Source organism: Vibrio jasicida CAIM 1864 = LMG 25398 (assembly GCF_000400365.1).
Taxonomy (GTDB): domain Bacteria; phylum Pseudomonadota; class Gammaproteobacteria; order Enterobacterales; family Vibrionaceae; genus Vibrio; species Vibrio jasicida.
This window is the reverse complement of record NZ_BAOG01000024.1, coordinates 1-44119: the sequence shown is the minus strand read 5'-3', so window position 1 is coordinate 44119 and position 44119 is coordinate 1. Positions and strand designations below refer to the sequence as shown.

Sequence of the window (44119 nt, the reverse complement as noted above, 5' to 3'; positions counted from 1 at the left end):
TCCCAACGTGGACTCCGAATACATTAGCGCAAACCAACTCCGTTATTACTAAATTGTAGTTGCAATAACGGGGCGGACCATACATTTTATGTGTAAGAACGGAACTTATTGATTCGCAATACAATACGGTGACGAGCATAAAAAACGAGCGCCAAATGGACGCTCGTTTCTCATATTGATGATATAAAGCTTTTGCTAAGCAACAGAAGGTTTCTGCACTGCGTTTTGATACGCCGGTAATTCTGATCTTAAGCCTTTAATCAAGCTCACACACATGACCAATAAGACTAAGGTGAATGGTAAACCCGTTGCGACAACGCCAGATTGCAGTGCTTGCAGTGCCTCTTTACCACCAATCCAAAGCATGACGGCAGCGATAGAGCCTTCAATACATGCCCAGAAAATACGCTGTGGTACTGGTGCATCAATTTTGCCGCCAGCGGTGATGCTATCGATAACCAGCGAGCCAGAGTCTGATGACGTAATAAAGAACACCAAAATCAGAACGATAGACAGGATTGAAATGACTGAACTAAATGGCATGGCGTCGTACACATGGAACAACGTCAGTGAGATATCGGTTAAGCCATTTGCGCCTAATTCACCGACTTTATTGACTACTTGGTCGAGTGCGATACCACCGAATACGGCCATCCAAACTAAGGTTACTGTGGTTGGAATCACGATAACCGCGAAGATAAACTCTCGAACGGTACGTCCTTTCGATACACGTGCGATAAACATGCCCACGAATGGTGACCAAGATACCCACCACGCCCAATAGAAAACAGTCCAACCGTGCATCCATTCAGTGTCTTCACGACCTACAGGGTTGCTGAGTGCAAAGATATTCTGTGCGTAAGCGACAGTGGTATCCCAAATGGATGTTGTCGCGATATCGAAGCTAATGAACATCACGAACGCCAGCAGTGCAAAAGCCACCGCCATGTTGATGTTACTCAGTAGTTTGACACCTCCATCGATACCTCGGATCACAGAAAGTACTGCGATAAAAGTAACGAATGCGATAACAATCATTTGCGTACCAATGCCACCTTCTAAACCAAATACATGGTTAATGCCACTGGTTGCTTGTTGTGCACCTAAACCGAGAGACGTCGCTAGACCAAATAGAGTGGAGAGTACCGCTAGAATATCGATAACGTGACCTAACCAACCCCAAGCGCGGTCCCCAAAGATTGGATAAAACGCTGAGCGCAAAGAAAGTGGTAAACCTTTATTAAAAGCGAAGAAGGCCAGTGAGAGTGCAACAATGGCGTAGATCGCCCAACCGTGGATGCCCCAGTGGAACATGGTTGCGGCCATCGCAAGTGATTTTGCTTCTTCGGTATAAGGCTCTACGTTGAGAGGAGTACCGAACCAATTGGTAAAGTAAGCGGTTGGTTCTGAAACACTCCAGAACAACAGCCCAATACCCATACCGGCAGCAAAAAGCATAGATAACCAAGAAATGGTTGAGTGTTCTGCAATGGCGTCTTTACCGCCGATTCTAATTTTTCCGAGGGGAGAAAAAAGAATCGCGATAGCGAATAAGATGAAGAAGTTTGCTGACCACATAAAGAACGAGTCGAAATCTGAAATGATGCCGTTCTTTAGGCCGTTTAGGGCATCACGAGCAGTCGCAGGGTCAACAATGAGAAGAGAAGCAAGACAAAGAAGAACAAGACCAGCACTAATTCCGAATACTGGGTTGTGGATATCGAATCCCCACTTTTGAACGTTGTCTTGGCCAACCTGATAGTCGGTGGTGTCGATACTATATTTTTTTAGTGCATTATCCATAAATACAACATGTACGCTTTTTAAAAGTGCTGTCCTTTTTCAAGAAAAACACCAAAACCGCCCTCCATTTATTTTGAGTTCAAATTAAAAAATGCGACGAGATAATAATGTTTTATGTAAAAATATGCAAATCTACGCTTTTTTTGTCCTTTTATGCGAGTTTTGACCGTGCATTTAGGGTTGAAAAGTTATGAGGTGTAATGTTTTGATGTGTAATCTTTTTGGGTCTTGAGCACAGAGAGTAAGGGCTAAAAGGACGGGGCTAAGATGGAAAGTTCAGCTCTTTGCTATTAGCGCTTTGGTATTTTGAATGGTGATAAATGTTAGTTGTCTCATATGCTTGACTAGCGTATTCATATGCCGGTTTTGTGTGCAATATTCTACGGACATCGCATTCTTTTCGACAAACATCGAGTAAACGTAACGAATCGTAACAGAGCTGCTGTAACTGAACAGCGTTTCAATATACTCCACTTAGTTTGTAAGCCACAGAAAGCTGCTATGAGAAAAAACACTTTAATCAATGCTACGTTAGCGACTGCTCTGACTGCAGTATCTACTTTTAGTTTTGCTGCACCTACCGTTGTTCCTAATGCTCCGGAGCTTAGCTCACGCGGTTACGTTTTAATGGATTACCACACCGGAACTGTATTGGTAGAAAGAGACGCAGATAAGCGTCTTAACCCCGCAAGTTTGACCAAACTGATGACCGCCTATGTTGCTGGTCAGGAGGTTAAATCAGGCAACATTAGTCTGGATGACGACGTGGTGATCAGCCGAAATGCATGGGCAAAAAACTTCCCAGACTCTTCAAAAATGTTCATTGAAGTGGGTACCTCTGTTTCTTTGTCTGATCTATATCGTGGTTTGATTGTTCAATCGGGTAACGATGCCAGTGTGGCTATCGCAGAACACGTTGCAGGCAGTGAAGCTGGGTTTGTTGGATTGATGAACAGTTGGGCGAATCAGCTTGGTTTATCAAACTCTGCATTTACCAACCCACACGGATTGGACAGTGATGGTTTGTATTCGACACCTCGTGATATTGCGACTCTCGGCCGTGCCATCATTCGTGATTTACCAGATATCTACCCGTTGTACAGCGAGACTTCGTTTACTTACAACGGCATTACCCAATACAACCGGAATGGCTTGCTACGCGATCGCAGCATGAGTGTGGATGGCATGAAAACCGGTTACACCAGTGGCGCAGGTTACAGCCTTGCGACGTCGGCAACTAATGGTGACATGCGTTTGGTCGCGGTTGTAATGGGCGCAAAAAGCCCAAGTGTACGTGAGTCAGAAAGCAAACAACTACTGAGTTATGGCTTCCGTTTCTTTGATACGGTTGTACCAACTGAAGCTGGTAAAGAAGTATCAACAGCGCGCGTTTGGATGGGCAATCAAGATGAATTGAAAGTCGGCGTCGATCGCGATATCTATCTAACGCTACCAAAAGGCGATGTAAATAAGCTGCAAGCGGAAGTTGAATACAACGGCGATTTAATTGCCCCGATTCAAAAAGACCAAGTGGTTGGCAAGGTTTTGTATAAGGTCGACGGTGACGTCGTGAAAGAAGCTGAGCTAGTGGCGTTAGAGCCCGTTGATGAAGGCAGTATCTTCAAACGTCTAATGGATTGGTTTAAGCGCTTGGTCGCGAGCTGGTTCTAAATCTCGATTACACGCAAATTGATTTACTAAGGCGGCCGAAATGGTCGCCTTTTTTGTTTTGAGCACTCATTAAGAGAAACATTCAGAACAAAAAAACGGAGTTACGTGTGCGCAAGATTTTATCTTTGGCCTTGGCTTTTTCCCTTACTGGCTGTGTGCTGCCGCAGCATCAACCAGTCGATTCTGGGCAATGTGTTGGTGTTATGTCATCGCAAGATGCTTATGGATACCTCAACCCAAATCACTACACGATGCAGGTACTGGCACTCAAAAAAGAAAAGGATGTCAAAGAGTACATTCGCTATATTGATCCGAAACATCCGGTTTGGGTGAACTGGAAAAACAGCCGTGGTACACGATGGTATACCGTGACGGTTGGGGATTTCAAAACCAAGCAAGACGCTTATAACGCACTGTCTTCGTTGCCAAGCCGCGTTAAGCAATCTTCCCCGTTTGTGCTGACGTTTGGTGAAATGCAGCGCAAGCAAGAGACCAGTGTGGTGCGAATGCGTTAATACCTAGGCTTTGATTCGATTAGGGGGTTGCACACAATTCAGAGTCTTTCGATACATCGGTAAGGCTCTTTCTATTTTTCAGAACGCCACTTCTTCAATGTACGCGCAAGATCACTGATCTGACGTGCTTTTCACTTTACTTCATATCGAGTATTTTCTAGTCTTCGCATCCCACTTTTTCGTTGGAGTCACCATGAAGCAAGAAATGTACACCACCTACGCAAAGCAATACGATTTAGCCGCGCAAGATAATCTGTACAACGCGCATTTTGAGCGTCCAAACTCCCTTGAACTAGTCGGTGATGTGGCAGGCAAAAAGGTGCTGGATTTAGGTTGTGGTTCTGGTATTTACGCGCAGCTTCTTCTTGAGCTGGGCGCAAGCTCAGTAACCTGCATCGACGCTGCGCAAGAGATGATAGATATCGTAAAAGAAAAGCTAGGTAGCTCGGTCACCGCTTACGCGCAAAACTTGGCGCTCGGTTTACCTGAAGAGGCGGACGGGCAGTACGATTTAGTCATTTGCCCGCTGATGGTTCATTACATTGAAGATCTTCGTCCCTTGTTTAACGATATTCAACGAGTATTAAAAGCCGGTGGTCAGTTTGTCTTCTCAACCCATCATCCATTTGCGGATTTCGAATGTTCGGCTTCTGGTAATTACTACGATAAAGAGCTGGTTGAAGATATGTGGAATACGGTAGGAGAACCGGTTCCTGTGGCATTCTACCGCCGTTCATTACAAGACATTACCGATGCGATTACGGGCAGTAACATGGCGATGCTGGCGATTTCAGAAGGTAAGGTGAATGAAAAGATTCGTGAAATCTCTCAGGAGCATTACCAACGTTTGGCGACGTTCCCGAACTTCATCTTCATTAAATGTGTGGCGCTGAGCTAGTAAAATCAGTGAGTTCAGATAGAAAAAACGGAAGCGCAGAGGCTTCCGTTTTGTGATCTTAGCGTTGAGCTTAAAGTGCAGCTAGAATGGTTTCTGCTTTGCTCGCTTCGAATGTTTTTGGCTCTTCAACATTCAGCGTGGTTACTACGCCATTTTCAATGATCATTGCGTAACGCTGTGAACGAACACCGCCAAAGCCGTCCGTGTCCATTTCTAGACCAATTGCTTTAGTGAAGCTTGCATCACCGTCACCCAACATGAGTAACTCAGAAGCATTTTGCGCTTCGCCCCAAGCTTGCATGACAAAGGCATCGTTGACCGATACACAAGCAATAAGATCAACACCTTTCGCTTTCAGTTGGTCTGCTAATACAACGTAGCCAGGTAAGTGAGCTTCAGAGCATGTTGGCGTAAATGCACCTGGTACCGCAAACAACACGACTTTCTTGTTGGCAAACAGTTCGGTTACTTCGTGATTTACCATGCCATCCGCAGTCAGTTCGCTAAGCGTTGCGGCAGGTAGTACTTGGCCTTGTTGAATCATCATTTTCTTCCTTATTTGGGTAGCTTTATATAGCTCACTCAGTCTAGCGCCAAAAGTGTTTGCTAACCACAGACGAATTGTAGGGGCATCATTGACTTCATAAAAACAAACCGCCTCTGTGGGCGGTTTGTTTATTCTCTACATCGCGTTCAAGTAAGACTTATAAGAGTGAAGGCGAACCGTTGCTGCGCCAATTACATCAATGAAGCCAAACAGGCTGTGTGGTTTATTTGCGGCAATCCACGCTGAGCCAGTTGCACCGATTGGGATGGATTTGCCTTCGGGTTCGAAGATTTCCAAAATCACAGTTCGACCATGGCTACTGGTGTTTGCTCCCACGTGCTGACGAACGCTTTGCGGCCCTTGCAGAGGAGAGACAGAAGATTCTCCGGTACCCGCCGTGATACTGTGCACGCGCGCACGGAACACTTCACCAGGGTATGCGTCGACGTAAAACTCAGCAAACTGCCCCGCTTCAACGTAACGATAAGTTTGGTCAGGGATGCGCATTTCTAAAAACTTACGTGAGGTGTCGTATATGTGCATGTTACCCACACGGCTGCCGTCAGCGACGTTAACGACGGCTACTTGGCCATCATAAGGCGCTCGTACCGTTTTACGCTCTTGCTCAAAGACAGTCTTCTCAAGGTCAGCATGGAGTGATTTTAATGACGCTTTGGCGACGCGTAATTGTGATTCGTAGTATTCCAGATCGCGGCCTTTGAAGATTTCTGGTGAAGTTTCACCACGCACGATGTCACGCTTCAACTGAGCGATGGTCTCTTCTTGCTGCACAATCCCAGCCTTAATCTTCTCGACGTCGGCTTGCGAAGTGGTATCCACTAAGGTGTAAATCACATCGCCTTTCTTGACTCGTTGGTTGTGCTGCACATTGATGTGGTCGATTTGCTCACGAAATAGGGGAGACAACACGGAGTGTGGTGCTTTGACTGTGGATGAGTAAGTGAGATCAACCGGAGCCCACAAACGGGATAGAATCCCCAGCACTACAAGAATGAACGTGCCGCCAGAAATAATCCAAAACGCGCTTTTAAGTGTCCATTTGATCGCGCCAGTAGAGACCAAAATCCACATGATCAAAATGTACGGAATCATTACCTCTTTCATCGGTTATTCCTCCGTTGCTTTTGCTGGCGTTTGGGGTTGTGTTGACAGGCGGCTATTGCGAATAATGTTGCTAAGTGATTGACCAATGTGTTCCCAGTTAGCGAACGCAATGATAAGTGCCAATACCCACCATGCTTTATGGATGAATAAACCACATAAAGACAAAGCAAAAACCAATTGAATGTGAGAACTTTTCTTTTCTTCCGCTCGGTGCACTGCAACTTCATGGATCTGCCATAGCAAATAGATAACAAAAAGGACAAGGGCTATGGTGACAGAGAACAGGTACCCGCTGAAGTATTCAGAGTTAAAGATCACCATCATGGTGTCGTTGGGCGTGTTGGTAAATAAACTCATATCAATGTCTTTTGAATTGATCGTACCTATAGGTGCAAGCAAATAAGCACCGCAAAGCATCAGAGCCATGAAGATCGAGAACTTTAATAGCACCATAAAAATCGCAAATATCACGCGACCTATGGCTTTTATGACGTTCATAGTTATACCTTTTGTCGATGTTTGGAGGGTAGAACGTTGAGCGAGTGATGGTTGTTTTGTTTGTTTCATCACGTGCGCGCAATTGTATGAAAAAACGCCATAAGTTGAGTTATATGTGATATAAGTTATGGCTATATCACTAGGTAAATTGGCAAGAATACATAAATTATGAAGCACTCAGATTACAGCCTTATGCCGACCTTCGTGGCGATTGTCGAAGAGAAAAGTTACACCAAGGCGGCGCAACGATTGGGCATTAGCCAATCAGCGGTCAGCCAAGCGGTAGTCAGGCTTCGTGAGATGTTTAACGACGCACTCTTTATACGTGAAAGCCACGGTGTGTCACCGACGGCGTATGCTCTGGATATTTACCCAACGCTTGCCAGTGCAGTTGAAAGTATTGCGTATATGTTGCCTGAACATTCTCGATTTGACCCTGCCCAATGTGATAAGCGTTTTGTGATCTCGTCTTTGAGTGTGTTCGGTTTTACCTTGTTACCAGAGTTGTCTGCAATGATTAGTCATACTGCGCCAAAAGCGATGACACGGATTGAGCCACTCTATAGCATGGACTTAACCAACCTTTTGCGAACTCAGCAATGTGATCTTGTGATTGAGGCACACACTAACTTGCATCCTCATTTACGTTCTCAAGTGTTGATGTCTGATAAGTTGACGGTAACGTGCCGGGCTGACCATCCACGCTTACTAGGCAATACCATTAGCGTGGATGAATATTTAGCAGAAAAGCACGTCACTTTATCTCAACTTGATCAACAAGGAGGGTATTTGACTGGACGTGGGATTAAAGACGAAAAGATATTAGCTCAGCGTGACGTTGCTTGGCAGAGCAGCAGTATTATAGAAATATTGCCGGTGATACAACGTTGCGATTATATCGCCCTTATGCCTCAAATATTGTTAGAACAGTACAAAGAGTTGTATCAATTGAAAGCGTTAGAGATCGACTTTCTAAAAGAGCCTATCGATGTTGCCATGTATTGGCATTCATCTCGTACCAACGATCCAAGTCATAAATGGTTGAGAGAACAATGTGCATTGGCAGCGAAGAAGTTTTCAATAAACTATTAAATTTCGACCGTTTTTCATACTAAACCACATAGCAGACTCTTTACTAACAAACTAGACTATATGCATATCCTCACACTTAATAAGGACATTTGTGTATATCGCAGGGTTTGCTTTCCGAAGTGTAAGAACCAAGTTTGTCGTGACGTATTCCGTAATGACGATTTGTTTCGTCCTGATTCTTTTCGCTGTGTTGTACTTTAAAGAGCGGCAACGGATCTTTAGTGTCGCCTTAGAAAACTCCATTCAACTTTCTAACCTCCATTCGGACGTCATCAGCCAAGAATTGCAACGACATGTGGCGTCATTGCAAACCATTAGTGGTCACCAACGTGTTCAAGAAGGGGATATCGACTTTATTGTCGAAGAGCTCAAGTGGCTCAAAAGTATGTCTAAGAAGTCAGTGATCAATACGCTTTTCGTCGATGAGTATTGGAATCTGATTGATTACAAGGGTAGAGCCATAAAAATCGAGTGGCCGGAATTTGTTGGAGATGCTCGATGGAAGCACGGAGATTATCACATCACAGCGCCGCACGTTGGCTTACTGGTCAAAACGCCCGTTGTTGCCCTTGGTGTACCCGTGTATGACGAAGCGGATAACTGGAAAGGGATTGTTGGTGTGTCTATTTCCGTAAACTACCTTGCGCAGCGTTTGTCGAAAGTGAAGTTAGGCAACAGCAGCTATGCTTGGATCTCTGATAGCACCGGGACAGTGGTTTCTCATCCCGACAGCTCTCTGATTTTGCACGCCAATATTTTTGAAGGTGAACGAGTTGGTTTTGAAGGCTTTGCTGACATTGCGGTGCAAACCAATTGGGAGAATGTTGGACACGGCCACTACTACGACAGAAAGGTCAATGAAGCCAAGATCGTGACTTTCGCTAAAATCGATACTTTGCCCAATTGGACGCTCTTTGTGACCACGGAAGAGTCTGATATTTTCCTCGATATCAATGAGCTACTGGAAGATGTTGCGATTACTTCATCGGTGGTGATTGTTGTTTTCATGCCTATCGTGTTCTATCTCACCAATTCCATCACAAGGCCGATTTTGGATCTGACGTACGATGTCGAAAACGCAGTGAACAATCATTACACCGCGTTTTCTGGCTACGATTCGAAAGATGAAATAGGTCAGCTTTCCAATGCGTTTAAAAACACTTTTGATGAAATCCATCAGCACAATAGAAAGCTAGAGGAAGTGGTCGCACTCAGAACACAAGAGCTCAATACTGCGAACCAAGAGTTGGCGTACTCGGTCAATTTGCTCAATGCAAACAACCACAAGCTCACTTGGTTGGCCATGCATGATCCGCTCACCAACTTATTTAACCGTCGCGCACTGATCACCAAAGTCAACGAGCAGCTTCAAAAGGCACGAGCGCACAGTTGGCCTGTCTCATTGATTTTGCTCGACCTTGACCACTTTAAAGAGGTTAACGACACATTTGGGCATGATGTTGGGGATGACGTACTAAAGCATATTGCTGATTTTCTTGCCCAAACCCCTTTAGAGGAAGGTATGTTGGCACGATGGGGCGGGGAGGAGTTTGTCATCGTCGCTTCCGAGGTATCTTTAGAAAAGGCACTGCAATGGGCACAAAACCGTTTAGAGGCGCTTAAGGATGAAGATTTCAGCCCTGTTTCGAAAGTGACGTTTAGTGCGGGCATTGCCACATTAGGGTTAGAAGACAGTTTTGATGAACTGGTCGCCAGAGCAGACAAGGCGCTCTATGTTGCAAAAAATGCGGGGAGAAACTGTATTCAAACCGAACGAGATACATCGTGAGGTACGTAGTAAAGGTGTATTTCAAACAACAAAATAAGGGCTAGATAGCTAGCCCTGATTGGTTTGTATTTATAATCAGTGATTCGCTAAATAATCAGCGACTTGAGCACGGTATTTGGCTTTCAGCGCTTCGCTGATGAAGCTCGCATTAATCGCATTGATGGTGAACTGAGCTAGCTCTGGCTTTGTCATCGGGTGTGCATTGCTGACTGCCAAAAAGTTATCCGTCATGTAACCGCCAAAGTAAGCCGGATCATCCGAGTTAATGGTTACCGCGACACCTTTACGCAACAAGTCGACAATGTTGTGCTGTTCCATTTCATCAAACACGCAGAGCTTGATGTTCGATAGCGGGCATACCGTCAGGGGCATCTTGGTCTCGATTAACGCCTCGACTAAAGCGGCGTCTTCGACACAACGCACGCCATGGTCTACTCGACTAACACTTAGCATCTCTAGTGCGTCAACAATATTCTGCGCTGGACCTTCTTCGCCAGCATGAGCAACCGTCAGCAAGCCCGCTTCTTTTGCCTGTTGAAATGCACGCTTAAACTTCTCTGGCGGATGACCAAGTTCGGAAGAATCCAAGCCAACACCAATGATTTTATCTTTATGTTCTAAGATCGATTGCAGCGTTTCGATCGCGCTTTCTTCAGATAAGTGACGTAAGAAGCAAGCAATGATTTGTGAGGTGATACCGAGCTTTTCTTGTCCGTCTTGCATGGCGTGAGAAATACCATGAATGACAACATCAAATGCAATACCGCGGTCGGTGTGCGTTTGCGGGTCGAAAAAGATCTCAGTATGGATAACGTTGTCGGCTTTGCAGCGTTCTAGATATGCCCAAGTCAAATCGTAAAAGTCTTGCTCTGTACGCAGCGCATTTGCCCCTTGGTAATAGATATCGAGAAAAGATTGTAAATCTTCGAACTCGTAGGCTTTACGCAGTACTTGAGGTGATTCGAATGGGATGTCGATTTGGTTGCGCTTTGCTAGCTCAAACAACAATTCTGGCTCTAGCGAACCTTCTATATGTAAATGTAACTCTACCTTTGGAAGACCTTGAATAAATGCGTTCATAATAAACTCCCACTTTTTCTTATGGTTGTTGTGGATGCAGTTACTCTAAGAATAGGTATAGATTGGAAAAAATCGAACGCTATTACAAAGAGTAAGATCCACAGTGATCTCAACTCTTCGTAATCAGCACTTTAAGGGAGCTGGTAGAGACCCCCAAACCATATCATTGGGGTTATACGAAGCAAACGGTTGCGATTATACGCAAAAAATCGGGGTTGACTAGCGTTGTTAGAAAGCAGATGGGTGATAGTAAAATGGAGAAGAAGGTTAGTTTTTCGGGTGTTGTAGAGGTTATTTCATCGCGGGGTGTTTCGGTTCCAGCACACACCGAGCTGTGAATCGAGTATTCAGAGGCTAATTCTGAATGACACCTTGCGAGAAATTTGGTGTTTAATATCGGGTTTCTGTGCGTTGCTCATTGTGAACTGAGAAGGGGTGGCGATACCTTGCACATCGATATTTTTAATAGGTAAGAGTAATGAAAAGAGTATGGAGGGATTTCATTTATTCGTTTAAACATTAAAGATCAAACAATTTATCAAATTCTCTTTGCTCCATAATGTCCTCAATACGTCGGCGTGTTTGTTGTTTTACTGCAGCGGCGTTTTGTTCAGACTCTTTCTTTTCTTGTTCTATTTGTTTTTTACTTTTTCTGGCCATTTGAATACCTTCCTAGTTATTCGCATTACTAATTAATGCATCAAAATAGACTTATTTGATACTAAAACTTCCTAACTTTGAACCTGAGTCACACAGTATTTCACCTGAGTAGCTCTTCTCACAGTATTTAAAATCAATGAGATAACAAGTTGATTGAAGCTTTGGCAGTATATGGCGCCTTAAAACGTCACCGTTAAGTTGATGTATTTTGGCGTTCCAAGAAATGTCGGGTTGTTTTAAACGGAATTCAATTTCTAACATCTATTCTCCTGTTTCTTTGTGATTTTTTCTTTATTTGATAATTGATACCAGTGTCGTTGACGACCAGTTCTTCTAGACATAATTTTTCCTAATTTTAAGTAAGTGATATACCAACGATTACAATAGTGTTCTAACGATAGATACAGTGTGCTAGTGATGGATATCATGTCCGCAACCCATTTATTTTAGGCAGCAGAAAACCGAGCAAATTTTATTGAATATTGCTGAGTGTTAAGTGTGAGGAATTTTTGAAGGGGGAGGAGAGTTTGGTGCAGCAAGGAGATGCTGCACCAAGAAAAGCTATCTTATAGAGGAGTAACTTCAGTCGCTTGAGGACCTTTTTTACCATCTTCTACATTGAAGCTTACTTTCTGACCTTCAGTCAAAGTTTTGAAACCGTCAGCAACGATAGCGTTGAAGTGTACGAATACATCTTGGCCGCCGTTGTCTTGAGATAGGAAACCAAAACCTTTAGTTTCGTTAAACCATTTTACTGAACCAGTTACTTTAGACATAAAAACCTCTGAATTTAAACAATAATATACGAGTTTTAGTGGATCTTTTTTAAGCTATTGAATGTGCAATCAAGAGGAAGTTTTACGCAGGTGTCTGAATTGAGGGATTCAAGAATTTACTGAGAGGGAACTTAAACTAAATGTAGCATTAACAGCTCTCTTCTAAGAGCCAGCCGTCACTATACAGCGTGTTTGAAAAATAGCTACCATTATTTTGAATTTATTTTTGTTCGAAAAAATCGATGGAGTAGAACAACTTCATCCACTCATGATTTTCTCCCGCCCTTTCTACAATGGAACCATACCAATAAGGGAGGCAAGATTATGAGTACATTGAGAGAGATTCGTCAGGTTATCCGTTCACACGCAACCGCGGATGGTGATGGTGTAAAGATTCGTCGAGTTGCCGGATTCAACAATGCCAGCTTTTCTCCTTTTTTGATGGTGGATGAACTGAAGTCTGATCAGCAAGCGGATTATGTTGGTGGCTTTCCACCACATCCTCACCGCGGCATAGAAACGCTAACGTACATGATGAAGGGCCATTTCCAGCATCGCGACCATATGAACAATGTTGGTGAACTTCGATCCGGTGGAGCCCAATGGATGGCCGCAGGGCGTGGCGTTATTCATAGTGAAATGCCAATCATGCAAGATGGCGCTTTGCATGGATTTCAGATTTGGATTAACCAGCCAGCGCGCAACAAAATGACGCCAGCGCAATACCATGATTTTCAACCTGAAACGATCACTGAGTATCACCAAGAAACACAAGGTTTGGTGAGAGTGTTGTCCGGCGATCTGAATATAAATGGTGAAGTGATTCGAGGTCCACTGGATAAAACCGGTGTGCCCGTTACGGTTGCTGATTGGCGTTCTGCCGCCGGGGACTGTTTAAATCTTATAACGCCCTCGCATCACAACATGATGGTGTATGCCTACAAAGGCAACGTAAGTCTTAGTGACCGTGTTGTTAAGCAGGGGGAAATGGCCTTGTTGTCTCAAGGTGATACGGCTGAGTTAAACGCGAATGAGGCTAGCGGTGCGCTTATCTTCATCGGTGAGCCGATTGATGAACCAGTTGTACACTATGGTCCTTTTGTAATGAACAGCATCGAAGAAATCGAACAAGCGATTCAAGATTACAACGCAGGTTTATTCGAGACTTATTAAACCGTAAGGAAAACATGCTGTTTGGCCGCTCAGCAAGATGGAAAAAGCGCACAATGATTTGGAACTCCCTTATTGAGTTCAACTGCAAGCAAAGACGATATCCACTGCCATCGAATTTGCAACAGCCACGCCTAGTCGGTGTGGCTTTTTTTATCTGTTTAGTTCTTGATTCGTGCTACCTAGTTCCTAATTTTGTTCCAGCGTTCAATGGCGTGTTGACCAAATTCAATGCCAAGCTCATAAGCTTTACGTAGTGGCTCTGGAGAGCGACTTAAGCGCTTAAGTTTAAAACCTTCCGGAGGGCAAATCTGGATGATCTCAACACCTGCTGGTGGATTCTCTATTAATTCCAAAGACTGGTTATAACGAACGTGGCGAGTGAGCATTGGCTCGACCAACGCAGGGTGATCTTTCAATAGACGCGCGGTGAGTTTTTCAAACTTTGGTTTGGATTTTCGATAACTTACAGGTCTGCTCCGTAAGACCATGATTTTGGTCGCCCCGCGCTTGATGGCTTCTGCGACAGGAATAGCGTCGGCGACCCCACCATCGACATATTTTATCCCTTTCAACGCGACACCGTTGCGATACAAAATAGGTAATGCGCTGCTTGCCTTCATTGTTTCCGCGAGCATATCAATTGTTGGGGTTAAGTACTCTGCTTGTCCGTTGTCTTGGCGAGTGACACCTAAAAAGAAAGGGCGAGCATCAGCAGACAGTACCGCTCTATCTATATCGAGTTCTCTGAGCGTGATGTCCCACATCCAATCTAAATCCATCATGTCTCCGCCACGCACAAGCTGCGTTGGAGAGATAAATTCATTACGTAGGCTGTAATCGAGATAAATTTTAAGGTTTCGCCCCGGCATATTTGCAAGGTAAGCCGCTAGATTGCTTGCTCCCGCAGATACCCCCCAAAAGCTATCAAAGGGTGAGAAGTTATTAGCCATGAAGTGATCGAGTATGCCGCAGGAAAATACGCCGCGCATTGCGCCGCCTTCTACGATGAGAGCGCGAGAGCCAACTTGTTCCATCCTTGCCATCCGTTTTGATTGTTATGATTTGGGATATCAGGCTTCTAGAGTAACGGATCTAATTCATATACCCAAATCGCCCTTAGGCCAAGCGTTGTTGGTTCGTGGACCTCTGCCTTATCTTGGATACTTCTGTGTTAGCTTGATGAACTTTTAATTTATGTTATAACATAACAATTATTATAAAATATATTGGGTGGCATAAATGTTTTGTGAGGTGGGTAATGGGCGATATCGACGCGGTTATTAAGCATGTAGAGAAAATCTGTAAAGCTCGAGGCAAGCAACTGACATCAAAAAGGAAGCTCGTCTTAAAAGCACTGGTTCATTCTAACAAAGCGTTGTCAGCGTATGAGTTGATGGACTATTGCAAAACGCATTTTGATCAAAATATTCAGGCCATGTCGGTTTATCGTATTTTGGATTTCCTTGAAAGTGAACATTTGGCGCACAAGCTAAAGGTCTCTAATAAGTACATTGTCTGTTCTCATATCCTGTGCGACCACGAACATGGTATCCCTCAATTTCTGATTTGCTCTAAATGCGACAAAATCAGCGAGCAAACCATCGATCCTGCCATGATTACTGGCCTTCAATCGAATGCGCGACAAGAAGGTTTTACGGTTATCAGCCCTCAATTGGAAATCAGTTGTGTCTGCGACGATTGTGTCAAATAGAGGTGTGAGCTCACTCTACCTACCATGAGCGCACAAAACTCACTTTGTGCGTCATTCATTTTTTCATCCCTAACAAAAAGGAACCGGCGAAACGTCATGCCTGCAACGCTGATTAAGAATGCCCGTGTGGTAAATGAAGGAACGATTACAGAAACAGATTTGCGGATTGTCGATCAGCAAATTGAAACCATAGGAAAGGATATTATGGTTCGTCCAGGTGATGCAGTTATTGATGCGAGAGGCTGTTATTTGATCCCAGGAATGATTGATGACCAAGTGCATTTTCGTGAGCCAGGCTTAACCCATAAAGGCTCGATAGCGACAGAATCTCGTGCAGCGGTCGCGGGTGGTATTACCAGTTACATGGAAATGCCGAACGTAAACCCAGCGACAACCACAATTGATGCATTAGAGCGGAAGTTTGCAATTGCCGAGAACAACTCACTTGCAAATTACTCGTTTTACCTCGGTGCGACAGAAGACAATCTGGACCAAATTAAGTTGCTCGACCCAAGTAAGCATTGTGGTGTAAAAGTCTTTATGGGTGCTTCAACAGGGGATTTATTAGTTGAAGCGCCGCAAGCTTTGGACGCGATTTTCCGTGATTCGCCTGTGTTAATTGTCACCCATTGTGAAAGCGGCCCTAACATTGCTCAAAACAAGCAAAGGTTGCTGCAAAAAAAGTCGGAACTCACAATAGAAGATCACCCAGTGTTACGTGATGACGAAGCTTGCTATGCCTCCTCTTCTTACGCGGTTGAGTTAGCGAGAAAACACCATAGCCAACTGCATGTTTTACACATTACCACCGCAAAAGAACTTGCCTTGTTTGAGGCTGGCTCCATTCAAAATAAGAACATCACAGCAGAAGCTTGTGTTCACCATCTCTGGTTTAGCAATGAGGATTATGCGGAGCGTGGGAACCAAATTAAATGTAACCCAGCAGTGAAATACCCAAGCGATCGTGAAGCGCTTCTAAAGGCATTAAGCACAGGCCAGATTGATATTATCGCGACGGACCATGCACCACACACTTGGGAAGAAAAGCAAGTCCCTTACGACCAAGCACCTGCTGGCTTACCTTTGGTACAGCACGCACTACTGACGCTGTTTGATCAAGTGAGTCGTGGCCACATGACGATGGAGCAAGTCGTAGAGAAAACCGCTCACAACCCTGCGATTCGTTATGGTGTTCAAGAGCGCGGTTTTATTCGCGAAGGCTACTTTGCTGATTTGGTTCTTGTTGATGCAGCAGTACCAACGCCGGTGACGAACGACAACAGCTTGTACCACTGCGGTTGGTCGCCGTTTGCTGGGCATACGTTCTCATCACAAATCAAAACAACGTGGGTAAACGGCGGTGTGGTTTATGCCAACCAACGAGTGATTGAACCAAAGGAATATGGCATGCGACTGTCATTTGAACGTCGGTGCTAGGTTTATCTCTGGGCTGACTTTTGACCTTCATTTTTGAAAGCTTATTTGTACTCCCTGTTTTTTAAACCTGATTTGTAGAAGCTGTAATGCTTGAAGTTAGACGTTGTAGTTTGAGTGTTTAATAAGACGCCGAATAAAGAGAAATCAATATGTTAAGAAGAAATCCAACAGGTCACATGCCGGAAGTGTCGGAAAATGCATTCATCGATCCGACTGCTATTATCTGTGGCAAAGTGATCATTGAAGATAACGTTTTTATTGGTCCTTATGCGGTGATTCGGGCTGATGAAGTCAATGAACAAGGCGGTATGGAAGCCATCGTGATTAAGCGTGATACCAATATTCAAGACGGTGTGGTTATTCACTCGAAAGCGGGCGCTGCCGTGACCATTGGCGAGCGTTCTTCTATTGCGCACCGTTCCATTATTCATGGGCCTTGTGAAGTGAGTGACGATGTTTTTATCGGCTTCAACTCGGTCGTCTTTAACGCCGTGATTGGCGCAGGTTGCGTGATTCGTCATAACTGTGTGGTGGATGGTCTAGACTTGCCAGAGCATTTCCATGTACCACCGATGACCAATATCGGCGCTGATTTTGACTTGAATAGCATCTCGAAAGTGCCACCAGAATATTCGGCGTTTTCGGAGTCTGTTGTATCTGCCAACCATGAGTTGGTTCAAGGTTATAGGAGAATCGCCAATGAGCTCTGATAATCAACCTATTTTAGGGGTACCAACCAACATTATTACTGGTTTTCTCGGAGTGGGAAAAACTTCGGCGATTCTGAATTTAATGGCGAATAAGCCAGCGAATGAACGCTGGGCGGTATTGGTCAATGAGTTTGGTGAAATTGGTGTGGATGGCAGCTTGGTTCAAGGCCAGCACAGTGGGCAGCAACAAGTTTTCATCCGTGAAGTCCCAGGTGGTTGCATGTGCTGCGCTGCCGGTTTGCCAATGCAAATCGCGCTAAACCAACTGCTTAATGAAGCGAAGCCAGACCGCCTGCTGATTGAGCCAACTGGGCTTGGTCATCCAAAAGAAGTATTGCAAGTACTGTCGACGCAGCATTACCGAACCATATTATCATTGCAAAAGAACATTACGTTGGTGGATGCGCGTAAGCTTTCTGATGCTCGTTACACCGACCATGAGACCTTTAACCAACAAATTGCCATTGCCGATACCGTGGTGGGTAACAAACTCGATCTGTATCAAGAGGGCGATTCGGAAAAACTAAAGGCGTATGTTGAAAATGTTAGTCGTCCGAACACGAAGGTGATTTTTGCGCAGCATGGTGTGATTCCATTTGCCGAGTTCGAAGGGAATACCACTATTCATGAGAATCCTCCTCATCATCACCATCATCATGCGAATGAAAAGCCATTGGTTTCTGAGATGCCCATGCCAGAGAGTGGCTTGCTGAAAGCGATGAATGAAGGTGAAGGCTTTCAAAGCGTTGGTTGGCGATTCTCTCCTGAGAAAGTGTTTGATCGCCAGCAGCTCATCGTATTATTGGTTGATCTACAAGTAGAACGTATGAAAGCGGTCTTCATCACCAATAGCGGCATTTTTGGTTACAACCTTACTCCTGATGGTTTAACGGAAGTGGAACTGGATGACTGTGCAGAAAGCCGAATCGAATTGATTGCCGATAGGATTGATGAGCAATTTGAAGACAAGCTTCTCGCCTGCGAAATGCGATAGAATCACATAACTTGGGCGTTAAACCTGATAAGGTTCAACGCTCTTCTTTGTTTTTCCTCTCTTCTTCCTTTTTCTCTTTTTCTGACGATCTATCCTGACTTTTCAAAAATGCCTTTCTCTGCAATTCATGCGGCTCATCGGGCAATGTGCTTTTAACATCATTTATTTTCCGCATTGACATTGTTTGATTGTCAAACTAAATTAAAGTCAAATAATTTGATAATCAAACTAAAATTGGAAGGTAAGTGTCGCAATGGCTGTATCGCAACATTCACATGATTTCGTTTCTCACAACCAAAAGGGTGAAAAACGCACGCTCTACGTATTGATTCTAACCGTGACCACTATGGTGGTGGAGATTGCTGCCGGAACCATGTTTGATTCAATGGCATTGCTGGCAGATGGTTGGCACATGGGCACACACGCAGCGGCATTTTGTATTACTCTCTTTGCTTACCGCTACGCGAAACAAAATGCGCACAATGACCGCTTCTCATTTGGTACGGGTAAAGTCAGTGTACTTGGCGGTTTTACCAGTGCGATTGCGTTGGGGATTGTGGCACTGATGATGATGGTCGAATCGATTCATCGTCTCTTTAATCCAGAGAGTATCCAATTTAACGAGGCGATCATGGTCGCGGTGATTGGTTTAGTGGTGAACCTTGCAAGCATGCTACTTTTGCAAGATCACCATCATCATGGGCATGACCATCACGATCACGAACATCATCACGACCACAACTTAACCGCTGCGTATTTCCACGTGCTAGCGGATACATTGACGTCTTTGTTGGCGATTGTGGCGCTGATTGTCGGTAAGTTTTACGGCTGGGTGTGGTTAGATGCCATGATGGGCATTGTTGGTGCTGTTGTGATTGGTAAATGGACGTTGGGCTTGATGAAGCAAACCGCGCCAGTACTTTTGGATGAGAGTATCGATAAGAACTATCGTAAAGAGATAAGAAAGTCTTTAGATCCGTATGCGGAGGTTGTCGACTTACATATCTGGAAAGTCAGTGGTCATCATTATTCTGCGGCGATTGCATTGAAGAACAAGAGTGATAAAACACTGGATGAATTTAAGCAAATACTGGCTAAGTTTGATAAGATTCATCATCTTACTTTGGAAGTTCAAACGACTGAGTGATGCGCGAATTAGAAAAGCTGAATCAAACGCTTACCGAGTTTTATGACAAAATGTCTTCTTGGGAGCAATCTGTAGTGAAAGGCACTGGTTATTCACTGGCTCAAATCCACACGATTGAAGTGTTGGGTGGGCATGGTGCACTGCGTATGAAAGAACTGGCGGAGAAGCTGGGGATTACGACCGGTACATTGACGGTTCAAATTGAAAAACTAGTGAAGGCGGGGTTGATTGAACGTTGTCCTCATCCAGAAGACCGCCGTGCTATTGTCGTGAAGTTAACACCGAGTGGCGAAGAAATTCACCACCACCACAATCAGCTGCATCTAGATTTGGTTCAGGACTTAACGCGTAATATCGACCCCGAGCATCAAGCCATTCTGTTTGCGTGCTTGCAGAAAATGAACAGAGAGTTTTGATTAGGCTTTTCGTTTCCTAACACAAACCCTGAACACCAAATTACAAAAAGTAGAGCACCGAAGTGCTCTACTTTTTTATAAGCTCGATAGAATTTGTTCGATTGGCAGTTGTGTAAATGCGTACGTCACGCCAACACAGAATGCAGAACCGGTAATACCGATTCCAACAGTTGTTGCGAGTAAGAGAAGCGTAATTTTAGGCATTAGAGGCTAAACTCCTTTTTGAAGGTAGGGTACATCACCCCATTTGCTTCTTGATAAGTTTTAAAACCATAACCGAATGCTAGTGCTGCCATAACAATGGCAAATGCTGCAATATTTCTTCCTTTCATCCCTAAACTCTCAACTGTTGGAGGCAAAGTGACAACCACTCTGCCCATTGCGTTTCTATCGTTTATTGATCTTGGACGCTCAATTATTGGTTAAAGCACACGAACAGAACCCACGCTGTTGCCAGCACAAGTAGTGGTGTGAATACTTTTTGAATTGATGCACCATCGGTCAAATCGTAAATCACGATCGACTCTTTATAGAATGCGCGTTTGAATGAACTAAAGCTGATTTCATTTTTTACATCAGATTGCTCGTAACGTTGACGCGCAGAGTCTGCCATTTGAGATTCAAGATCTTGCATCTCATATTCTTTGTTAAAAAATGCATCCCACGCCGAAATGCGAGCAATAGCTTTTGGTGAGCGATTGCCCTTTAGTTTTTCTAGACGCTTAGCGTATGCAGCTTGATATTTATCCACGATAAATTCCTACATGAATAGACTGTTATGCAGAACACAGCTTGAGATGTTCTGCTCAGTGGTTGTAAAAGCAAAAAATGGGAAATTAAAGGTGTACTTTCACATATAAAGATTGGGATTAATCGGTATGCAGCATCTGATTGTTAAAGAGCGAAAGGAATGTCATCCCTTGTGTTGCGGATAATATGGGCTGCTCTTGGATGCGACAAACAAAAATAATTAGTGAGAACCACAAGCAATTTTTGTTGCGGACTTTTCCATTCTGAGCATCGCGGAGTATTTAATATGGATAAATGCTAAGTCTACCAAGGGCTTGAGATGCGTTTATTCGTGGGAGTTTTTTAAGCACTTGTGGTGAAGAAAGTTCGTAACTGCTAATTATAAATACATCAAAAAGCGATATTATTTTTCTCGTTGGAGTAGTTATATAAGATTGGGAATTTTGATTTTCTCATGCAATCCGCCGCAGTCTTTACTCCTTCTTTCACTCAATCCGTGGTATTTCCCCCCTCCATGGATGATATCCGGATTGAGTGTCTTTTTTGGAAAACGATAAGAAAAGAGTTATGGAACAACAGCAGTTTAGAACCTTGAAGCGCCACCTAAATAACTTAACGTTATCGCAATTAAATGAAATTGATAGGCTGATTAAAAATGCAAATAGACAGGAAGGAGCGGTAGAACTTAGCGAAGAAGAGCGCCAATTTATCCATGGTTTGTTTACCAAAGAGACATCAACGCCTTCTTATTCATAGTACGACACCACAAGCGGTTTATTCGTTAGTGTTGCTGCCATTTTTTGCTTGTACAATCAGGCTCGCGAGTTGTGCAAAACCAAACCCACCGTATTCAGAAGTAAGATATTTCGGCTGATGCGTTAAGCTATCTAATAACGGGCGAATATTCTTTACGCCGAAAGTCACGGGTAACCATTCAAACATCCCTTCATCATTTAATGAATCTCCTACGTACGTCACTCGATTCAAATTGGGTAACGTCCCCTGATTAAATTGCTTAATGTAGGCTTCGCTGCTGCTTCGTTTGCTGTGGCTTCCTATCCAAGCATTGATATGAATGGAGCTTAGGGTCGCGTTGACTGGGTTAGATTCTACGTTAAGATGCAAAATACGGTTGAGGATCTCCATCGTAATTGAAGCTGCGACAGGGGAACGATCTTGGGCAATGTTGACCGCTACATCGCAGAACCGAAAGCTCTGATCTTGGCTTAACTCAACTTCAGAATACTCCGTCAAAATGCCCTTTATAGTTTCTTGCAATGTGCGTTGTTCTTTTCGCATCACTTCCGCTGGGCGCGCAAAGGTAGTTCTGAATCCTGCGGCGTCTTTTCTCATCCAAAAAGCGCCGTTTTCACCTATGATCCCATGCAGCGGCCACATCTTTGCCATTTGGTCACACCAACCAGCACATGCGCCTGTTACAGCGACCACTTTTACACCCACGCGCTCTAGCTCTGCGAGCGCAATTAAAGTGTCTGGCGGCAGCTTTCCTTGCCAAGTTAATGTGTCGTCTACGTCGGTCAACAACCATTCAATGTTTCTCAGATACTCTGTATTGAGCTCTGATAGTGGACTAGGCATTCACCACTCCTCGTTGTGTCTGTTTGTCATCTATCGTACTTTTAGCTGGCGTTGATAATGCCGCTTTGAGTGAGCAATCAATGCGCTTTTCGGTATTGGCATTAAATAAGTGAAGGTGCTTGGGTTTGATATCTAAACCGAGTTTGTCCCCGATTTGAATCGGCGTATGTCCCTCAACTCGAACAACCAGCTTTTGTGAATCACCGCCTTCTGTGCGGCAGTAAAGCAACAAATCAGCACCGAGCGATTCAATCAATTCCACTTCTACTTGCAACCATGGTTTATCTTGGTTGATTTGTAAATGCTCCGGACGAAGACCTAGTTTTACTACCCCCAAATCCAAGTTTGTTGTGGATGTAGGAAGCAGTGCGTCACCAATAGTAATGCCGTCGACGGTAACATTGGCATCCAAGATGTTCATGGATGGTGAACCAATAAAGGTCGCGACAAACAGAGAAGCAGGGTTGTCGTATATCTCTAGCGGTGTACCCACTTGTTCTACATTGCCTTTGTTGAGCACCACGAGTTTGTCCGCCAGTGTCATGGCTTCTACTTGGTCGTGGGTAACGTAGACCGATGTAGTTCCGAGGCGACGTTGCAGCTTCTTAATTTCCAAACGCATTTGAACACGCAATTTGGCGTCTAAGTTAGACAGAGGCTCATCAAACAAGAACACCTTTGGTTCACGTACAATTGCACGCCCCATCGCGACACGCTGACGTTGCCCGCCAGATAATTGCCCCGGTTTTCGGTCGAGTAGATGATCCAACTCCAGCATCTTTGCTGCTTCGTGAACCAATCGCTCGATTTCCGCTTTTGGTGTTTTGCGGTTGCGCAGACCATAAGCCATGTTGTTGTACACCGTCATGTGTGGGTACAAGGCGTAGTTCTGGAATACCATAGCAATGTCGCGTTCACCCGGTTCGAGATCGTTGACGACTGTGGTGTCGATCTTGAGCTCACCAGAGCTGATTTCTTCTAGACCCGCAATCATGCGAAGTAAGGTGGATTTACCGCAGCCACTTGGGCCAACCAGCACGACCATTTCGCCGTCGCAGATATCAAGATTGAGTTTTTGGATCGCCTGATAGCCGTTCGGATAACATTTAGCGATATTAGAAAGAGTTAACGTGGACATTTATTTCTCCGAATCTACCAGACCTTTAACAAAGGCTTTTTGCATTGCAATTACCACAATCACGGGTGGCAACATGGCGATAATGGTGGTGGCCATAATTTTGTTCCATTCCACAACACCATCAACTACTCCAAGCATCTGTTTAATGCCCATCACGATGGTGTAGTACTGCACGTCAGTGGTGATCAGCAGTGGCCATAGATATTGGTTCCAGCCGTAAATGAAAGTGATGACGAACAGTGCGGCGATGTTGGTACGCGACAGAGGCAACAAGATATCGAAGAAGAACTTGATTGGTCCTGCGCCATCAATGCGTGCTGCTTCCACTAACTCATTCGGTACCGTTAAAAAGAACTGACGGAACAAGAAAGTAGCGGTCGCACTGGCAATCAGCGGAATGGTTAAGCCGTAAAATGAGTTGAGCATGTTGAGGTTCGTAATCACCTCAAACGTCGGCATGATGCGAACTTCAACGGGTAACATCAGCGTGAAGAAAATCATCCAGAACGCCAGCATTCGCCCCGGAAAACGGAAGAACACCACTGCATACGCTGACATGATGGAAATGCTCAACTTACCGATGGTAATGCACATCGCCATAATGAAAGAGTTCAGCAGCATGCTGCCAATCGGCAAAGTATTGTTGTTGTACTGAGTGTCGTTACTCAACAAGTCAGTAAATACACTAAAACCCAAATCTCCAAACCAAAGTGGAGTGCCAGTCGCGAATGCGCTGTTTTCATGGGTAGTGGCTACGATTGCAATCCAAACCGGAAGCGCAATCGAAATGATGCCAAGAATCAAAATGACATGGCAAAACAGATTGAAAAACGGTCTTCTTTCTACCATCAGTACGCCACCTTCTTCTCAACATACTTAAATTGAATCACAGTCAGGGAAGCGACCAAGATCATCAGGATTACGGACTGCGCGGCCGATGAACCTAAATCCAACCCGATAAAGCCATCGTTGTAGACTTTGTAAACCAAGGTCGAGGTGCTGTTACTCGGACCGCCTTGTGTCATCGCGTGGATGATGGCGAACGTATCAAAGAACGCATAAACAAAGTTCACGACCAACAAGAAAAAGCTGGTTGGTGAAATCAGTGGGAAGCTAATGGTGATAAAGCGTTTGATCGGACCGCTACCATCAATGGCTGCGGCTTCGTGCAAAGACTTCGGCACGGATTGCAGCGCTGCTAAGAAGAACAGGAAGTTGTAGCTGATTTGCTTCCACGTCGAGGTGATGATCACCATCCACATCGCATGGGTGCCATTGAGCGTTGGATTCCAGTCTACGCCAAACAGGTTCAACAGTTCGGTCATCACACCGATGGTTGGATCGAATAAAAATAGCCATAACGAACCTGCGACAACCGGAGCGACCGCATAAGGCCAAATCAAGAAGGTGCGATACATGGTCGCGCCACGGATGATTTGTTCGGCGAAAGCGGAAAGAACAAGTGCGCTGACCAACGCGAGCACCGCAACGCTGATGCTAAATTGCAGCGTGGTCATTAAAGAATCTAAGTAAAGGGGATCATGGATGAGCTTTTCAAAGTTCTCCAAACCCACAAACTCACGGCTCATGCCGAAAGCATCTTCAAGTTGAGAAGATTGGAAAATGGCTTGTCCTGCCGGCCAGATGAAGAACACCAAGGTGATCACCAACTGAGGTGCGATCAGCGCAACCGGAAGCCATTTGTGTTTAAAAACAACAGGTGAGGACATACAAATACCAAAGTAAAACAGGCAAGGTGTGTGAACGAATTCCCCACCCAAGATGGGCGGGGAGAGTGCGTATCTGAGCGGTTATTTGAATAAGACTCAGCGCACCATTGTTCGTTATTAATGTTCGTTACTTCTGTGTGCGCTCAAAGCGACGTAGCTGCTCGTCACCGCGACGGACTGCATTGTTTAGCGCAGCTTGTGCCGTTGCTTTGCCTGCCCACACTGCTTCTAGCTCTTCATTGATGATGTCGCGAGTTTGCAGGAAGTTACCGAAGCGAATGCCTTTCGAGTTTTCTGTAGGCTCGGTTGACGTCATTTGTAGAACCGCTGTATCTGTGCCAGGGTTCTTAGCGTAGAAGCCTTGCTCTTTCGTTAGCTCATAAGCCGCTTTTGTGATTGGTAGGTAACCAGTGAACTGGTGCCAATCTGCTTGGACTTCTGCACTAGAAAGGTAAGAGAAGAACTTCGCCACGCCTTTGTATTCCTCGCTTGAATGACCACGAAGTACCCAAAGTGATGCACCACCGATGATGGTGTTTTGTGGCTTAGCGACGATCTCTGAATCGTAAGGCAGTTGCGCTACGCCGATATCAACGTCTTTCATGTTCTCTTTAATGCCAGCCAGACCTGCCGAGGAGCCCATAGTCATTGCACACTCTTGGGTGTAGAACAGTGGCATACCATCAGATTGGCGACCGCCGTACTTAAATATGCCTTCTTTCGACCATTTGCCCATTTGATCAATGTGACGAACAAATGCTGAATCATTGAACTTAAACTCAGTGTCTAAGCCAGCAAAGCCGTTGTTGTTATTGGCAACAGGAACGTTGTTACGCGCACCGAAGTTTTCGATTTGCGTCCATGATTGCCACGTTGTGCTGAAACCACACTTCGCACCAGATGCCAGCAGCTTACGGGAAACTTCTTCCATCTCTTTCCATGTCTTTGGTGGGTTGGCTACGCCAGCTTTTGCGAACATGTTTTTGTTGTAGTAAAGCACAGGCGTTGAGCTGTTAAATGGCAGGGAAAGCATGTTGCCTTCATTGGTGGTGTAGTACCCCGTTACGGCGGCAAGGTAATCATCAGAGTTGAACGACTCTTTGGTGTCTTCCATCAATTGATAAACAGGATAAATCGCTTTGTCTGCGCCCATCATGGTCGCCGTACCCACTTCGAATACTTGTACAATCGCTGGCTGCTCTTTTGCTCGGAACGCCGCGATAGCACTGGTCATGGTTTCTGCATAGCTGCCTTTGTAAACCGGTTTGATCTCGTATTCTGATTGGCTTGCGTTAAAGTCTGCTGCAATTTCATTAACCTTGTTACCTAGCGCGCCGCCCATCGCGTGCCACCACTCAACCTCTGTTTTTGCTTGTGCTTGCGTGCTGATGAATACCGCTGCAACTGCAAGTCCGGCGAGGTGTTTAATAGCCATAATGATTCCTTTTCATTGGATGATTTGAACAGGTGTTTCCTTGCGAATGTTCATTTTGATTATGAATTCGCTCCAAAAAATTCAAATGAACATTAAATGAGCCAAATGACGTTCTAGTTACAAAAAAATGAACTTATTTGAACATTGTTTTCGTCACCATTTTGTAATCAAAGCGTCATTGAGGGTTGAGATAGTTCATTTGAAAACAAATGAAAAAGACGGAATAAAAAATGAAAATAACAGCACACCGCGGCTTATCCAGTTTGGCTCCAGAAAACACGTTATCGGCAATACAACGCGCCATTGAGTTTGGTTGCGAATGGATTGAAATCGACGTACAGCTTAGTGCGGACAACATTCCTGTTGTCATCCATGACAAAACGGTCAACCGCTGCACGAATGGTCGAGGCAAAGTCAAAGATCTGACTTGGCACGAGCTGAGATCGCTCGACGCAGGCTTGTGGTTCGGTGATGACTTCGCAGGCGAACCTATCCCTAGTTTAGAAGAGACGCTTGAGCTGACTTCAAGAGCGGGTGTGAAGCTCAATATTGAATTGAAGGTTTACTCCGGTGACGAAATCGACCTGTTGTGCGAAAAGGTTGCGCAGGTGATTGAGCATTTAGGTGTAGAAGCGGACGCGATTCTGTTTTCTAGCTTTAACACAGAAGCCTTAATGATGATGAAAAACTACCTGCCGGAAGTGAGAAGAGGGCAGCTATGGCAAGAGATTCCAGATGATTCCGCTGTCGTGCTACAACACATCGATGCATACAGTATGCATTGTGATTACCGCTTCCTGACCGAATTGCAAGCTCATAAGATCAAGCAGTATGGTTATCAACTCTTCTGTTATACACCAAACTTTCCTCAATTAGTTGAAGCACATTGGCATTGGGGCGTGGATATGATGATTACAGATACGCCTCAACGTTATAAAGTAAAAGTGCCTTCAGCCATACGAGAACTCGCACTGAATGAATAATTTAAACGTCCGTCAACAAAGCATCATTGAACTGGTTCATCAGCAAGAATATTGCTCGATAGAAGAACTTGCCCAACGTTTCGAAGTCACAACACAAACCATTCGTCGCGACATCAATGAACTTTGTCGACTCGGACTCACCCGACGCCATCATGGTGGTGTCGGATTGCCCGCCACTTTGAGCAATCGCAGTTATGCCTCCCGCCAAGTCACCAATCAACAGGAAAAGCAGATAATCGCCGATGAAGTAGTCAAAGCTATCCCAAACGGAACGACACTGTTTCTAGGTATTGGTACTACGATTACTTTGGTTGCCGAACGTCTAGCTAATCACAGTGAGTTACGTGTGGTGACCAATAACTTCGAAGCGGCGCATATTCTTTCTCACTTTGAGAACATCGAAACTTGGATTCCGGGTGGTCGTATTCGTACTAACGATCGCGACGTGGTGGATGGTTCGGCAGAGCAGTTTTACGGCCAGTTTTCCGCAGACATCGGAATTATTGGCTGTGCAGGTATCACCGAAATCGCGCAGCCTCATTCAGAGATGGTCAATTTTGGTCGCACAGAAGTTGATACTCAGTTGTTTGCGATGGAACATGAATTGAGAGAAGCCAAGGTTAGCCAAGCAATTTTAGCCAACTCCGAACAAAAGTGGCTAGTGGCGAACAAGAGTAAATGGCAGCGAAGAGCCAATACTAAGGTGGCGCCACTCAATTATTTCGACCGCGTTTTCAGTAACTAAGCTTTTACTTACCATCCTTGTCTAACTCGTAGGAAAATCCGTTATTGATTCGACCAGCGTGATGCTTTTTCATCGCGATTCGCTATGCTTAGATGATTGAAAATAAAGAGGTCCTGTCATGTTTGAATCGGATAAAACCAAAGTAAGAAACTTGCTTGTTGCGACACGTTTTGGCGTCTCTGCCTCTGAAATGCCAACCATTATTGGGGTGAAGCAAGAGAAAGCGCTCAAGCTGATTAATGAGCTGAAGCAAGAAGGGGAAGACATTCACTCGTTAGGGGAAGGGAACAACCCAGAAGAGTTGGTGCTGTATTCGATTGGTGAAATAGAGCCTTAATTGAGCTAACAAGAACAACAAAAAAGCCGCCCATCGTTGGCGGCTTTTTCGATCGTTCAGTCAAACTAGTCGTGAATCGGCACAACCAGAATATCTACCGGAGACTTGTTGACCAGATGTCTTGAGTAAGAAATGATCTTACTCCAGAAGTCTTGATGGTGGCCACAAATAAGCAGATCAACTTCTTGCTCTTTGATGGTCACTTCCAGTTTGTCCGCCAAGTCACCCGTGCCAACGAAGAAGTGCTTCAATGGCTGCTCCATGTAATCGCTAAAGGACTTCAAGCACTCCATTGAATGTTCATTCAACGGTCTTTGGTCTGGGTTTGCTTTGATATCGACAAGCTCACGATAAATTTCGCCATGAGTACCATCGATATGAATAAAAGAAATCTCGGCACCGAGATAACTCGCCATAGATACCGCTCGGTCAATCAACACAGTACTCTCATCAGACAGTTCCAGTGCGACTAGGATATGTTTGTATTTCATAACCACGCCCTCTTGTGGAATACACTACCAATAGCATAGTACGCCTTTAACAAAAAATGTGTTGATAAGATCCCGAAATCGCTCAAAGTTTTGGCAAATTATCACCAGCCTAAGAGCGAGAGGATATTGAGGGGAGGGCGAAAAAAGAGCCGATACTAATACCAGCTCAATTCAATCTCTAGTGGCATGTCACAGCGTATTGTTTCTCCACACATTTCATCGGATGCGTTGAGGTGAACCAGTTTTGCAGAGGAGTATCCTTCTCCTCGAAAGTGATCTCTTGCCTCGCAGAGGCTGGCAAATTTGAGCGGGCTTTTGTGCTCGTTCAAGATCAATGATCTTGTTTGGTTTTCTACGTTGTAAGCGAGGTAGATACCACCCTCGACCGATTCAATCAAAAGATTCATAGCCGTTTCCCATTGGTGTTTTCACTCTTTGGCTATTACGGCGAGCGATGGATTTTAGTTCACTTCTGGATCGAACCGATTCATGTGATGACAGAAGTCGCTTGCTTTTTATACAAGAAAACCTTTAGACTTTGCCCATCACTTCTTTAGGAGATTACGCCAACATGAACAACTAAACCTGTCATCCAACTCTCATTTTATTTTTTTGGATTTACAGGGTTAGTAGGCGTAGCTCACTTTCCGATATTTCTTTGCAGTTACCATTTTTCTGTTTGAAGCGCTTCTATGGGCGCGTGTATTTGCATCGATCTCATCTCTAGATTTATCTCAAGCTACGGCTGTTGTCCCTGTTATACAGGAGGCAAATTATGCCAGTCTTACAGGCTTACAATATCAGTCATCAATTTGGTAACGGCGAAGCGCTTTTTCAGCAAATCTCATGTTCAATGACCAAACGCCGTGTTGGGTTAGTCGGACGTAACGGTGTCGGAAAATCGGTGTTTGCATCGATACTCAGCGGTGAGCAAACCTCAACCAGCGGTAAAGTAACCTTACCAAGGTCCTTTGCGGTGTATCGCCAGCAACCATCTCACTTGTTGGGGGGAGAGCTGTCGATTGCCCAGTTTTTAGCAAAGGACAACGTGTTAAGCGCGCTCAAACAGATCGAGATGGGCGATTGCTCGGAGTATCTGTTTGAGGTAGTAGGTGAACAATGGGATTTGCCCATCCAACTTGCTAAGCAGTTAGAAACCATGGGTTTGCCGCCACAGCCAGACTTTCCTTGTTCGCAATTGAGTGGCGGGCAGTTAGCGCGTTTGCAACTGTGGCAATTGTTCGAAAGCGAAGTGGAATTACTGATCCTTGATGAACCGTCGAACCATCTTGATACACATGCCAAGCAGTGGTTGATTCATTCGATGCGCAATTTCTCAGGAGCGATTTTGCTCATCAGTCATGACAGGGAGTTACTGCGCGAAATGGAGGAAATCTGGGAGCTATCCGGTTTAGGCTTACAAGTATTTGGCGGTAATTACGACGTGTATGCCGAGCTAAAGCGCACCGAGCTGCAAGCGGTGGAACGCCAGTTAGCTGCTGTCGATAAACAAAAAAAGCAATTGGAAGAGCAAGCTCAGCGCAATCGGGAGAAAGCAGAACAAAGAGCGGCTCAAGGTAACAAGCTGAGAAAGGATGGCAGTCAGCCGAAAATTTTACTGGATGGTATGAAGGATAAAGCCACAGCCCGAGCAGCTAGTCGTAATAAAAACGAGCAACTTCGCCAAGCGCATCTGCAAGAGAAAGAGCAAAGCTTGCGAGTGCGCAAAGAGCAAATCAAAGGGCAAAAACTGTATTTGGCAGACAGTCAAAGTCGTTCGCGAAAAGTCGTGTCGCTTTTAGAAGGCGTGCTGCCATTTGGTTCGGCTCAACCCATCACTGCGCAAGTTCATGCGGATGATAAATTGCATTTGTTGGGCAAAAACGGGTGCGGTAAATCGACTTTACTGAAAACACTCTTGGGTGAGTTCTCACTGCAAAGTGGTGAGCTGCAAATCAATACGCCGCTTTATTATCTCGACCAGCACTTCGGTGCGATACAGCCTGAACTCTCCATGTTGGAAAACCTAATGCAGCATTGTGAGGGGATGAAAGAAAGCGATGCCAGAACATTATTAGCAGGCATTGGCTTTCGCCGAGACAGTGTCTTTCGTTTGGGCAGCGTATTGAGTGGCGGCGAGAAAATGAAGCTCGCGATGCTGATTGTCAGTCATCAGCCAACGCAGCCTTTGTTGCTTTTGGATGAGCCGGATAATCACCTAGACTTGGATTCGAAAATCATGCTTGCTCAGGCGCTAAGCGCGTATCGAGGCGGCTTTATTCTTATCAGTCACGACCAAGATTTTGCCGTGGAGTCGGGTGTATCTCGGAGCATTGAACTGAGCTAACAAGCTCTTGTCTATAACTCCATATTGAGGGAGATCACCGAAGCTAAGCGGCTAGTTTGGCTTTGGTGACTTTAAAACTTTCACCAAGCAATTTTCTCAAAGCTATTAGAATCCTTACTTCGATATGGGTAAGATGCTTGATGCATTACACAAAACAAAAACAGAAAAGGAAGTCTATGAAAAAGAAAACCTTAGCACTGGTGACCGCGTTTGCGATGACTAGCATATTGCCGAGTGCTTATGCCGAAGACTCAAAAAAGGAGTTGGTTGAACACGTACACAAAATGGCGGTGAAGTACCCAACAACAAAGAAAGTCGATGTGGTGGATGAGTATTTTGGTACCAAAGTTAGTGACCCATACCGTTGGTTAGAAGACGACCGCAGTAAAGAAACGGCTGATTGGGTAAAAGCGCAGAACCAAGTCACGTTCGATTACTTGGCGCAAATTCCTTATCGTCACCAGATTGAAGAACGCTTAACTCAGTTGATGGATTACGAGAAGTTAGGGCGACCATTCAAAGAAGGTAAATACACCTATTTCTACAAGAACGACGGTTTGCAAAATCAAGATGTGCTTTATCGCCAACTTGACGGTGGCAAGCTTGAGGTCTTCCTCGACCCGAATACCTTTAGCGAAGATGGCACGACCTCGCTGGCGAATGTGAGCTTCACCAAAGATGGTTCTTTAGTCGCTTACAGCATTTCAGAAGGCGGTAGCGATTGGCGCAAAGTGATTGTGCTTGATGCTGAAACCAAAAAGCCTGTCGGTGAGACTTTAGTGGATATTAAGTTCAGCGGCGTAAACTGGCTGGGGAACAAAGGTTTCTACTACTCAAGTTACGACAAGCCAGAAGGCAGCGAGCTTTCGGCAAAAACTGACCAACACAAGCTTTACTACCATGAGCTAGGCACTAAGCAGAGTGAAGATAAGCTTATCTTCGGTGGTACGGAGGCTGAGAAGCACCGGTACGTTCGTGGTTACACTTCGGACGACCAACGTTACCTGTTTATCTCAGCAAGCACTTCAACGTCGGGCAACAAACTGTTCTTGAAAGATTTGATCAAGCCAGATAGTCCGCTGCAAACCATTTTGGATGACACCAATTCTGATACTTGGGTGATTGATAGCAAAGGCACCAAGCTGTATTTGGTCACTAACTTAGATGCACCAAACAAACGTGTAGTGACGGTGGATGCGAGCAACCCTGAGCCGAAGAATTGGAAAGATTTAATTCCTGAAACTGACAACGTGCTTAGCCCATCAACTGCAGGCGGTTACCTGTTCGCAAGCTACATTGTTGACGCGCTTTCGATGGTCAAACAATACGATATGGACGGCAAGTTCATTCGTGAAATCAAGCTACCAGACATCGGCAGTGCTTACGGCTTTTGGGGTAAGAAAGAAGACGCTGAAGTCTACTACTCTTTCACCAACTACAAGACGCCAAGCACGACCTATCGCCTAGACATCAAAGACGGTGACAGCGAGGTTTACCACAAATCGAACGCACCATTCGATCCGGCAAAATTTGAATCTCGTCAGGTGTTCTACAAGTCGAAAGATGGCACCAAGATTCCAATGATCATTACCTACAAAAAAGGCACGCCGATGGACGGCAGTGCGCCAACGATCTTGTATGGTTATGGTGGTTTCAATATCAGCCTGACGCCTTACTTCAGCCCAAGCCGAGCGGCATGGTTGGAAATGGGCGGTATCTACGCTGTCGCGAACATTCGTGGTGGTGGCGAGTACGGTAAAGAGTGGCACAATGCCGGCACCAAATTAGAGAAGCAAAACTCGTTTGATGACTTTATTGCCGGAGCGGAGTTCCTTATCGATAAAGACTATACCTCGTCAGACAAGCTCGCGATTAACGGTGGCTCGAACGGCGGCTTGCTTGTTGGTGCAGTGATGACGCAGCGCCCAGAGCTGTTCAAAGTGGCGCTGCCAGCAGTGGGTGTATTGGATATGCTTCGCTACCACACCTTCACGGCAGGGGCGGGCTGGGCTTATGACTACGGTACAGCAGAACAAAGTAAAGAGATGTTCAATTACCTCAAAGGTTACTCGCCAGTGCACAACGTCAAAGCCGGCGTTAAGTACCCAGCAACTATGGTCACAACGGGGGATCATGATGACCGCGTGGTGCCAGCGCACTCTTACAAATTTGCGGCTGAACTACAATCGAAGCAAGCGGGTACAAACCCAACTTTGATTCGAATCGAAACCAACGCAGGTCACGGTGCAGGCACACCGACCAGCAAGGTTATTGAGAAAACTGCTGATGTTTACAGCTTTACTTTGTTCAATATGGGCGTTGAAAAGCTGTAAGCGAGAGGGCGGATTAACCGAAGAGCTTAAGCTCACTCACATTGGAATTAAAACGCAGTCTTCGGGCTGCGTTTTTTTGTTTAAGGTAGAACAGAAAAATATGCGATGCCAACGTAGTTCACATAAATGATATTGAAGAATTACCAAGAAGTGGAAGTATCGAACGCCAAGGTGAAATAACATTTTATTAATGAAAATACTTTACAGTTGTAGAATATATGTTTAATCCAACATGATTTATTTATTGGTGAAATTGCTGTGAAAGTATATAGCTAAACGCCTAGGTTGTTTCATTTCCCAATTGGTCGTTTATTTTCTCTTTGATTTTATTTCACATGTTCAATCTATATTAACTAATTATTCATTGTTTGTTGTGATATCTACTATTTAGATAATTGTTAATCTAAATTTCATTTCAAATCTAAACCAAAATTTAGGTTATAACTCATATAACCATAGGTGATTGAACTTACCGTTATCCTCTATTTAATTTAAATGCAGCGTTAAACAACCTGTTATTTGTAAATTCGCGTTGGAAATCGAACTTTCCGAGGCTCGATTCAGTTCGTCCGCGATTTATGCAGGTTTGTTGACGCGTGCGTTTAATTGAATAAAAGATGGATAAAATCCTATGAATATCGTGAAACCGTCTGTTGTCGTGATGGCAGCAGCAATCCAGTTTGCGTCCCCCGTTTTTGCTGAGACAGATACAGATAAAGAACTACAAGATATGTCCGATCCTCTTGCGGTTTATACCCAAGCTGGCTTTGGCATTACGGACAAAGGGGCAAACATCAAGATAGGCCAAACTTATAAAGCGTCTCAATCGGGCACGATGGCGATGAACGTTATCGAAGTCAAAGGTATTGGTGGCGAACTGTTTGGCATTCGAGATGAAGATGACCCGTTGTACAGCAAATTGGATGACAGTATTGATTCCTTCCGCCTGCGTAATTTCCAAGTTGAAGTTGCGAAAGGATTGGGACGTCAGCTTGATGTGAACTACGACGTGGATGCTGACAAGTTGGATGCGTCGTACAGCTTCATCAAGGCCTTACCGAAGCTTGGTGTTGTCCAGCTATACCCATTAGCTGGTGCAGGTGTGACGATTGCCAATGACTTCAGTGGTGAAGACAACGGCTACGAGATTCCAGGTACATATACTGTGGTTGGTATGTACTCGAAAATCGATATTACCGACAAAATTTGGATCAACTACAACCCGATGTATATGCACACCTTGTCGGGCTCAAGTGATTATAAAGACACGTATTATGCGGGTGAGGATAATATCTTAACGCATGAATTTGCGATTTCTTACCAAATAACACCGCGTTCAAATATTCGTTACTTCGCTAACTGGAATGAACAAGTAGACTTTGGCGATGGTGACCACCGTATCGAATACAACTACCAATTCTAATACGACTCATAAGATAAAAATAATTTACGCATTTTTGCTGTGTGATGTTTGGTCACACATTAAGTGGAAATAACAAGGCGCATCAAATTTTAAGCGCGTTCGTCGTTGGTTTTATTTCAGGCGACAAGATGAAAACAAAAATAGAAGAAAGACTAATCGCTTAGTCGGTTTTATTTCTCATTCAATCCACAAATTGCCTGTGCTGTGTGTGATGGTCAGTCCTTTCACTGATATACAACCAACGCCGCAGTACGGGTTTTCTCCTAACATACTTATAGGTTTTAGTATGAAAAATCTTACCAAAATCGTTGCTGTGGGGTCCCTCATCTCGTGTGCAGCAGCGCAAGCAGGAGGTCTATATTTGTATGAGACTTCCACCACAGACATTGGTTTAGCGTCTGCGGGTATGGCGGCAAGAGCGCAGGATGCCTCGGTCATGGCGGCGAACCCTGCGGGTTTGTCTAATGTGGTGGGTCAGTCATTTTCAGGTCACTTGATCAGCTTGTATGGCGACACAACACTGGACACATTTGGTGGCGGTGACGCAGGTAACATCATTGGTTACGTGCCACTTGGTTCTGCGTTTTATAGCCAACAAGTGAACGATAAGTGGACGCTTGGTATTGGTATGTACGGCAACTACGGCTTGGGTCTGGAATACGACAAGCTGTTCAGCCGTATTGATATTCCTAATGCAATTACTCAGGCCGTGACGGTTCAACCTTCTGCTTCATACCGTATTAATGATCAATGGTCTGTAGGTGCTGCATTGGGCATCCATTACGGCATTTTAGATATGGATGTCAAAGTTGATGGTACGGCAATCGCTGGTGGCATTGAAGATACTGAAACTCAAGTCAATGGCCGCGTTGGTGTGCTGTATGAGTTGAATTCAGGTACTCGCTTAGGTCTGTCTTACTCGAATGAAACTGAGTTCGAATTCGATGATAAAGACTTCTCGACCAGTGCCGTTGCGCCTCAGCAGTTGGTATTCAGTGCTTACCATGAGCTCAATGACAAACTGGCGGTGATGGGTAACTTGAACTGGCAAGATTGGAGTGCTTACCAAACACTGATGGATGTAGAAACACAAGACACCTACCAGATTGCTTTGGGTACACAGTACAAGGTTAATAGCAAAGTGATGTGGAATGCAGGTTTCGCCTTTGACTCAAGCATGTACACAGACCAATCCAACGGTGATCTGACTATCCCAACTGGCAACGCTTACCGTCTGGGTACAGGCATTGATTACAAGATTGATGAAGCAAGCACGGTGTCAGTTGCCTTTGAAGCGACCTTGATTGAATCGTCTGAAGTGAAAGGTCGAGCGGGTAACACGATTGCAAGCTTTGATGATCCAGCGTTGTACTTCCTGAGCATCGGCTACAGCTGGAAAAATCAATAATCCGGCGTTAACGCAATCACTAGATTAGCGATACGACGAAAAGCAGCGGTAAGCACGTCCTAGGCTTACCGCCGTTTTTGTTTGTAACGGGACCGCATCAATTCAACTGAATAAAAAGCACAAAGTAAAAAGACGATAGCGAATTCGTCGAGGAAATTTAAAATGAACAACACGTTTTGGCTGGCATGTGCAGCGTTAGTTTTAAGCTCGTCGGCTCTGGCTAGTGAACGCGTTCCCAAAGAGAACAAAAACAAATTAGCCGATGACCCTACTAAGGTTATCACTAAGTTTGGTGCATCTTATTCCAACAACTATGATTTTGATGACCAGAACATCTCATTTTCTGGCTCGCTGGCATTAGATGAAGCGCGTAAAATTAACGTTCGCATCAATGATGATGCAAGTGAGTGGCGCGTGGGCGGCTCTTGGCTCTTTCCGGTGGGTATCGTGAACTTCAACTTTGGTAAGAATGAATACACCAACGGTGCCGATCAAACCAACTACAGCGTTGGAACCTTTGTACCTTTGAGCTATTTTGGCATCGAGCCAGCAGGCTTTCAGATCTTCCCTATGGCTGGCTACACTTATAACGATGGCGATGTGCCAGTTTGTGATGGCGCAGTGGACAGTGCATGTTCAGCCCCTGGTTTTACTGGCACACCTAGCCCCGAGAATGGGTTCAACATGATGAACTCTTCAGGCAGTAGCGGTTATCTGGGAGCATTCACATTGAAACCCCTAACAGAGCAATTGACCTTGATGGGGTTTGCTGGTGGATCTTACGGTTCGGAAAACAGTGAAGGGGATAATTACCAAGGCGTTTTTGGTGGAGTAGGCATGAGTTATCTGGTGCAGAAACGTCACTCCTTTAATGTGATGACGTTTGCCATGGACAACAACACTTATCTCGATGACCCTGACAAGCGTGTCATCTTCTCATACCAATATCAGTTTGAATAATCGAGCATGTGTCATACCACTCGCTACTTCACGAGTGGTATGTCCAATCTCGTTCACCCAACCGTGTGAAAGGGATTTGCGCTTATTGGTCAATTTCAAATTTTGTACGAAATTGATTTTGCAAAATGTACATACGTTTCACATCTCTATAGCTGCCATTAATGAAGAACTCTTGCACTAAATGACCTTCCTCAATAAAGCCACATTTCTCATAGAGATGAATCGCCTTTTCGTTGTCGAGCGCCACCAACAGATAAATTTTGTGCAAGTTTAAGATTGAAAACGAATAATCAAGTGCACGATTAATGACCTCTTCCGCGTAACCTCTACCTTGATGATCAGGGGCGATAATAATTTGGAACTCGGCGCTACGGTGAATATAGTTAATTTCAATTAGCTCTACTAGGCCAATAAGTACGCCTTGCTCATCCTCTACTACAAAGCGACGTTCTGCATCATCATGAATGTGCTTTCTGTACAATTCTTCTAATTCATCATGCGACTCATACGGTTCCTCAAACCAATACGTCATGATGTTGCGGTTATTGTTGAGATCGTGAATAAAACGCAAATCAGAACGTTCTAAAGCGCGAATTGTGAGTCCATTTTTCATTGTCTTTCTCCCAATAGGATTCGATATCCAAGTTGCCTCAAGAAACTAAGTTTTAGCGAGGATGACTTGGTTTGGTTAACCTCATCATAGCGTAATAGGGGGAAATCTCCCCTTTACTTATGCGAAGCTGAATGCGTAAAAGCGATCTCTATCAAACCTTAACAAAGCCTTGAAAAACAAGGCTTATAACAATAATAAATGTTAATCATAACGACAAAAAACCTGATTAGGCTAAGGGGGCGATTTCAGCTTAAATACCGCCAACGACTTAAGGTCATAATCTACATAAACAGGGTATTAAATATGTTTTCAATCGGTGACGTAGTAGTAGCTACTAAAGGTATCGATCTTGGTGAAATGGTTGTTACAGGTCTAAGCAGCGGCGGTTTTTACGTACGCGTTAAAGCTGGCGAAGCAACGCTAACTTACCCAGCTAAAGACGTTAAGAAAGCATAATTTAATTTGCTGACTTGCAAAAAAGGTAGCTTACGAGCTGCCTTTTTTTGTGCCCATATTATTTTCCTTTACCCCTTCCACCATTCTTACTTTATTTCGTTCTGAATTATTTTTAATCGAATTTAATATGTTTGGTTAATATATTGGAGCTCCCGTCATTTTTGACTCATATCAATAAAAGTTCTAGTTTTAAGTTGTTGTTTTTATGTTGTATTTTTTACGTTCGTCGGCAAGTGTCTGTTTTAAAAACTATTAGATGTTAAATCCGCTTCTCATCTAAATATTCGATTAATATCTATTCCTTTTTCCCATTTTTAAAAATATCGGTATTTCAATAACTTTCGCCGCAACGGATTAGGGGAAAGTTATGAATAAAAAGAAAATTACGCTAGGGATCGTTGGAGCAGGCTTAGTGGCTTACTTAGGTACTGTCTACATGGTGAAGCAAGACGATCAAAAAGTGGCTCAACAACAGTTAGTGCAGTTCAGTTCTCTGGATAAATCGACGCTAGATTATCAAGCAATGAAGGTGCTCTCAGACAAAGGCTGTGGTTATTGTCATACGCCAAACAGCGAAATGCCTTTCTACTCAGAAATGCCAGTAGCAAAACAAATCATGGAAGCGGATGTGAAGGTGGCCATGCGTCACTTTGATATGACCAACCTGTTTGATGATGTCAAACAAGATGATTTGGTCTCTGAAGTCGCATTAGCTCGTTTAGAAAAGGTGTTGTACGACGATTCAATGCCGCCAGCGATTTACCTCACGATGCACTGGTCAGCGAGCATGTCCAAAGACGAAAAGCACACCTTGTTGAAGTGGATTCGTGAGAAGCGTGCAGAGCGTCATGCACAGTCTCCGGTATCGGAAGAACGTAAAACCAAAGTTCTACAACCAATTTACACCACGTTCGAAACCGATGCAGACAAGGCTGAACTGGGTAAGGTGCTTTATCACGACACGCGACTATCAGGAGACAATAGTGTCTCATGTGCGTCATGCCATAGCCTTGATACAGGCGGCGTGGACCGACTCGTAACATCTGTTGGTATTCATGGCCAGGTGGGTGGCATCAACGCGCCAACCGTGTTTAATGCTGTGTACAACAAACTGCAATTCTGGGATGGCCGTGCTGCGGATCTGCAAGACCAAGCGGGTGGTCCTCCGTTTAACCCGATTGAAATGGGTTCTGTGGATTGGGATGAAATCGTCGACAAGTTAAGCCAAGACCCAGAAATGGTTGCGATGTTCAAAAAGGTTTACTCAGGTGAGATTAATGGCAACAACATTACGGATGCGATTGCCGAATTTGAGAAAACCCTAACCACACCAAATAGCCGCTTCGACCAATACATGATGGGTGATACTCAAGCGCTGGACTCGCACGAGAAATACGGTTTAATGTTGTTCAAGAAGTACGATTGTCAAACCTGTCACGCAGGTGAAGCGATGGGTGGTGAAACGTTTGAAACCATGGGCATGAAAGCGGACTACTTTGCTGAGCGTGGTACTGATATGACGGACGCAGACCTTGGTCGTTACAACTTCACTGGTAACAAAGAAGACAAACACAAGTTTAAAGTGCCAACCTTGCGCAACATTGAACTGACACCGCCATACTTCCACGATGGTCATGCTGATACGCTAGAAAAAGCCATCTACGACATGGGTAAATACCAAGTCGGAGTGGAAATGTCGGATGAAGAAGTTGATGCCATCAAAGCGTTCTTAAAAACACTGACGGGCGATTACGAAGGCCGTCCTTTAAGTTAAGCTAGGGCATAACCAACAAGTTTGTTACCGATAAAACGATAGACTTCGCAATCGAGACCACCTTTGATTAAGGTGGTCTTTTTTATGGAACAAATTCAATCAAGTAGGGATAGATATGATTGATCATTTTGAAATTAAAGTTGTGGATTTTGACGCCTGTGTCGCTTTTTACTCCAAGGTGCTTATCACTTTGGGCATCGAACTAAAATGGTCGGACGAAGCAGCGGCAGGCTTTGGATTAGTTGGTGAGTCCAATACGCGTTTCCTGATAGAAAAGAGTGACCAAAGTGCCCCTTGCCACATTGCGTTTAAAGCGAATGACAAGGCTTCCGTCGAGGCTTTTCATAGAACAGGTATCGAAGCTGGGTTTACTTGTCATGGAGAGCCAGGTTTACGTGAACACTATGCGCCAAATTACTACGCAGCGTTCTTTTATGATCCCGATGGTAACAACATCGAAGCGGTGGTTTTTTTATAGGGCGTTAGCTATGGGATGATCCAGAGGGTATTTACTGATCGAACGATCGTTAGGTCATTGGTTTTACGATCAAGATAGAAGATAATCGAGCTCCTATTTCATCCCTATAAAAAGAACGAAAAATACTATGAAAGTTGTCGTCACAAAGGCACAAAAACAGCACGCTCAAGGCATTACCGAAGTTCTCAATCCCATCATAGAAGAGGGCTTATACACAATCCTTGATACCACCTTCACCCCAGAAGAGGAAGAAGGCTTTATTGGAAGCTTTCCTGAAACGGGTGTGTTCAATGTGGCCTTGAATGTAAAAGAAGCGGATGAGGAAGACAGCGCCGTGCTGGGTTTCCAAAACGTAGAGCCTTTCGCCAGTTATACCAAGGCATTCGCTCACGTTGGCATTATTGGTACGTTCGTCGATGCCAAATGTCGTCGACAAGGTGTCGCTTCAGCGCTGTTTACTACTACCTTTGCTGATGCTAAATCCAAAGGTTATGAAAAGTTGTTTGCTTATGTCCGAGAGGACAACCCCAACGCGCTCGCAACGTATCTAAAACATGACTTTGAAGTGGTCGGAACCGCAAAGAAGCATGCCAAGGTTAACGGCCAGTACATCAATGAAGTTATGATCGAGAAGTTTCTCTAGCGCCTAGAAGGAAAGCAAGATGCACAAATCAGCAGGTATCATCATCAAAGACGGCGCGTTGTTAGTGTTGCGCTCAAGAGGCAAAGACACCTCCTATGCGCCGGGCGGAAAACTGGATAGTGGCGAAACACCAGAGCAAGCGTTATGTCGCGAACTTCAAGAAGAAGTGAGCATTGTCGTGGCGGAAGATGCCTTGACGCTGTTTGGTCGCTTTGAGGCGCCTGCACACGATAAAGACGGCATTACTTTGGTCATGGATGTGTTCTTCGTTAATGCTTATTCGGGCGAGGTGGTTGCCAGTAACGAAATCGAAGAGTGCCAATGGGTAGATTCTTCAAACGTGGATGACATCGCGATAAGCACGATTTTCCGCCATGAGGTCTTCCCGAGCTTGGTTGAGCAAGGACTAGTGAAATAGCGCCTAATCACGAACAGAATACAAAAACGCCCACAATGCGAACGTGTTGTGGGCGTTTTACTTCTTGAATCTTTTTCTACAATTCATGTTGACCTGTCTATAACTCTACAGTTTAAGATGCTTTCATCAGCGCTGAGGAAAATTACATGTATCGGATATCGGAACTGGCAGAGATGCTGGGCTTGTCTCGCACCACATTGCTCTATTACGAGAAGATTGAGCTCATCAAAGGACAACGGTTAAGCAACGGCTATCGCGCGTATAGCGATGCGGATCTACAACGCTTGCGTTTGATCCAGCAATTGCAGAGTGGCGGACTGACGCTCAAGGAGTGTAAAGCCTGCTTGGAAGCCAAAGTAGATCGCCAGTTGATGCTCGAAAGGCTCAAACAGCTCGATGAAGAGATTGAGCAAAAGCAGAAATCGCGCCAGCTGTTGGCGGCATTGCTTGGTGAAACACCGTTAACCGATTGGCATGAATCGTTGGATGAAGTCGCGCCGGATGCGCACTTGAAATGGCTGATGACGCAAGGTTTTAGCGAGAAAGAAGCCCTTCACTTACGTTGGTTATCAAAAGATATGAATACTCACGACGACTACATGGCGGACTTCTTCTGCGTATATGAAGCCTTGGAGTTTTGGGGCCCAGGTTCAGGGCAAGATACGTTGAAAGCATTGAGCCTATTACCAACTCAACCTGATGAAATATTGGAAATCGGGTGTGGGCAGGGCATTGCGACTCGTACTTTGGCAAAACATGCACACATCACTGCGGTCGATAACGACGAGCCGTCTTTGCAACGCCTACAAGGTAAAGCTGAGGCTCTTGGCTTAAGTGACAATATCACCACGGTGTGTGCGAGCATGACAGAACTGCCGTTTGCAGAAGGCTCGGCTGATGTCATTTGGGCAGAAGGCAGTGCTTACATCATGGGTGTGGAGAAAGCATTCAAAGCATGGCGCCCATTGCTTAAAGACGGCGGTATCTTAGTGGTGAGCGATTTGGTATGGAACACGGATACACCAAGCGAAGATACGGTGGCGTTCTGGCAAAAAGAATACCCAGATGTGGGCAGTGCTGAGAAGCGCATTGCGCAGGCGAAAGCAGCAGGCTACCGAGTGTTAGAGACATTCCCGATTAGCCAACAGGCATGGGATAACTACTACGTTCCTTTAGATGAGCGTGTGCAACGTTTGAAAGCTGAGATGCCAGCATCACAAGCATTAAAAGACATACAAGTTGAATTAGATATCGTTAAACGCCGTGGTAATGAAGTGGCGTATCAGATGTATATCTTACAAAAAGATTGATAGAAAAATGAACGAAACAACAAACCAAAATACTCAAAAATCTAACTACACTCTTTCTCAATACGAGAGAGGCATGAGCAGCGAGATGATCGCTTTGTTTACTCAAACCTTTTCTGATTCTGAAGGTGAGGCAGAAGGCAAAACCATTGGCTTACTCGTCGGTGATTTGTTAACGACAACGCCAGAGCAAGAATTGAAAGGCTTTGTTGCGAAACAAGGTGAGCGCTTGATTGCAGGCGTGTTGTTTACACCGCTACGTTTTGAGAATGGTGAAGTGGGTTACTTATTGTCGCCAATGGCAACACTGACAGAGTGCCAAGGTAAAGGTGTAGGACAAGCCCTGATCAACTTTGGCCTTGAACACTTGAAACAGCAAGGTATCGAGTTGGTGTTTACCTACGGCGATCCTAACTTCTATTCGCGCGTTGGTTTCCAACAAGTGACGGAAGCGCAATTCAAAGCGCCTCATACTTTGAGCTTCCCACATGGTTGGTTGGCACAATCACTTGTAGGTGAATTGACGCCAATCCAAGGCACATCCTCTTGCGTGCAAGGTTTGGATAGCCCTGCTTACTGGTAACTCATGAAGTTCCGGCAATGGTTGATCTAACCTGAACAAAAAATGTATGGTCCGCCCCGTTATTGCAACTACAATTTAGTAATAACGGAGTTGGTTTGCGCTAATGTATTCGGAGTCCACGTTGGG

General features: G+C 44.7%; 48 protein-coding genes and 1 riboswitch. Of the genes, 28 read left to right on the top strand and 20 right to left on the bottom strand.

The features are described 5' to 3' along the window. Positions 1-195 precede the first annotated feature (195 nt). On the bottom strand, positions 196-1803 hold the full coding sequence (locus VJL_RS07040; protein ID WP_038876790.1) for a BCCT family transporter: 1608 nt from the start codon (positions 1801-1803) through the stop codon (positions 196-198). A 501-nt stretch (positions 1804-2304) separates the two neighbouring features. On the opposite strand from VJL_RS07040, the gene VJL_RS07035 reads away from it, so the two are divergent. The 3 genes from VJL_RS07035 to VJL_RS07025 all read left to right on the top strand — a co-directional run bounded on the left by VJL_RS07035 (position 2305) and on the right by VJL_RS07025 (position 4887). Next, entirely contained in the window at positions 2305-3474 is a 1170-nt protein-coding gene (locus tag VJL_RS07035; RefSeq protein WP_042602584.1) for a D-alanyl-D-alanine carboxypeptidase family protein, read from the top strand. Between the two features lie 107 nt (positions 3475-3581). After that, positions 3582-3989, top strand: a complete 408-nt coding sequence (locus VJL_RS07030; protein WP_038865140.1) for an SPOR domain-containing protein — start codon at positions 3582-3584, stop codon at positions 3987-3989. 193 nt (positions 3990-4182) lie between these two features. Then, positions 4183-4887 carry a class I SAM-dependent methyltransferase gene (locus VJL_RS07025; RefSeq protein WP_038876789.1) on the top strand — a complete coding sequence of 235 codons (705 nt, stop codon included), beginning with the start codon at positions 4183-4185 and terminating at the stop codon, positions 4885-4887. Between the two features lie 70 nt (positions 4888-4957). Here VJL_RS07025 and VJL_RS07020 read toward each other — a convergent pair whose 3' ends face one another. From VJL_RS07020 to VJL_RS07010, 3 genes are all read right to left on the bottom strand, one after another. Beyond that, positions 4958-5431, bottom strand: a complete 474-nt coding sequence (locus tag VJL_RS07020) for a peroxiredoxin (protein WP_038876787.1) — start codon at positions 5429-5431, stop codon at positions 4958-4960. A 138-nt stretch (positions 5432-5569) separates the two neighbouring features. Continuing rightward, positions 5570-6559: an efflux RND transporter periplasmic adaptor subunit gene (locus VJL_RS07015; RefSeq protein ID WP_038876785.1), complete on the bottom strand. Its 990-nt coding sequence runs from the start codon at positions 6557-6559 to the stop codon at positions 5570-5572. Between the two features lie 3 nt (positions 6560-6562). Then, positions 6563-7057, bottom strand: a complete 495-nt coding sequence (locus VJL_RS07010) for a hypothetical protein (protein ID WP_038876783.1) — start codon at positions 7055-7057, stop codon at positions 6563-6565. A gap of 168 nt (positions 7058-7225) precedes the next feature. Between VJL_RS07010 and VJL_RS07005 the strand changes: the two genes are divergently transcribed. After that, entirely contained in the window at positions 7226-8149 is a 924-nt protein-coding gene (locus VJL_RS07005) for a LysR family transcriptional regulator (RefSeq protein ID WP_038876780.1), read from the top strand. A 154-nt stretch (positions 8150-8303) separates the two neighbouring features. Then, the gene (locus VJL_RS07000) at positions 8304-9938 is read left to right on the top strand and encodes a sensor domain-containing diguanylate cyclase (RefSeq protein WP_038876778.1); all 1635 of its coding nucleotides are present in this window, start codon (positions 8304-8306) and stop codon (positions 9936-9938) included. Between the two features lie 75 nt (positions 9939-10013). Here VJL_RS07000 and VJL_RS06995 read toward each other — a convergent pair whose 3' ends face one another. From VJL_RS06995 to cspE, 4 genes are all read right to left on the bottom strand, one after another. Next, positions 10014-11018, bottom strand: coding sequence for an adenosine deaminase (locus VJL_RS06995; RefSeq protein WP_038876775.1), 1005 nt, complete (start codon positions 11016-11018; stop codon positions 10014-10016). Between the two features lie 100 nt (positions 11019-11118). Beyond that, positions 11119-11218, bottom strand: a riboswitch (purine riboswitch). 319 nt (positions 11219-11537) lie between these two features. Then, positions 11538-11678, bottom strand: coding sequence for a PA3496 family putative envelope integrity protein (locus tag VJL_RS06990; RefSeq protein WP_038865151.1), 141 nt, complete (start codon positions 11676-11678; stop codon positions 11538-11540). A gap of 51 nt (positions 11679-11729) precedes the next feature. Next, on the bottom strand, positions 11730-11939 hold the full coding sequence (locus VJL_RS30330) for a hypothetical protein (RefSeq protein WP_038876773.1): 210 nt from the start codon (positions 11937-11939) through the stop codon (positions 11730-11732). 305 nt (positions 11940-12244) lie between these two features. Then, a complete protein-coding gene (gene cspE, locus VJL_RS06980) occupies positions 12245-12454 on the bottom strand; it encodes a transcription antiterminator/RNA stability regulator CspE (protein ID WP_038865154.1) in 210 nt (69 codons plus the stop codon). A 324-nt stretch (positions 12455-12778) separates the two neighbouring features. Here cspE and VJL_RS06975 point away from each other — a divergent pair, with 324 nt between their 5' ends. Next, on the top strand, positions 12779-13627 hold the full coding sequence (locus VJL_RS06975; protein WP_038876770.1) for a pirin family protein: 849 nt from the start codon (positions 12779-12781) through the stop codon (positions 13625-13627). A 179-nt stretch (positions 13628-13806) separates the two neighbouring features. Here VJL_RS06975 and VJL_RS06970 read toward each other — a convergent pair whose 3' ends face one another. Further along, positions 13807-14661, bottom strand: a complete 855-nt coding sequence (locus tag VJL_RS06970) for a patatin-like phospholipase family protein (RefSeq protein WP_038876767.1) — start codon at positions 14659-14661, stop codon at positions 13807-13809. 224 nt (positions 14662-14885) lie between these two features. Between VJL_RS06970 and VJL_RS06965 the strand changes: the two genes are divergently transcribed. The 6 genes from VJL_RS06965 to VJL_RS06940 all read left to right on the top strand — a co-directional run bounded on the left by VJL_RS06965 (position 14886) and on the right by VJL_RS06940 (position 20042). Next, on the top strand, positions 14886-15338 hold the full coding sequence (locus VJL_RS06965; RefSeq protein ID WP_038865157.1) for a Fur family transcriptional regulator: 453 nt from the start codon (positions 14886-14888) through the stop codon (positions 15336-15338). A 96-nt stretch (positions 15339-15434) separates the two neighbouring features. After that, positions 15435-16775 carry a dihydroorotase gene (locus VJL_RS06960; RefSeq protein ID WP_038876764.1) on the top strand — a complete coding sequence of 447 codons (1341 nt, stop codon included), beginning with the start codon at positions 15435-15437 and terminating at the stop codon, positions 16773-16775. A gap of 149 nt (positions 16776-16924) precedes the next feature. Then, positions 16925-17485: an LbetaH domain-containing protein gene (locus tag VJL_RS06955; protein WP_038865159.1), complete on the top strand. Its 561-nt coding sequence runs from the start codon at positions 16925-16927 to the stop codon at positions 17483-17485. Continuing rightward, complete coding sequence (locus tag VJL_RS06950) at positions 17475-18479, top strand: CobW family GTP-binding protein (RefSeq protein ID WP_038876761.1); 1005 nt, start codon at positions 17475-17477, stop codon at positions 18477-18479. Before VJL_RS06955 ends, VJL_RS06950 begins: the two co-directional genes overlap by 11 nt. 253 nt (positions 18480-18732) lie before the next feature. Next, complete coding sequence (dmeF, locus tag VJL_RS06945; RefSeq protein ID WP_038876758.1) at positions 18733-19626, top strand: CDF family Co(II)/Ni(II) efflux transporter DmeF; 894 nt, start codon at positions 18733-18735, stop codon at positions 19624-19626. Then, a complete protein-coding gene (locus VJL_RS06940; protein ID WP_038876756.1) occupies positions 19626-20042 on the top strand; it encodes a MarR family winged helix-turn-helix transcriptional regulator in 417 nt (138 codons plus the stop codon). Before dmeF ends, VJL_RS06940 begins: the two co-directional genes overlap by 1 nt. A 75-nt stretch (positions 20043-20117) precedes the next feature. On the opposite strand, the gene VJL_RS30195 is transcribed toward VJL_RS06940, so the two are convergent. From VJL_RS30195 to VJL_RS06930, 3 genes are read right to left on the bottom strand one after another with little or no spacing between them, the layout of a single operon-like run. Continuing rightward, positions 20118-20246, bottom strand: a complete 129-nt coding sequence (locus VJL_RS30195; protein ID WP_038865164.1) for a hypothetical protein — start codon at positions 20244-20246, stop codon at positions 20118-20120. Next, entirely contained in the window at positions 20246-20422 is a 177-nt protein-coding gene (locus VJL_RS29505) for a hypothetical protein (protein ID WP_155396650.1), read from the bottom strand. The genes VJL_RS30195 and VJL_RS29505 overlap by 1 nt, the downstream gene beginning before the upstream one ends. A 35-nt stretch (positions 20423-20457) precedes the next feature. After that, a complete protein-coding gene (locus VJL_RS06930) occupies positions 20458-20793 on the bottom strand; it encodes a hypothetical protein (RefSeq protein ID WP_038865166.1) in 336 nt (111 codons plus the stop codon). A gap of 566 nt (positions 20794-21359) precedes the next feature. Between VJL_RS06930 and VJL_RS06925 the strand changes: the two genes are divergently transcribed. Next, positions 21360-21548, top strand: coding sequence for a hypothetical protein (locus VJL_RS06925; RefSeq protein WP_038876753.1), 189 nt, complete (start codon positions 21360-21362; stop codon positions 21546-21548). A gap of 18 nt (positions 21549-21566) precedes the next feature. Here VJL_RS06925 and VJL_RS06920 read toward each other — a convergent pair whose 3' ends face one another. The 5 genes from VJL_RS06920 to ugpB form a co-directional block, all read right to left on the bottom strand. Further along, positions 21567-22391, bottom strand: a complete 825-nt coding sequence (locus tag VJL_RS06920) for an HAD-IIB family hydrolase (RefSeq protein WP_038876750.1) — start codon at positions 22389-22391, stop codon at positions 21567-21569. Further along, positions 22384-23529 (bottom strand): sn-glycerol-3-phosphate import ATP-binding protein UgpC, encoded by a 1146-nt coding sequence (locus VJL_RS06915; protein WP_038876748.1) that lies wholly within the window; start codon positions 23527-23529, stop codon positions 22384-22386. The genes VJL_RS06920 and VJL_RS06915 overlap by 8 nt, the downstream gene beginning before the upstream one ends. Next, positions 23530-24378 (bottom strand): sn-glycerol-3-phosphate ABC transporter permease UgpE, encoded by an 849-nt coding sequence (ugpE, locus tag VJL_RS06910; RefSeq protein ID WP_005439065.1) that lies wholly within the window; start codon positions 24376-24378, stop codon positions 23530-23532. Then, positions 24378-25259: a sn-glycerol-3-phosphate ABC transporter permease UgpA gene (gene ugpA / locus VJL_RS06905; RefSeq protein WP_038865173.1), complete on the bottom strand. Its 882-nt coding sequence runs from the start codon at positions 25257-25259 to the stop codon at positions 24378-24380. Before ugpA ends, ugpE begins: the two co-directional genes overlap by 1 nt. Positions 25260-25386: 127 nt before the next feature. After that, the gene (ugpB, locus tag VJL_RS06900) at positions 25387-26694 is read right to left on the bottom strand and encodes a sn-glycerol-3-phosphate ABC transporter substrate-binding protein UgpB (protein WP_038876746.1); all 1308 of its coding nucleotides are present in this window, start codon (positions 26692-26694) and stop codon (positions 25387-25389) included. A 230-nt stretch (positions 26695-26924) separates the two neighbouring features. Here ugpB and VJL_RS06895 point away from each other — a divergent pair, with 230 nt between their 5' ends. The 3 genes from VJL_RS06895 to VJL_RS06885 all read left to right on the top strand — a co-directional run bounded on the left by VJL_RS06895 (position 26925) and on the right by VJL_RS06885 (position 28759). Continuing rightward, positions 26925-27677 carry a glycerophosphoryl diester phosphodiesterase gene (locus tag VJL_RS06895; RefSeq protein WP_038876743.1) on the top strand — a complete coding sequence of 251 codons (753 nt, stop codon included), beginning with the start codon at positions 26925-26927 and terminating at the stop codon, positions 27675-27677. Further along, positions 27670-28422, top strand: a complete 753-nt coding sequence (locus VJL_RS06890) for a DeoR/GlpR family DNA-binding transcription regulator (protein ID WP_038865176.1) — start codon at positions 27670-27672, stop codon at positions 28420-28422. Before VJL_RS06895 ends, VJL_RS06890 begins: the two co-directional genes overlap by 8 nt. Positions 28423-28540: 118 nt before the next feature. Next, positions 28541-28759 (top strand): hypothetical protein, encoded by a 219-nt coding sequence (locus VJL_RS06885; RefSeq protein ID WP_038876740.1) that lies wholly within the window; start codon positions 28541-28543, stop codon positions 28757-28759. 65 nt (positions 28760-28824) lie between these two features. Here the strand turns inward: VJL_RS06885 and VJL_RS06880 are convergent, their stop codons facing one another. Both VJL_RS06880 and VJL_RS06875 read right to left on the bottom strand, forming a co-directional pair. After that, positions 28825-29250: a universal stress protein gene (locus VJL_RS06880; RefSeq protein WP_038876737.1), complete on the bottom strand. Its 426-nt coding sequence runs from the start codon at positions 29248-29250 to the stop codon at positions 28825-28827. A gap of 155 nt (positions 29251-29405) precedes the next feature. After that, the gene (locus VJL_RS06875) at positions 29406-29657 is read right to left on the bottom strand and encodes a DUF6482 family protein (protein WP_038876735.1); all 252 of its coding nucleotides are present in this window, start codon (positions 29655-29657) and stop codon (positions 29406-29408) included. Positions 29658-30025: 368 nt separating this feature from the next. Here VJL_RS06875 and VJL_RS06870 point away from each other — a divergent pair, with 368 nt between their 5' ends. From VJL_RS06870 to VJL_RS06850, 5 genes are all read left to right on the top strand, one after another. Continuing rightward, a complete protein-coding gene (locus tag VJL_RS06870; protein WP_038876733.1) occupies positions 30026-31597 on the top strand; it encodes an ABC-F family ATP-binding cassette domain-containing protein in 1572 nt (523 codons plus the stop codon). A 176-nt stretch (positions 31598-31773) separates the two neighbouring features. Continuing rightward, the gene (locus VJL_RS06865) at positions 31774-33930 is read left to right on the top strand and encodes a prolyl oligopeptidase family serine peptidase (RefSeq protein ID WP_038876731.1); all 2157 of its coding nucleotides are present in this window, start codon (positions 31774-31776) and stop codon (positions 33928-33930) included. A gap of 631 nt (positions 33931-34561) precedes the next feature. Then, on the top strand, positions 34562-35353 hold the full coding sequence (locus VJL_RS06860; RefSeq protein WP_038876727.1) for a hypothetical protein: 792 nt from the start codon (positions 34562-34564) through the stop codon (positions 35351-35353). A gap of 286 nt (positions 35354-35639) precedes the next feature. Further along, on the top strand, positions 35640-36761 hold the full coding sequence (locus VJL_RS06855) for an OmpP1/FadL family transporter (RefSeq protein ID WP_038876725.1): 1122 nt from the start codon (positions 35640-35642) through the stop codon (positions 36759-36761). A 162-nt stretch (positions 36762-36923) separates the two neighbouring features. Beyond that, a complete protein-coding gene (locus VJL_RS06850) occupies positions 36924-37721 on the top strand; it encodes a hypothetical protein (protein ID WP_038865191.1) in 798 nt (265 codons plus the stop codon). An 82-nt stretch (positions 37722-37803) separates the two neighbouring features. On the opposite strand, the gene speG is transcribed toward VJL_RS06850, so the two are convergent. After that, complete coding sequence (gene speG, locus VJL_RS06845; RefSeq protein ID WP_038876723.1) at positions 37804-38334, bottom strand: spermidine N1-acetyltransferase; 531 nt, start codon at positions 38332-38334, stop codon at positions 37804-37806. 303 nt (positions 38335-38637) lie between these two features. Between speG and VJL_RS28895 the strand changes: the two genes are divergently transcribed. The 7 genes from VJL_RS28895 to VJL_RS06815 all read left to right on the top strand — a co-directional run bounded on the left by VJL_RS28895 (position 38638) and on the right by VJL_RS06815 (position 43993). Beyond that, complete coding sequence (locus VJL_RS28895) at positions 38638-38790, top strand: hypothetical protein (protein ID WP_095760490.1); 153 nt, start codon at positions 38638-38640, stop codon at positions 38788-38790. A gap of 367 nt (positions 38791-39157) precedes the next feature. Further along, on the top strand, positions 39158-40564 hold the full coding sequence (locus tag VJL_RS06840) for a cytochrome c peroxidase (RefSeq protein WP_038876721.1): 1407 nt from the start codon (positions 39158-39160) through the stop codon (positions 40562-40564). A gap of 115 nt (positions 40565-40679) precedes the next feature. Continuing rightward, complete coding sequence (locus VJL_RS06835; RefSeq protein ID WP_038876719.1) at positions 40680-41042, top strand: VOC family protein; 363 nt, start codon at positions 40680-40682, stop codon at positions 41040-41042. A gap of 127 nt (positions 41043-41169) precedes the next feature. Next, positions 41170-41685 (top strand): GNAT family N-acetyltransferase, encoded by a 516-nt coding sequence (locus VJL_RS06830; protein WP_038876717.1) that lies wholly within the window; start codon positions 41170-41172, stop codon positions 41683-41685. Positions 41686-41704: 19 nt separating this feature from the next. Continuing rightward, a complete protein-coding gene (locus VJL_RS06825) occupies positions 41705-42103 on the top strand; it encodes an NUDIX hydrolase (protein ID WP_038876716.1) in 399 nt (132 codons plus the stop codon). Between the two features lie 146 nt (positions 42104-42249). Beyond that, positions 42250-43413, top strand: coding sequence for a MerR family transcriptional regulator (locus VJL_RS06820; RefSeq protein ID WP_038876714.1), 1164 nt, complete (start codon positions 42250-42252; stop codon positions 43411-43413). A 7-nt stretch (positions 43414-43420) separates the two neighbouring features. Then, positions 43421-43993: a GNAT family N-acetyltransferase gene (locus tag VJL_RS06815; protein ID WP_081634929.1), complete on the top strand. Its 573-nt coding sequence runs from the start codon at positions 43421-43423 to the stop codon at positions 43991-43993. The last annotated feature ends 126 nt before the right edge of the window (positions 43994-44119 follow it).

What these genes read in the sequence shown, in the direction of transcription:
- VJL_RS06915 (WP_038876748.1), bottom strand. Translation starts at nt 23,529, where the DNA reads ATGTCCACGTTAACTCTTTCTAATATCGCTAAATGTTATCCGAACGGC.
- VJL_RS29505 (WP_155396650.1), bottom strand. Translation starts at nt 20,422, where the DNA reads ATGGGCAGAGTGGTTGTCACTTTGCCTCCAACAGTTGAGAGTTTAGGG.
- cspE (WP_038865154.1), bottom strand. Translation starts at nt 12,454, where the DNA reads ATGTCTAAAGTAACTGGTTCAGTAAAATGGTTTAACGAAACTAAAGGT.
- VJL_RS07020 (WP_038876787.1), bottom strand. Translation starts at nt 5,431, where the DNA reads ATGATTCAACAAGGCCAAGTACTACCTGCCGCAACGCTTAGCGAACTG.
- VJL_RS07040 (WP_038876790.1), bottom strand. Translation starts at nt 1,803, where the DNA reads ATGGATAATGCACTAAAAAAATATAGTATCGACACCACCGACTATCAG.
- VJL_RS06850 (WP_038865191.1), top strand. Translation starts at nt 36,924, where the DNA reads ATGAACAACACGTTTTGGCTGGCATGTGCAGCGTTAGTTTTAAGCTCG.
- VJL_RS06860 (WP_038876727.1), top strand. Translation starts at nt 34,562, where the DNA reads ATGAATATCGTGAAACCGTCTGTTGTCGTGATGGCAGCAGCAATCCAG.
- VJL_RS07015 (WP_038876785.1), bottom strand. Translation starts at nt 6,559, where the DNA reads ATGAAAGAGGTAATGATTCCGTACATTTTGATCATGTGGATTTTGGTC.
- VJL_RS06920 (WP_038876750.1), bottom strand. Translation starts at nt 22,391, where the DNA reads ATGCCTAGTCCACTATCAGAGCTCAATACAGAGTATCTGAGAAACATT.
- VJL_RS30330 (WP_038876773.1), bottom strand. Translation starts at nt 11,939, where the DNA reads ATGTTAGAAATTGAATTCCGTTTAAAACAACCCGACATTTCTTGGAAC.
- speG (WP_038876723.1), bottom strand. Translation starts at nt 38,334, where the DNA reads ATGAAAAATGGACTCACAATTCGCGCTTTAGAACGTTCTGATTTGCGT.
- ugpA (WP_038865173.1), bottom strand. Translation starts at nt 25,259, where the DNA reads ATGTCCTCACCTGTTGTTTTTAAACACAAATGGCTTCCGGTTGCGCTG.
- VJL_RS06940 (WP_038876756.1), top strand. Translation starts at nt 19,626, where the DNA reads ATGCGCGAATTAGAAAAGCTGAATCAAACGCTTACCGAGTTTTATGAC.
- VJL_RS06890 (WP_038865176.1), top strand. Translation starts at nt 27,670, where the DNA reads ATGAATAATTTAAACGTCCGTCAACAAAGCATCATTGAACTGGTTCAT.
- VJL_RS07035 (WP_042602584.1), top strand. Translation starts at nt 2,305, where the DNA reads ATGAGAAAAAACACTTTAATCAATGCTACGTTAGCGACTGCTCTGACT.
- VJL_RS06895 (WP_038876743.1), top strand. Translation starts at nt 26,925, where the DNA reads ATGAAAATAACAGCACACCGCGGCTTATCCAGTTTGGCTCCAGAAAAC.
- VJL_RS07005 (WP_038876780.1), top strand. Translation starts at nt 7,226, where the DNA reads ATGAAGCACTCAGATTACAGCCTTATGCCGACCTTCGTGGCGATTGTC.
- VJL_RS07025 (WP_038876789.1), top strand. Translation starts at nt 4,183, where the DNA reads ATGAAGCAAGAAATGTACACCACCTACGCAAAGCAATACGATTTAGCC.
- ugpB (WP_038876746.1), bottom strand. Translation starts at nt 26,694, where the DNA reads ATGGCTATTAAACACCTCGCCGGACTTGCAGTTGCAGCGGTATTCATC.
- VJL_RS06855 (WP_038876725.1), top strand. Translation starts at nt 35,640, where the DNA reads ATGAAAAATCTTACCAAAATCGTTGCTGTGGGGTCCCTCATCTCGTGT.
- VJL_RS06815 (WP_081634929.1), top strand. Translation starts at nt 43,421, where the DNA reads ATGAACGAAACAACAAACCAAAATACTCAAAAATCTAACTACACTCTT.
- VJL_RS06955 (WP_038865159.1), top strand. Translation starts at nt 16,925, where the DNA reads ATGTTAAGAAGAAATCCAACAGGTCACATGCCGGAAGTGTCGGAAAAT.
- VJL_RS06885 (WP_038876740.1), top strand. Translation starts at nt 28,541, where the DNA reads ATGTTTGAATCGGATAAAACCAAAGTAAGAAACTTGCTTGTTGCGACA.
- VJL_RS06975 (WP_038876770.1), top strand. Translation starts at nt 12,779, where the DNA reads ATGAGTACATTGAGAGAGATTCGTCAGGTTATCCGTTCACACGCAACC.
- VJL_RS06865 (WP_038876731.1), top strand. Translation starts at nt 31,774, where the DNA reads ATGAAAAAGAAAACCTTAGCACTGGTGACCGCGTTTGCGATGACTAGC.
- VJL_RS06875 (WP_038876735.1), bottom strand. Translation starts at nt 29,657, where the DNA reads ATGAATCTTTTGATTGAATCGGTCGAGGGTGGTATCTACCTCGCTTAC.
- VJL_RS30195 (WP_038865164.1), bottom strand. Translation starts at nt 20,246, where the DNA reads ATGCCTAAAATTACGCTTCTCTTACTCGCAACAACTGTTGGAATCGGT.
- VJL_RS06950 (WP_038876761.1), top strand. Translation starts at nt 17,475, where the DNA reads ATGAGCTCTGATAATCAACCTATTTTAGGGGTACCAACCAACATTATT.
- VJL_RS06990 (WP_038865151.1), bottom strand. Translation starts at nt 11,678, where the DNA reads ATGGCCAGAAAAAGTAAAAAACAAATAGAACAAGAAAAGAAAGAGTCT.
- VJL_RS06835 (WP_038876719.1), top strand. Translation starts at nt 40,680, where the DNA reads ATGATTGATCATTTTGAAATTAAAGTTGTGGATTTTGACGCCTGTGTC.
- ugpE (WP_005439065.1), bottom strand. Translation starts at nt 24,378, where the DNA reads ATGGTAGAAAGAAGACCGTTTTTCAATCTGTTTTGCCATGTCATTTTG.
- VJL_RS06995 (WP_038876775.1), bottom strand. Translation starts at nt 11,018, where the DNA reads ATGAACGCATTTATTCAAGGTCTTCCAAAGGTAGAGTTACATTTACAT.
- VJL_RS28895 (WP_095760490.1), top strand. Translation starts at nt 38,638, where the DNA reads ATGTTTTCAATCGGTGACGTAGTAGTAGCTACTAAAGGTATCGATCTT.
- VJL_RS06880 (WP_038876737.1), bottom strand. Translation starts at nt 29,250, where the DNA reads ATGAAATACAAACATATCCTAGTCGCACTGGAACTGTCTGATGAGAGT.
- VJL_RS06830 (WP_038876717.1), top strand. Translation starts at nt 41,170, where the DNA reads ATGAAAGTTGTCGTCACAAAGGCACAAAAACAGCACGCTCAAGGCATT.
- VJL_RS06925 (WP_038876753.1), top strand. Translation starts at nt 21,360, where the DNA reads ATGGAACAACAGCAGTTTAGAACCTTGAAGCGCCACCTAAATAACTTA.
- VJL_RS06820 (WP_038876714.1), top strand. Translation starts at nt 42,250, where the DNA reads ATGTATCGGATATCGGAACTGGCAGAGATGCTGGGCTTGTCTCGCACC.
- VJL_RS07010 (WP_038876783.1), bottom strand. Translation starts at nt 7,057, where the DNA reads ATGAACGTCATAAAAGCCATAGGTCGCGTGATATTTGCGATTTTTATG.
- VJL_RS06960 (WP_038876764.1), top strand. Translation starts at nt 15,435, where the DNA reads ATGCCTGCAACGCTGATTAAGAATGCCCGTGTGGTAAATGAAGGAACG.
- VJL_RS06825 (WP_038876716.1), top strand. Translation starts at nt 41,705, where the DNA reads ATGCACAAATCAGCAGGTATCATCATCAAAGACGGCGCGTTGTTAGTG.
- VJL_RS06970 (WP_038876767.1), bottom strand. Translation starts at nt 14,661, where the DNA reads ATGGAACAAGTTGGCTCTCGCGCTCTCATCGTAGAAGGCGGCGCAATG.
- VJL_RS07000 (WP_038876778.1), top strand. Translation starts at nt 8,304, where the DNA reads ATGACGATTTGTTTCGTCCTGATTCTTTTCGCTGTGTTGTACTTTAAA.
- VJL_RS06870 (WP_038876733.1), top strand. Translation starts at nt 30,026, where the DNA reads ATGCCAGTCTTACAGGCTTACAATATCAGTCATCAATTTGGTAACGGC.
- VJL_RS06965 (WP_038865157.1), top strand. Translation starts at nt 14,886, where the DNA reads ATGGGCGATATCGACGCGGTTATTAAGCATGTAGAGAAAATCTGTAAA.
- dmeF (WP_038876758.1), top strand. Translation starts at nt 18,733, where the DNA reads ATGGCTGTATCGCAACATTCACATGATTTCGTTTCTCACAACCAAAAG.
- VJL_RS06840 (WP_038876721.1), top strand. Translation starts at nt 39,158, where the DNA reads ATGAATAAAAAGAAAATTACGCTAGGGATCGTTGGAGCAGGCTTAGTG.